General features: G+C 30.2%; 60 protein-coding genes, 1 tRNA gene and 2 pseudogenes (1 of these 63 only partly in view). 20 read left to right on the top strand and 43 right to left on the bottom strand.

From position 1 onward, the window contains the following. Together ACTTBN_RS01600 and grxD are read left to right on the top strand one after the other, a co-directional pair. On the top strand, positions 1–37 hold the end of the coding sequence (locus ACTTBN_RS01600; RefSeq protein WP_440680685.1) for a BolA/IbaG family iron-sulfur metabolism protein. It extends 194 nt beyond the left edge of the window; the window shows 37 of its 231 coding nt (coding positions 195–231); its start codon lies off the left edge, out of view; its stop codon occupies positions 35–37. Further along, positions 37–369, top strand: a complete 333-nt coding sequence (gene grxD, locus ACTTBN_RS01595; RefSeq protein ID WP_440680683.1) for a Grx4 family monothiol glutaredoxin — start codon at positions 37–39, stop codon at positions 367–369. Before ACTTBN_RS01600 ends, grxD begins: the two co-directional genes overlap by 1 nt. A gap of 9 nt (positions 370–378) precedes the next feature. Here grxD and rpsD read toward each other — a convergent pair whose 3' ends face one another. The 9 genes from rpsD to ACTTBN_RS01550 are packed head-to-tail and all read right to left on the bottom strand — an operon-like array spanning position 379 to position 10,254. Next, positions 379–996: a 30S ribosomal protein S4 gene (gene rpsD, locus ACTTBN_RS01590; protein WP_440633469.1), complete on the bottom strand. Its 618-nt coding sequence runs from the start codon at positions 994–996 to the stop codon at positions 379–381. 40 nt (positions 997–1,036) lie between these two features. Beyond that, complete coding sequence (locus ACTTBN_RS01585) at positions 1,037–1,750, bottom strand: RNA methyltransferase (RefSeq protein ID WP_440680682.1); 714 nt, start codon at positions 1,748–1,750, stop codon at positions 1,037–1,039. Continuing rightward, a complete protein-coding gene (locus tag ACTTBN_RS01580) occupies positions 1,750–2,613 on the bottom strand; it encodes an urea carboxylase-associated family protein (RefSeq protein WP_440680681.1) in 864 nt (287 codons plus the stop codon). The genes ACTTBN_RS01585 and ACTTBN_RS01580 overlap by 1 nt, the downstream gene beginning before the upstream one ends. A 2-nt stretch (positions 2,614–2,615) precedes the next feature. Next, positions 2,616–4,217 (bottom strand): citramalate synthase, encoded by a 1,602-nt coding sequence (gene cimA / locus ACTTBN_RS01575; RefSeq protein ID WP_440680680.1) that lies wholly within the window; start codon positions 4,215–4,217, stop codon positions 2,616–2,618. Then, positions 4,214–5,569: a cysteine--tRNA ligase gene (gene cysS, locus ACTTBN_RS01570; protein ID WP_440680679.1), complete on the bottom strand. Its 1,356-nt coding sequence runs from the start codon at positions 5,567–5,569 to the stop codon at positions 4,214–4,216. Before cysS ends, cimA begins: the two co-directional genes overlap by 4 nt. A 45-nt stretch (positions 5,570–5,614) precedes the next feature. Beyond that, positions 5,615–6,352, bottom strand: coding sequence for an NAD(+) synthase (gene nadE, locus ACTTBN_RS01565; protein WP_440680678.1), 738 nt, complete (start codon positions 6,350–6,352; stop codon positions 5,615–5,617). Between the two features lie 39 nt (positions 6,353–6,391). Continuing rightward, positions 6,392–7,771 carry a class II 3-deoxy-7-phosphoheptulonate synthase gene (locus ACTTBN_RS01560; RefSeq protein ID WP_440680677.1) on the bottom strand — a complete coding sequence of 460 codons (1,380 nt, stop codon included), beginning with the start codon at positions 7,769–7,771 and terminating at the stop codon, positions 6,392–6,394. Between the two features lie 35 nt (positions 7,772–7,806). Then, positions 7,807–9,627 carry a glutamine--fructose-6-phosphate transaminase (isomerizing) gene (gene glmS / locus ACTTBN_RS01555; protein ID WP_440680676.1) on the bottom strand — a complete coding sequence of 607 codons (1,821 nt, stop codon included), beginning with the start codon at positions 9,625–9,627 and terminating at the stop codon, positions 7,807–7,809. Between the two features lie 3 nt (positions 9,628–9,630). Then, a complete protein-coding gene (locus ACTTBN_RS01550) occupies positions 9,631–10,254 on the bottom strand; it encodes a DapH/DapD/GlmU-related protein (protein ID WP_440680674.1) in 624 nt (207 codons plus the stop codon). Between the two features lie 69 nt (positions 10,255–10,323). Here ACTTBN_RS01550 and ACTTBN_RS01545 point away from each other — a divergent pair, with 69 nt between their 5' ends. The 4 genes from ACTTBN_RS01545 to ACTTBN_RS01530 are packed head-to-tail and all read left to right on the top strand — an operon-like array spanning position 10,324 to position 14,580. Beyond that, positions 10,324–11,004 carry an HAD-IA family hydrolase gene (locus ACTTBN_RS01545; protein WP_440680673.1) on the top strand — a complete coding sequence of 227 codons (681 nt, stop codon included), beginning with the start codon at positions 10,324–10,326 and terminating at the stop codon, positions 11,002–11,004. Between the two features lie 53 nt (positions 11,005–11,057). Further along, positions 11,058–12,560 carry an MmgE/PrpD family protein gene (locus tag ACTTBN_RS01540; protein WP_440680671.1) on the top strand — a complete coding sequence of 501 codons (1,503 nt, stop codon included), beginning with the start codon at positions 11,058–11,060 and terminating at the stop codon, positions 12,558–12,560. Continuing rightward, entirely contained in the window at positions 12,560–13,456 is an 897-nt protein-coding gene (prpB, locus tag ACTTBN_RS01535; RefSeq protein ID WP_440680670.1) for a methylisocitrate lyase, read from the top strand. Before ACTTBN_RS01540 ends, prpB begins: the two co-directional genes overlap by 1 nt. Then, on the top strand, positions 13,456–14,580 hold the full coding sequence (locus ACTTBN_RS01530; protein ID WP_262589057.1) for a bifunctional 2-methylcitrate synthase/citrate synthase: 1,125 nt from the start codon (positions 13,456–13,458) through the stop codon (positions 14,578–14,580). The genes prpB and ACTTBN_RS01530 overlap by 1 nt, the downstream gene beginning before the upstream one ends. Before the next feature lie 14 nt (positions 14,581–14,594). Here ACTTBN_RS01530 and ACTTBN_RS01525 read toward each other — a convergent pair whose 3' ends face one another. Together ACTTBN_RS01525 and ACTTBN_RS01520 are read right to left on the bottom strand one after the other, a co-directional pair. Then, on the bottom strand, positions 14,595–15,608 hold the full coding sequence (locus ACTTBN_RS01525) for a ribonucleotide-diphosphate reductase subunit beta (RefSeq protein ID WP_440614253.1): 1,014 nt from the start codon (positions 15,606–15,608) through the stop codon (positions 14,595–14,597). Further along, complete coding sequence (locus ACTTBN_RS01520) at positions 15,599–17,536, bottom strand: ribonucleoside-diphosphate reductase subunit alpha (protein WP_440680668.1); 1,938 nt, start codon at positions 17,534–17,536, stop codon at positions 15,599–15,601. Before ACTTBN_RS01520 ends, ACTTBN_RS01525 begins: the two co-directional genes overlap by 10 nt. A 179-nt stretch (positions 17,537–17,715) precedes the next feature. Here ACTTBN_RS01520 and ACTTBN_RS01515 point away from each other — a divergent pair, with 179 nt between their 5' ends. Next, entirely contained in the window at positions 17,716–19,170 is a 1,455-nt protein-coding gene (locus tag ACTTBN_RS01515) for a phosphomannomutase/phosphoglucomutase (RefSeq protein WP_440680667.1), read from the top strand. A 103-nt stretch (positions 19,171–19,273) separates the two neighbouring features. Here ACTTBN_RS01515 and ACTTBN_RS01510 read toward each other — a convergent pair whose 3' ends face one another. The 5 genes and pseudogenes from ACTTBN_RS01510 to ACTTBN_RS01490 all read right to left on the bottom strand — a co-directional run bounded on the left by ACTTBN_RS01510 (position 19,274) and on the right by ACTTBN_RS01490 (position 23,309). Further along, on the bottom strand, positions 19,274–19,675 hold the full coding sequence (locus ACTTBN_RS01510) for an HIT domain-containing protein (RefSeq protein ID WP_440680666.1): 402 nt from the start codon (positions 19,673–19,675) through the stop codon (positions 19,274–19,276). A gap of 2 nt (positions 19,676–19,677) precedes the next feature. Further along, complete coding sequence (locus tag ACTTBN_RS01505) at positions 19,678–20,463, bottom strand: sulfite exporter TauE/SafE family protein (protein ID WP_440680665.1); 786 nt, start codon at positions 20,461–20,463, stop codon at positions 19,678–19,680. 40 nt (positions 20,464–20,503) lie between these two features. Beyond that, positions 20,504–21,496, bottom strand: a complete 993-nt coding sequence (gene dusA, locus ACTTBN_RS01500) for a tRNA dihydrouridine(20/20a) synthase DusA (RefSeq protein WP_440680664.1) — start codon at positions 21,494–21,496, stop codon at positions 20,504–20,506. Between the two features lie 180 nt (positions 21,497–21,676). Beyond that, positions 21,677–22,057, bottom strand: a pseudogene (rpoZ, locus tag ACTTBN_RS01495) (DNA-directed RNA polymerase subunit omega); the annotation flags it as partial. 43 nt (positions 22,058–22,100) lie between these two features. Next, positions 22,101–23,309, bottom strand: a complete 1,209-nt coding sequence (locus ACTTBN_RS01490; RefSeq protein WP_440680663.1) for an MFS transporter — start codon at positions 23,307–23,309, stop codon at positions 22,101–22,103. An 11-nt stretch (positions 23,310–23,320) separates the two neighbouring features. Between ACTTBN_RS01490 and ACTTBN_RS01485 the strand changes: the two genes are divergently transcribed. After that, complete coding sequence (locus ACTTBN_RS01485; protein ID WP_440647983.1) at positions 23,321–24,196, top strand: NAD(P)-dependent oxidoreductase; 876 nt, start codon at positions 23,321–23,323, stop codon at positions 24,194–24,196. A gap of 3 nt (positions 24,197–24,199) precedes the next feature. Continuing rightward, positions 24,200–24,805, top strand: a complete 606-nt coding sequence (locus tag ACTTBN_RS01480; protein WP_440680662.1) for a flavin-binding protein — start codon at positions 24,200–24,202, stop codon at positions 24,803–24,805. On the opposite strand, the gene ACTTBN_RS01475 is transcribed toward ACTTBN_RS01480, so the two are convergent. Genes ACTTBN_RS01475 through ACTTBN_RS01465 form a run of 3 tightly spaced genes read right to left on the bottom strand, consistent with a single transcriptional unit; the run spans position 24,802 to position 26,561 of the window. Next, complete coding sequence (locus ACTTBN_RS01475; protein ID WP_440680661.1) at positions 24,802–25,092, bottom strand: DUF1330 domain-containing protein; 291 nt, start codon at positions 25,090–25,092, stop codon at positions 24,802–24,804. The two genes, ACTTBN_RS01480 and ACTTBN_RS01475, sit on opposite strands and share 4 nt — an antisense overlap. A gap of 24 nt (positions 25,093–25,116) precedes the next feature. Then, the gene (locus ACTTBN_RS01470) at positions 25,117–26,037 is read right to left on the bottom strand and encodes an ROK family protein (protein WP_440680660.1); all 921 of its coding nucleotides are present in this window, start codon (positions 26,035–26,037) and stop codon (positions 25,117–25,119) included. Between the two features lie 11 nt (positions 26,038–26,048). Continuing rightward, the gene (locus ACTTBN_RS01465; RefSeq protein WP_440680659.1) at positions 26,049–26,561 is read right to left on the bottom strand and encodes a gamma carbonic anhydrase family protein; all 513 of its coding nucleotides are present in this window, start codon (positions 26,559–26,561) and stop codon (positions 26,049–26,051) included. 20 nt (positions 26,562–26,581) lie between these two features. Between ACTTBN_RS01465 and ACTTBN_RS01460 the strand changes: the two genes are divergently transcribed. From ACTTBN_RS01460 to ACTTBN_RS01450, 3 genes are read left to right on the top strand one after another with little or no spacing between them, the layout of a single operon-like run. Further along, positions 26,582–27,136 carry a thioredoxin family protein gene (locus ACTTBN_RS01460; RefSeq protein WP_440680658.1) on the top strand — a complete coding sequence of 185 codons (555 nt, stop codon included), beginning with the start codon at positions 26,582–26,584 and terminating at the stop codon, positions 27,134–27,136. Then, positions 27,136–28,218 (top strand): glycosyltransferase family 4 protein, encoded by a 1,083-nt coding sequence (locus tag ACTTBN_RS01455; RefSeq protein WP_440680657.1) that lies wholly within the window; start codon positions 27,136–27,138, stop codon positions 28,216–28,218. The genes ACTTBN_RS01460 and ACTTBN_RS01455 overlap by 1 nt, the downstream gene beginning before the upstream one ends. Next, positions 28,215–29,105, top strand: a complete 891-nt coding sequence (locus ACTTBN_RS01450; RefSeq protein WP_440680656.1) for a DMT family transporter — start codon at positions 28,215–28,217, stop codon at positions 29,103–29,105. Before ACTTBN_RS01455 ends, ACTTBN_RS01450 begins: the two co-directional genes overlap by 4 nt. Here ACTTBN_RS01450 and ACTTBN_RS01445 read toward each other — a convergent pair. Genes ACTTBN_RS01445 through ACTTBN_RS01435 form a run of 3 tightly spaced genes read right to left on the bottom strand, consistent with a single transcriptional unit; the run spans position 29,102 to position 32,077 of the window. After that, positions 29,102–30,601 carry a tripartite tricarboxylate transporter permease gene (locus ACTTBN_RS01445; protein WP_440677012.1) on the bottom strand — a complete coding sequence of 500 codons (1,500 nt, stop codon included), beginning with the start codon at positions 30,599–30,601 and terminating at the stop codon, positions 29,102–29,104. The two genes, ACTTBN_RS01450 and ACTTBN_RS01445, sit on opposite strands and share 4 nt — an antisense overlap. Further along, on the bottom strand, positions 30,598–31,068 hold the full coding sequence (locus ACTTBN_RS01440) for a tripartite tricarboxylate transporter TctB family protein (RefSeq protein WP_440680655.1): 471 nt from the start codon (positions 31,066–31,068) through the stop codon (positions 30,598–30,600). Before ACTTBN_RS01440 ends, ACTTBN_RS01445 begins: the two co-directional genes overlap by 4 nt. Positions 31,069–31,096: 28 nt before the next feature. After that, positions 31,097–32,077: a tripartite tricarboxylate transporter substrate binding protein gene (locus ACTTBN_RS01435; protein ID WP_440680654.1), complete on the bottom strand. Its 981-nt coding sequence runs from the start codon at positions 32,075–32,077 to the stop codon at positions 31,097–31,099. A 115-nt stretch (positions 32,078–32,192) separates the two neighbouring features. On the opposite strand from ACTTBN_RS01435, the gene ACTTBN_RS01430 reads away from it, so the two are divergent. Continuing rightward, complete coding sequence (locus tag ACTTBN_RS01430; protein WP_440680653.1) at positions 32,193–32,891, top strand: IclR family transcriptional regulator; 699 nt, start codon at positions 32,193–32,195, stop codon at positions 32,889–32,891. After that, on the top strand, positions 32,891–33,943 hold the full coding sequence (locus tag ACTTBN_RS01425; protein ID WP_440680652.1) for an AbrB family transcriptional regulator: 1,053 nt from the start codon (positions 32,891–32,893) through the stop codon (positions 33,941–33,943). Before ACTTBN_RS01430 ends, ACTTBN_RS01425 begins: the two co-directional genes overlap by 1 nt. Here the strand turns inward: ACTTBN_RS01425 and ACTTBN_RS01420 are convergent. Further along, the gene (locus tag ACTTBN_RS01420; RefSeq protein WP_440680651.1) at positions 33,933–34,874 is read right to left on the bottom strand and encodes a glycosyltransferase family 9 protein; all 942 of its coding nucleotides are present in this window, start codon (positions 34,872–34,874) and stop codon (positions 33,933–33,935) included. The two genes, ACTTBN_RS01425 and ACTTBN_RS01420, sit on opposite strands and share 11 nt — an antisense overlap. A 32-nt stretch (positions 34,875–34,906) precedes the next feature. Here ACTTBN_RS01420 and ACTTBN_RS01415 point away from each other — a divergent pair, with 32 nt between their 5' ends. Further along, positions 34,907–35,296, top strand: coding sequence for a DUF6165 family protein (locus ACTTBN_RS01415; RefSeq protein WP_440634500.1), 390 nt, complete (start codon positions 34,907–34,909; stop codon positions 35,294–35,296). On the opposite strand, the gene ACTTBN_RS01410 is transcribed toward ACTTBN_RS01415, so the two are convergent. The 8 genes from ACTTBN_RS01410 to ACTTBN_RS01375 are packed head-to-tail and all read right to left on the bottom strand — an operon-like array spanning position 35,286 to position 42,009. Then, positions 35,286–36,074 carry a phytanoyl-CoA dioxygenase family protein gene (locus ACTTBN_RS01410; protein WP_440680650.1) on the bottom strand — a complete coding sequence of 263 codons (789 nt, stop codon included), beginning with the start codon at positions 36,072–36,074 and terminating at the stop codon, positions 35,286–35,288. The two genes, ACTTBN_RS01415 and ACTTBN_RS01410, sit on opposite strands and share 11 nt — an antisense overlap. Position 36,075: 1 nt before the next feature. After that, entirely contained in the window at positions 36,076–36,753 is a 678-nt protein-coding gene (locus tag ACTTBN_RS01405; RefSeq protein ID WP_440680649.1) for an ABC transporter permease, read from the bottom strand. After that, on the bottom strand, positions 36,753–37,445 hold the full coding sequence (locus tag ACTTBN_RS01400; protein WP_262589019.1) for an ABC transporter permease: 693 nt from the start codon (positions 37,443–37,445) through the stop codon (positions 36,753–36,755). Before ACTTBN_RS01400 ends, ACTTBN_RS01405 begins: the two co-directional genes overlap by 1 nt. Before the next feature lie 44 nt (positions 37,446–37,489). Further along, positions 37,490–38,341 carry a transporter substrate-binding domain-containing protein gene (locus ACTTBN_RS01395; RefSeq protein WP_440680648.1) on the bottom strand — a complete coding sequence of 284 codons (852 nt, stop codon included), beginning with the start codon at positions 38,339–38,341 and terminating at the stop codon, positions 37,490–37,492. A 56-nt stretch (positions 38,342–38,397) separates the two neighbouring features. Beyond that, positions 38,398–39,438 (bottom strand): adenosylmethionine decarboxylase, encoded by a 1,041-nt coding sequence (gene speD, locus ACTTBN_RS01390; protein WP_440680647.1) that lies wholly within the window; start codon positions 39,436–39,438, stop codon positions 38,398–38,400. Further along, positions 39,438–40,073 (bottom strand): class II aldolase/adducin family protein, encoded by a 636-nt coding sequence (locus tag ACTTBN_RS01385; protein WP_440680646.1) that lies wholly within the window; start codon positions 40,071–40,073, stop codon positions 39,438–39,440. The genes speD and ACTTBN_RS01385 overlap by 1 nt, the downstream gene beginning before the upstream one ends. Further along, on the bottom strand, positions 40,070–41,140 hold the full coding sequence (mtnA, locus tag ACTTBN_RS01380) for an S-methyl-5-thioribose-1-phosphate isomerase (protein WP_440680645.1): 1,071 nt from the start codon (positions 41,138–41,140) through the stop codon (positions 40,070–40,072). Before mtnA ends, ACTTBN_RS01385 begins: the two co-directional genes overlap by 4 nt. Beyond that, on the bottom strand, positions 41,137–42,009 hold the full coding sequence (locus ACTTBN_RS01375; protein ID WP_440680644.1) for an S-methyl-5'-thioadenosine phosphorylase: 873 nt from the start codon (positions 42,007–42,009) through the stop codon (positions 41,137–41,139). Before ACTTBN_RS01375 ends, mtnA begins: the two co-directional genes overlap by 4 nt. A 33-nt stretch (positions 42,010–42,042) precedes the next feature. Between ACTTBN_RS01375 and ACTTBN_RS01370 the strand changes: the two genes are divergently transcribed. After that, entirely contained in the window at positions 42,043–42,570 is a 528-nt protein-coding gene (locus tag ACTTBN_RS01370; RefSeq protein WP_440680643.1) for an adenine phosphoribosyltransferase, read from the top strand. Positions 42,571–42,773: 203 nt separating this feature from the next. Here ACTTBN_RS01370 and ACTTBN_RS01365 read toward each other — a convergent pair whose 3' ends face one another. The 5 genes from ACTTBN_RS01365 to ACTTBN_RS01345 all read right to left on the bottom strand — a co-directional run bounded on the left by ACTTBN_RS01365 (position 42,774) and on the right by ACTTBN_RS01345 (position 46,565). After that, complete coding sequence (locus ACTTBN_RS01365) at positions 42,774–43,778, bottom strand: cytochrome d ubiquinol oxidase subunit II (RefSeq protein WP_440680642.1); 1,005 nt, start codon at positions 43,776–43,778, stop codon at positions 42,774–42,776. Further along, positions 43,775–45,154 (bottom strand): cytochrome ubiquinol oxidase subunit I, encoded by a 1,380-nt coding sequence (locus ACTTBN_RS01360; RefSeq protein ID WP_440680641.1) that lies wholly within the window; start codon positions 45,152–45,154, stop codon positions 43,775–43,777. The genes ACTTBN_RS01365 and ACTTBN_RS01360 overlap by 4 nt, the downstream gene beginning before the upstream one ends. Positions 45,155–45,160: 6 nt before the next feature. Continuing rightward, complete coding sequence (locus ACTTBN_RS01355; RefSeq protein ID WP_440680640.1) at positions 45,161–45,415, bottom strand: DUF6868 family protein; 255 nt, start codon at positions 45,413–45,415, stop codon at positions 45,161–45,163. Beyond that, positions 45,403–46,044, bottom strand: a complete 642-nt coding sequence (locus ACTTBN_RS01350; RefSeq protein WP_440680639.1) for an aspartyl/asparaginyl beta-hydroxylase domain-containing protein — start codon at positions 46,042–46,044, stop codon at positions 45,403–45,405. Before ACTTBN_RS01350 ends, ACTTBN_RS01355 begins: the two co-directional genes overlap by 13 nt. A gap of 350 nt (positions 46,045–46,394) precedes the next feature. Then, positions 46,395–46,565, bottom strand: a complete 171-nt coding sequence (locus tag ACTTBN_RS01345; RefSeq protein WP_440680638.1) for a hypothetical protein — start codon at positions 46,563–46,565, stop codon at positions 46,395–46,397. Between the two features lie 161 nt (positions 46,566–46,726). On the opposite strand from ACTTBN_RS01345, the gene ACTTBN_RS01340 reads away from it, so the two are divergent. Continuing rightward, positions 46,727–47,170 carry an Hsp20 family protein gene (locus tag ACTTBN_RS01340; protein ID WP_440680637.1) on the top strand — a complete coding sequence of 148 codons (444 nt, stop codon included), beginning with the start codon at positions 46,727–46,729 and terminating at the stop codon, positions 47,168–47,170. A gap of 41 nt (positions 47,171–47,211) precedes the next feature. Here the strand turns inward: ACTTBN_RS01340 and ACTTBN_RS01335 are convergent, their stop codons facing one another. Continuing rightward, complete coding sequence (locus ACTTBN_RS01335) at positions 47,212–47,928, bottom strand: Crp/Fnr family transcriptional regulator (protein ID WP_440680636.1); 717 nt, start codon at positions 47,926–47,928, stop codon at positions 47,212–47,214. 80 nt (positions 47,929–48,008) lie between these two features. Here ACTTBN_RS01335 and ACTTBN_RS01330 point away from each other — a divergent pair, with 80 nt between their 5' ends. The 3 genes from ACTTBN_RS01330 (at position 48,009) to ACTTBN_RS01320 (ending at position 51,109) form a co-directional block, all read left to right on the top strand. Continuing rightward, positions 48,009–48,506, top strand: a complete 498-nt coding sequence (locus ACTTBN_RS01330; protein ID WP_440680635.1) for a hypothetical protein — start codon at positions 48,009–48,011, stop codon at positions 48,504–48,506. A gap of 293 nt (positions 48,507–48,799) precedes the next feature. Beyond that, complete coding sequence (locus ACTTBN_RS01325) at positions 48,800–49,657, top strand: heparin lyase I family protein (RefSeq protein ID WP_440680634.1); 858 nt, start codon at positions 48,800–48,802, stop codon at positions 49,655–49,657. A 93-nt stretch (positions 49,658–49,750) separates the two neighbouring features. Next, entirely contained in the window at positions 49,751–51,109 is a 1,359-nt protein-coding gene (locus tag ACTTBN_RS01320; RefSeq protein WP_440680633.1) for a hypothetical protein, read from the top strand. A gap of 100 nt (positions 51,110–51,209) precedes the next feature. Here the strand turns inward: ACTTBN_RS01320 and ACTTBN_RS01315 are convergent. The 6 genes and pseudogenes from ACTTBN_RS01315 to ACTTBN_RS01290 form a co-directional block, all read right to left on the bottom strand. Beyond that, a tRNA-Met gene (locus ACTTBN_RS01315) sits at positions 51,210–51,286 on the bottom strand. 77 nt (positions 51,287–51,363) lie between these two features. Further along, the gene (locus ACTTBN_RS01310) at positions 51,364–51,570 is read right to left on the bottom strand and encodes a hypothetical protein (protein ID WP_440680632.1); all 207 of its coding nucleotides are present in this window, start codon (positions 51,568–51,570) and stop codon (positions 51,364–51,366) included. Positions 51,571–51,620: 50 nt separating this feature from the next. After that, on the bottom strand, positions 51,621–54,065 hold the full coding sequence (locus ACTTBN_RS01305; RefSeq protein WP_440680631.1) for a GcvT family protein: 2,445 nt from the start codon (positions 54,063–54,065) through the stop codon (positions 51,621–51,623). Positions 54,066–54,074: 9 nt separating this feature from the next. After that, positions 54,075–55,085 (bottom strand): NAD-dependent epimerase/dehydratase family protein, encoded by a 1,011-nt coding sequence (locus ACTTBN_RS01300; RefSeq protein ID WP_440680630.1) that lies wholly within the window; start codon positions 55,083–55,085, stop codon positions 54,075–54,077. 21 nt (positions 55,086–55,106) lie between these two features. After that, the gene (locus ACTTBN_RS01295; RefSeq protein WP_440680629.1) at positions 55,107–55,871 is read right to left on the bottom strand and encodes a hypothetical protein; all 765 of its coding nucleotides are present in this window, start codon (positions 55,869–55,871) and stop codon (positions 55,107–55,109) included. A 54-nt stretch (positions 55,872–55,925) separates the two neighbouring features. Next, positions 55,926–56,469: pseudogene (locus ACTTBN_RS01290) on the bottom strand (hypothetical protein); the annotation flags it as partial.

Genomic DNA, 56,469 nt, shown 5'->3' with positions numbered 1-56,469 from the left:
ATTACATGCCCTAGCAATTAAAACAAAGGAGCAATAATGGACGAAAATACAAAAAATACAATTCAAGATCATATAGACAACAATGATGTTTGTTTATTTATGAAAGGAACTCCAGATGCTCCTCAATGTGGTTTTTCAATGGCTGTATCAAACATGTTAAAAATTCTAGAAGTAAATTTTAAAGGAGTAAATGTTTTGGAAGATCAAAATATTAGAGAAGGAATTAAAGTTTACAGTGACTGGCCAACAATTCCTCAATTGTATATTAAAAAAGAATTTGTTGGTGGATGTGATATCGTAAAAGAAATGTACGAAAACGGAGAACTTAAAAAAGTTCTTGAGGATAAAGGTATTAATTTTAAAAATTAAATTTAGAAATTATCTAGAGTAATATTCAATTACAAGATTGGGTTCCATTATTACTGGATAAGGAACTTCTTCAAATTTTGGAACTCTTACAAATTTTAATTTTTTATTTTTCTCATCCATTTGGATATATTCTGGTGTTTCTCTTTCTTTATTTGCTAGAGCGATATCAATGATTGCTAATTGCTTAGATTTGTCTCTAATTTCTATTGTATCTTCCTCTTTTACTAAATAGCTACCAATATTTACTTTCTTGCCATTAACTCTTACATGACCGTGGTTAATTAATTGTCTTGCTGAGAAAATAGTAGTTGCAAATTTTGCTCTATAGATAACTGCATCTAATCTTCTCTCTAAGAGACCAATTAAATTTTCACCTGTATCTCCTTTAAGCATAACTGCTTTTTTATAAATATTTCTGAACTGTTTTTCATTAATATTTCCATAATAAGCTTTTAGTTTTTGTTTAGCTTGTAACTGAATTCCGTAATCTGAAGGTTTAGATGTTTTTGTTTGACCGTGTTGACCAGGTCCGTAAGCTCTAGTATTAAAAGGACTTTTAGGTCTACCCCATAGGTTAACCTTTAATCTTCTGTCTACTTTATGTTTAGAGTTTAATCTTTTTGTCATTTAATAGTGGGCTTTATAAACTTACTCTTACTTTTGTCAATCAACGTTTTTTACCTAAACTTGCAAATACACCAGATAAAATGCGTGTTTCTTTAGTTGATAATTCCATTCGGTAAAAAATATTTCTTAGGTTTTCTAGCATTATTGGCTTCTTCTCTTTTGATTTGAAGAAACTAATCTCCTCCAGATTCTGGATACATAAATTTGCCATCGCAACTATCTCCTTTTTAGAGGCTGATTTAACTTTGTTTGATTTATTAAAAGAGCTTACTTTTGAACTAATGATGCTAGATACATATTGAGCAATAATTATCAAACTATGAGATAGGTTTAACGACTTAAAATCTGGATTTGTTGGTATTTGAAGTGTGTAGTTGGCATAACTAATTTCATTATTAGATAAACCTGATGCTTCTGATCCAAATAAGAAGGCGACTTTTTTTTTATAATTAATTTTTTTTAAATCTTCTAATTGAATGTGCTTTATATTTTTATTTCTAAATCTTGCAGATGTCGCAATAACAGTATCAATATCCTTTAAAGACTTTTCTAAATTTTCATAACTTTTTGCTTTGTTGATAATATTTTTAGCACCAACTGATGTTGCTAAAATTTTATCATTTGGAAATATTGGTTTAGGATCAACAACAATTAATTTTTTAAAATTGAAATTTTTCATTCCTCTGGCGCAAGCTCCAATATTTTCTGAAAGCTGAGGTTTGTGTAAAATAAAAGAGATATTGTTAACAGACATTAATCAATGCCATGATTTCTGTTATAGCTAGAAATAGCTGAAGGTTTGATATTGTTTAAATATTTAGGATCTACTGACCAAATAGAAACTTTTAAAGGATAACATTTTGCAACATCAGAGGAATGTTCAGATCCACAATCTCCTCCTGGGCAAGCAGAAAGAGCTCCTAAAATATCTGTTTCAGCAAAAAACTCTAGATAATCCCCTGGTCTAACTGGACTAGCTTTCATAAAGTATTGTTTAGTATCATTAGTAAAACCAGTAAGCATAAATACATTTAATACATCATGAACTATTTTTTCAGCATAATCTAATTGAATATTTTTTTCTTTAACTAGTGCTCTTGTTAGATTTGAATGACAACAATAGTGGTAATCATTATCGCTTAAAAGTTTTGAAGTATAAGGATCACATCTGGTACCAATTACATCATGAACAGAGCCACCGTCTTTATCATAATCATACCAATCCAAAGTATCCCAAGTTATTGTCGCTAAAGATCTAAGGTATGGAAAGCTGCTAAACATTTTGTCTCCAACTGATAGATGTGTCCCATATAAAGCCCTTGTTTTTCCTGAATAAAATTTTTCCTCTAAATTATTTAAATTAAATAAATTTAAATCGCCTACTTGTGGGCCATCTACACTTTCAATTCTAAAAAACTCACCAAATTTTACCTCGAACGTTCTTGCATCCCTTGGAGGAATAATTACTTCATCTTTTTTAACTAAATGCGCTCTAGCTGAGTGCAGAATGTTTAAATTTTTATCTTCAATTGTGGTATTTGGATAACAAACAATAGGCTTTGCCCCTATTCTACTATCGATATCTGTAGGTTTTTCTGAAAATTTTTTAATTTTCATTTTTATAAACTTCCAGGCGCTTTATCCTTAAATAATTTGTAATCTAAACTATCCACTAAAGCTTTAAATGAAGCATCAATTATATTAGGTGATACCCCGATTGTGAACCAGTTCACTCCTTTTGCATCCGTGCTTTCAATACTAACTCTTGTAACCGCTTCTGTACCTGTGTTTAAAATTCTAACTTTATAGTCAACAAGCCTTAAATCTTTCAAATACTCAGAATATTTTGCAAGTTTATTTACATTCTTTCTAATTGCATTATCTAAAGCATTAACAGGACCATTTCCTTGTCCTTCACATAAAATTTTGTCTCCATCAACTTCTAATTGAGCTTTAGCATATGATATAATCTCTCCAGTTTTATCTTTCTTTACAGAAACATCGTATTCATTGATTGATATATATCTTGGTATTTCACCCATTAGTCTTCTAGCTAATAATTCAAAAGAAGCGTCAGCACCATCGTAACTATATCCAATGAACTCTCTATCTTTAACTTCATCTAAAAGTTTTTTAATTTTTGGGTCACTTTTTTCAACGTTAATTCCAATTGAATTTAATCTAGATATTATGTTTGATTGTCCTGATTGATCTGAAACCACAATATTTCTAGAATTTCCAACCTCTTCAGGATTTATATGCTCATAAGTTTTAGGGTCTTTTTGAACAGCAGATACATGCATACCACCTTTGTGTGAGAAAGCTGAGGCACCAACATAAGGCAAATGTTTATTAGGTTTTCTATTTAATATTTCATCTAGCAATCTTGAGCATTGAGTTAAATTTTTTAAATTTTCTCTTTTAATACTAAGTTCAAATTTGTCTGAAAAATCTTTCTTTAAAAAAAATGAAGGGATTAATGACATTAAATTTGCATTACCACATCTTTCTCCTAATCCATTAATAGTTCCTTGCACTTGTCTTACTCCTGCTTGAACTGCAGCAAGACTATTCGCTACTGCATTTTCAGTATCATTATGTGCGTGTATTCCTAAATTTTCTCCCGGAATTTGTTTGCTTACTTCAGTTACAATTTTAGAAATTTCATGTGGAAGTGTTCCACCATTAGTATCACATAATACAATCCATCTAGCTCCATTATCATAAGCAGCTTTCAAACAAGACAATGCGTATTCTGGGTTAGATTTATAACCATCAAAGAAATGTTCTGCATCAAACATAAATTCTTTTCCTGATTTAACAATATGTTTGGTACTTTCGCTTATGTTGGTTAAATTTTGTTCATTAGTAATTCCTAAGGCAACTTTAACTTGGAAATCCCATGATTTTCCAAATAAACAAACTGCTAAGCTTTTTGAATTAATTAATGATGATAACATTGGATCATTTTCTGCACTATGTTCTGATTTTTTTGTCATGCCAAACGCGGTTAATTTAGCTGATTTAAAATTATGATCTTTATTAAAAAATTCTGTATCTGTTGGATTGGCGCCTGGCCAACCTCCTTCTACATAATCAACTCCCAACATATCTAATGCTGATGAAATTTTCTCTTTATCATCAATGGAAAAATCAACACCTTGTGTCTGTGCTCCATCACGTAATGTTGTATCAAAAATATAAAGTTGTTCTTTGCTCATTTAAATTTCCAAGTCGTTTTACCATCTTTATCTTCTATTAAAACACCTTTGTCTAAAAGCTCATTTCTAATTTTGTCAGCTTCGTCGTAATTTTTGTTCTCTCTAGCTTTGTTTCTTTCGTTAATTTTCTGCAAAATTTCTTTTTCTGAAATAGAAGCTTTGCTTATTTTAAAACTTAACCACTCATCTTTACTTTGGTTTAAAAGTCCAACAAACCGACAAGCAGAAACAAATATAGCTTTGTCATTGTCATTACCTTTTTGAGCCTTTTCATATAAATGGTGCAAATTAGCTATGTAACCTGGTGTATTTAAATCATCATAAAGTGGTTTAAGAACTTCGTGAGAAATATTTTCAATGTCATTATTATCTACATAAACGTTGTACCATTTGTTGATTGTATTTTGGCAATCTTCTAATAGTTTATCATTCCAATCTAAAGGTTGTTTATAATGAGCACTCATTAAAGCTAATCTTAAAACCTGACCACTGATCTTATTTCTAAAATCTTTTATTTTTAGAATGTTGCCTTGAGATTTGGCCATTTTTTCATTGGACATAGTAATAAAAGCATTATGTAGCCAAAAATTAGCAAATACTTTTGTGTCATTGGCACATCTCGATTGAGCTATTTCATTTTCATGATGTGGAAATATTAAATCAATACCCCCTCCATGGACGTCAAACTCATCTCCCAAAAACTTTTTTGACATTGCTGAGCATTCTAAATGCCATCCAGGTCGACCTTTTCCCCATGGAGACTCCCAAGAAGGCTCATCACTTGCTGATGGTTTCCATAGAACAAAATCTTCTGAGTTTTTTTTATTTTCACTGACCTCAATTCTAGATCCAGCAATTAAATCTTCTAATTTCTTATTAGAGAGTTGACCGTAATCACTAAATTTTTTAACTTCAAAATAAACATGGTTGTTGTTTTCATAAGCAAAACCTTTTTTGATTAATTCAGAAACCATTTCGATCATCAAATCAATATTTTCTGTTGCTTTAGGTTGATGAGTTGGTGTTTCACAATTTAGATAACTACAATCTTCACCAAAACTTTCTGTTACTTTGTTTGTTAATTCTGAAATTGAAATATTATTTTCTTTTGAAGATTTAATAATTTTATCGTCTACATCCGTAATATTTCTAACATAAGTAACCTTAGAATAATTTTTTTTAAAAATTTTATATAAAATATCAAAAACAACTATTGGTCTTGCATTACCGATATGAGGATCATCATAGACCGTTGGTCCACAAACATACATTCTTATATTTTGTTCATCTATTGGAACAAATTTTTCTTTTTTGTTTGTTAGGTTATTAGTTAAAAAAATATCATTATTCATAATTTTAGAAATATACTTAAAATCTAGATTTGTGAATCTATTTGATTAATTTGGAATTTTGCATACTGGAATGGGCTCCATTTTATGCAAATTTTGTTTTCTAATGATTTCGTATTTTGCTCTATTAGGAGATTTTGGATTATCCATAGCTTCTTCAAGCTCTTCATATTTTAATCCAAGTTGACCCTCATCTGTTCTACCATCATCCCATAATCCATCGGTAGGTGCAGCTTCAATTATTTCATTTAATATTCCAAGCTCTTTTCCAAGTTCCCAGACTTGAGTTTTGTTGCAATCTGCTATTGGTGAAATATCTACTCCACCGTCTCCATATTTTGTATAAAACCCAACACCAAAGTCTTCCACTTTATTACCAGTTCCAACTACTATTCCTTTGTTGGCAGCAGCTACCTGGTAAAGAGCGGTCATTCTTAATCTTGCTCTTGAGTTTGCCATTCCAAGTTCATTATCAAATTTAGATAAACTAGCACTGAAAGCTAAAAATAATTCATCCAAATTAATTGTATGTGCTTCAACATTTTTAAAATTTTTAACCAACCATTCTTGATGTTTTAAGCTTAGATCATGTTGATATGATTTTTGCTTAATTGGCATTGATAACACAATTGTTTTCAAACCTGTCATCGCACTCAAGGTACTAGAAACAGAAGAATCTATCCCACCAGATATTCCTATAACAAGAGACTGAGCCTTAGAAGGCATATTCTCTACATAGTTCTTAATCCAATCAGATATAAAGTTTACTTTTTCTGATACGTTCATAATTGACAAAATATTTTATTATTAAGATTTTACAATGTCTTAAGATGCCGCTCTATCTGCATTTTTAGAATACGAGCTATTCTTTTTAATCTCATCAGAAATCATAAAGGCTAATTCTAAAGCTTGATTAGCATTTAATCTTGGATCACAATGAGTGTGGTATCTTGAAGAAAGATCTTTTTCAGAGATTTTTTGAGCTCCACCAATACATTCTGTTACATCTTGACCGGTAAGCTCAATATGAAGACCACCCGCATAACTACCTTCGCTTTGGTGACACGCAAAAACATTTTTTACTTCTTTTAAAACACCATTGAAAGGTCTAGTTTTAAAACCTGTAGCAGCCTTAATTGTATTTCCATGGCAAGGATCGCAAGACCAAATTACGTTTAAACCTTCTTTTTTAATTGCTCTAATTAATTTTGGTAAAAATTTTGAAACATTGTCTGCTCCAAATCTAGATATTAATGTAATTTTACCTTTTTCATTTTTTGGATTAATCCGATTGCAAAGGTTTATTAAATCATCTGCTTTTAGAGTTGGACCACATTTAATTCCTATAGGATTTTCTATTCCTCTACAGAATTCAACGTGACCACCATCAAGTTGTCTTGTTCTATCACCAATCCATACAAAGTGTGCAGATGTGTCATGATTTTCTCCAGTTGTTGAATCTGTTCTAGTCATTGTTTCTTCAAAAGGTAATAATAAAGCTTCATGTGAAGTCCAAAAATTAACTGTTTTTAATCTTCTGTTAAAATCTGAATTAATCCCACATGCATCCATAAATGCTAATGCGTTAGCAATATTATCTTCTAACTCTTTAAATCTTTTTAATTCTGGTGAATTTTTAATAAATCCAAGGTTCCAATTGTGAACATTTTTAAGGTCTGCAAAACCACCGTGGCAAAAAGCTCTAATTAAATTTAATGTAGCAGCTGATTGAGAATAAGCTTTAAACAATCTCTTTGGATCTGGAACTCTCGCTTTATCTGTAAATTCCATTCCATTAATATTGTCTCCTAAATAACTTGGCAACTCAACACCATCTTTATTTTCTGTTGGAGCACTTCTTGGTTTAGAAAATTGTCCAGCAATTCTTCCAACTTTAACAACTGGTAAAGATGCTGAGTAAGTTAAAACCAATGACATTTGCAACATTAGTTTGAAAGTATCTCTAATATTATCAGGATTAAACTCAGCAAAACTTTCAGCGCAATCACCACCCTGAAGTAAAAAAGCTTTACCATCAACAACGTCTGCTAACTGACTTTTTAGATGTCTTGTTTCTCCTGCAAAAACTAAAGGTGGGAAAGTTCCAATTTTATCCAAAACCTTATCCAATTCTTTTTTATCTGGATATTCTGGTATGTGTTTAACCGGATATTTTCTCCAACTATTTTTTTTCCAATTTTTCATATTCAACCTAGGGGTGTTTTAACAGAGTTTAGACTTTATTCAACTGTGACTGATTTAGCTAAATTTCTAGGCTTATCAATATCATAACCCATTTTTAAAGCAGAATAATAAGCAAGTTTTTGAAGCGGAATTGTTAAAAGAAAAGGTAGCAAGTCATTATTTGTATTTTCAACTTCTATTGTCTCCCAAATATTCTCTGAAACAATTTCATCTTTGCTTTTGTTTGTAATTAAAAGAACTTTGGCACCTCTTGCTATAACTTCCTGCATATTGGAAATTGTTTTTTTATAATAACTGTCTCTAGGTGCTAAAACTACTACTGGCATTCCTTCTTCTATTAAAGCAAGTGGTCCATGTTTCATTTCACCTGCTGGATACCCCTCAGCGTGAACATAAGATAATTCTTTTAATTTTAATGCCCCTTCCAAAGCTATTGGGTATGAAAAACCTCTTCCAAGAAACATAGATCCTTTAGCTTCATTGAATGTTGAAGAAATGGCTTGAATATCATTATCTATCAATAAAGTTTTTTCTATTAAACCTGGTAAGTTTTTAAGATCTTTAATTTTTTCTTGGTAATCTTTTTTATCAATCTGATTAGATAATGATCCAATTTTTAAAGCTAAAATATATAAAACAAGTATTTGACCTAAAAATGCTTTAGTAGAGGCAACTCCTATTTCGGGCCCACAATGAATTGGTAATACAAAATCTGAGTCTCTTGCAATAGAACTTTCAATCACATTTACCACTGCACATGTTTTCATATAATTTTTGTTACAAAGATCTAATGCTGCATAAGTATCTGCAGTTTCACCTGATTGGGAAACGAAAATATATAAACTGTCTTCCTTAAATCTATTTTTTCTGTATCTAAACTCTGAAGCTATATCGATATTAACATCTAGTGCTGTTAATTCTTCAAACCAATATTTAGCCATTAAACAAGAGTGATAAGCAGTTCCACAACCAATTAAAGTAATTGATTTAATTTCATTGATTTTCCAAGGAAAATTAAAAATATTTATCTCATTGTTCACACTATCTAAATATTCTTTAATTCCAGTTTTTATTGTTACAGGCTGCTCCTCTATTTCTTTAGCCATAAAGTGTTTAAAATCACCCTTGTCATAATTTGACTCGTTTGATGATAATTCTAAAATTTTTTTATTAATTTTTTTACCCTCTTCATTGTAGAAATAAACTTGATCTTTTTTAACAATGCAAAACTCTCCATCATCAAGATAAGTAATTTTATTTGTCATCGATTTTAAAGCATAAGAGTCTGAGCCTAAATAATTTTCATTTGGTCCATAACCTACAGCTAATGGTGAACCTCTTCTTGCTCCTACAATTAGGTCAGGAATTTTTTTAAAAATTATTCCTAATGCAAAACTACCATGCAATTGTTTAAGTGTTTTAGTTATTGCTTCTTCTAATTCTGAAGTTTTTAAATTTTCTGTAATTAAATGAACTATTACCTCTGTGTCAGTTTGAGATTTAAAGACATGACCTTTATTAATTAAATATTTTTTTAGAATTGTTGAATTCTCAATTATTCCATTATGAACTACGGATACATTTTCTGATGAATGTGGATGAGCATTAATACTATTTGGAACCCCATGCGTAGCCCATCTAACGTGACCTATACCTATATTTCCTTTTAAAGATTTTAAATCAAAGTTTTGCTCTAAATTATCAACACGTCCCTCTGATTTAACCTCGTTTATTTCGCCATCAAATAAAGTTGCAACACCCGCAGAGTCATATCCTCTATATTCAAGTTTTTTTAAAGAGTTAATAATATTAGCAGAAACTGATTTGTTGCTACTAATTCCAATTATTCCACACATAATTTATTTTGATTTTCTTTTATAATTACTAATTTCTGTTTGAGTAGATCTCGTCAAAGCTAGAGATTTTTTTTTAACATTCTTCGTTATAACAGATCCTGCTCCAACAATGCTTTCTTCATTAATTTTAACAGGGGCCACTAAAGACGAATTTGATCCTATAAATACTTTGTCTTTAATTATTGTCTTACTTTTTTTCACGCCATCGTAATTACAGGTAATTGTACCAGCACCAATATTTACCATTTGGCCAAGATCACTATCTCCAACATATGATAAATGATTTATTTTTGATTTTTTTCCAACGACTGATTTTTTAATTTCTACAAAATTTCCAACTTTTGATCCTTCTTTTAAAATTGTTTCAGGTCGAATTCTAGCATAAGGACCTACTTCTACTTTGTTTTCAATTTTACAAGATTCTAAATGTGAAAAAGATTTAATGGTCACATTATTTCCTATTTTTACTTTAGAACCAATTACCACATAAGGTTCAATCGTAACTCCCTTTCCAATTTTTGTATCATTTGAAAAAAAAATAGTTTCTGGACCTATCATTTTAACACCAGATTTTATAAACTTGTTTCTAAGTTTGTTTTGAAGATTTTGTGAATTTAATAGTTTCATTTAGGATTTCTTTACATTAAGTATATATCTTAATTAATTCACAAAATATTTCTTTAAAATACTTTTAATATGAAACAGAAATTTACGGTATTGTTTGATTTAGATGGAACACTAGTTGATACAGCGCCAGATTTGATGCTCGCTCATAATCATGTGATGAAAAAATTTGGGTACCCTACTAAGTCTCTAGATGATTTAAAAAGTTCAGTTGGTAAAGGTGCTGGAGCTATGATTGGAAGATCAATATGGAGCCAAGCAAAAAAAGAATTAACTAGTATTAATGAAAAAGTTAAAAGTGATATGACAGATGAGTTCATATCTTATTATGGAAAAAATATTTTAAAAGAAAGTGTTTTAATAAATGGAACAAAAAGTTTTTTAAATTGGTGCAAAAATGAAAATATATCAATGGCGGTTTGTACTAACAAAACTGAACATCTTGCTGTTGATCTTTTAAAAAAAATTGGAATTTATGATTATTTTGAATACGTAGCAGGATACAATACTTTTGATTATTGCAAACCTGATCCAAGACATTTAACTACAGTTATAGAAATCTTAGACGGAGATTTAAAAAAATCAATTATGATTGGAGATAGTGAAACTGATGCTAATTCTGCAAAAGCTGCGAATATTCCAATGATATTGCTTGAGGATGGATACACTGAAAAAAAAACTGATGAAATATACCATAATCACCTAATAAAAGATTTTGTTGGTATCGAAAAAATCATATCTGAATATCTTTAATATTGATTAATTTATTTTAGCTATTAAAACAAAATTACTTATAAGGAGTTATTTTGTTACTACATACAGTTAAAGTTTTTCCATCTAAAATTCATTTACCTAAGAAAAAACAACTTGCCTGGAAAATTGCAGAAATTGCAAGTGATAATGCTAAACTAAATAAAGAAGCAGTTGAAATGGTGATCAATAGAATTATTGATAATGCTTCAGTTGCTATTGCTTCTTTAAATAGAAGGCCTGTTATTTCATCAAGAGAAATGGCTTTGAAGCATTCTAGAAAAAATGGAGCAACTATTTTTGGAGTTAATTCAAAACTAAAATTTGATTGTGAATGGGCAGCCTGGTCAAATGGAACTGCTGTAAGAGAACTTGATTTTCATGATACTTTTTTAGCTGCAGATTACAGTCATCCAGGAGATAACATTCCACCACTTTTAAGCGTAGCTCAACAAAATAAAAAAAGTGGTTTGGATCTATTAAGAGGAATTATTACTGCTTATGAAGTTCAGGTGAATTTAGTTAAAGGTATTTGTTTACATAAACATAAAGTAGATCACATTGCTCACCTTGGTCCAAGTGTTGCTGCAGGCTTAGGATCAATGTTAAAATTAAATACTGAAACAATTTATCAAGCAGTTCAGCAAGCACTACATACAACTATTTCTACAAGACAATCTAGAAAAGGAGAAATATCTAGCTGGAAAGCATATGCGCCTGCACATGCAGGGAAACTAGCAATAGAAGCTGTTGATAGAGTTATGAGGGGTGAAGGAGCTCCAAGTCCAATTTATGAAGGTGAAGATAGTGTAATTGCAAGGATACTTGATGGAAAAAAAGCAAAATATAAAGTTCCATTACCTAAAAAAGGAGAAACTAAAAAAGCTATATTAGAAACTTATACAAAAGAATATTCTGCAGAGTATCAATCTCAGGCTTTAATAGATCTTGCAAAGAAATTAAAAACTAAAATACCAAATTTAAATCAAATCAAAAAAATAGATATTCATACTAGTCATCATACACATTATGTAATTGGCACAGGCGCAAATGATCCACAAAAAATGGATCCAAATGCAAGTAGAGAAACATTAGATCACTCTATAATGTATATTTTTGCAGTCGCTCTAGAGGATGGTGATTGGCACCATGTAAAATCTTATACAAAATCAAGAGCTAATAGAAAAAGTACTATTAAGATATGGAATTCAATAACAACCTATGAAGATAAAAAATGGACAAAAAAATATCATGATCCAGATCCAAAAAAGAAATCTTTTGGAGCAAAAGTTGTTGTTACATTGAACAATGGGAAAAAAGTAACTGAGGAACTAGATAGAGCTGATGCTCATCCATATGGAGCAAGACCATTTAAAAGGGAGAATTATATAAATAAATTTTTAACTCTAACAGATGGCATTTTAGATAAAAAAGAGAGTGATCGTTTTTTAAGAAATGTTCAAAATCTAAAAAACTTAAAAGCTGGACAATTAGATAAACTAAATATTGAGATTAAAAAAAGTAAGTTAAAAAGAAATTTGAAAAAAGGAATTTTTTAATGCACTTTGTTGAAAAAGAACCAAGCCAAAAAAGAATAGATTTTGACCAAAAACTTAAATCAAATAAAATTCTGAGGGTTCCTGGAGCTTACAATCCTCTAACAGCTAAATTGATTGAGGAAATTGGTTATGATGCAGTTTACGTATCAGGAGGTGTTATGGCTAATGATCTTGGTTTTCCTGATATTGGTTTAACAACACTTCAAGATGTGAGTACCAGATCTTATTTAATATCTAGGGTAACAAATCTTCCAACAATAGTTGATATAGATACAGGATTTAAATCTTGTAAAGAAACTATAGAGACTTTTGAAGAGTTTGGGCTAACTGGTGTTCATTTGGAAGATCAAATTGAAAGAAAAAGATGTGGGCATCTAGATAATAAAGAACTTGTTTCAACAGAGGCCATGGTTTCAAAAATAAAAGAATGTGTTGCTACAAAAAAAGATAAAAATTTTAAAATTATAGCACGTTCAGACGCAAAAAGTGTTGAGGGAATTGATAAAATGATTGATAGATGTAAAGCGTATATTGATGCTGGAGCTGAAATTATATTTCCTGAAGCTTTATATGATGAAAAAGATTTTGAAAAAGTAAGAAAAGAACTTTCATGTTATTTGTTAGCTAATATGACAGAATTTGGTAAATCCAAGTTATTTAATTATAAGGAGTTAGAAAACCTTGGCTATAATATTGTTATATATCCAGTAACTACACAAAGGCTAGCAATGAAAAATGTTGAAGATGGATTAAGAGACATTTATGCAAATGGACATCAAAATAATATAATAGATAAGATGCAGACAAGAAAAAGATTGTATGAATTGGTAGAATACGAAAAATACAATTCTTTAGATGAAAAAATTTATAATTTTAGTACAGAAGGACATGAATAATGAGTGATGATATTAAAAAAGGTTTACTTGGAATTGTTGTAGATGAAACTGAAGTTTCAAAAGTTATGCCAGAGATTAACTCTCTGACATATAGAGGTTATGCTGCTCAAGATTTATGTGAATATTGCAGATTTGAGGAAGTCGCTTATTTAATTTTAAACAAAGATCTACCTAACACTATTCAATTAAGACAATTTGAAAAAGAGGAGAGAAATAATAGAGAGCTTACAAAAAATTTATATGAAATTATAAAACACATGCCAAAAAAATCTCATCCAATGGATGTTGCAAGAACAGCTGTTAGTGTAATGGGATTAGAAGATAAAGAAACATCCAACTCTACTCCAGAAGCCAATATGCGAAAAGCATTAAGAATTTTTGCAAAAACTCCTACTGCTCTTGCTGCTTTTTACAGAATTAGAAGTGGTAAAAAAATAATTAAACCTAAAAAGAATTTAACTTTTGCAGAAAACTTTTTCTATATGTGTTTTGGAAAAGTGCCTCAAAAAGAAATTGTTAAAGCATTTGATGTTTCTCTAATATTGTACGCTGAACATAGTTTCAATGTTTCAACTTTTACTGCTAGAACAATTACAAGTAGTTTATCTGATATTCATGGAGCAATAACTGGTGCAATTGCTAGTTTGAAAGGTCCATTGCATGGTGGTGCAAATGAAGAGGTAATGCACATGATGAACAGAATTAAAAAACCAGAAAATGCTCTAAAATGGATTAATAATGCTCTTAAAAATAAAGAAGTAGTTATGGGCTTTGGTCATAGAGTTTATAAATCAGGAGATTCTAGAGTTCCAACTATGAGAAATTATTTTGGCAAAGTTGCTAAACTTAAAAAAGACAAAAAGTTTGAAAAAATTTATGATATTGTTGAAAAAGTTATGATAAAAAAGAAGAATATTCACCCTAACGTGGACTACCCTACTGGTCCGATGTATCATTTAATGGGATTTGATACTGATTTTTTCACACCTATATTTGTTATTTCTAGAATTACTGGTTGGTCAGCACATATTATGGAGCAACATGCTGCAAACAAACTTATTCGACCGCTTGCTAAATATAAAGGTAGCAAGCATCGAAAAGTAATGGAATTAAATTACAGATAATACAAATATATTTATTAACTAAATGCTTCTGCCCAAGTTCCTTGGGTTGATGCTTTAGAATACTCTGTAGCTCTTCCTTCAAAGAAGTTCATATGTTCTACAGCATTTAACATTGTATCTAACCAAGTTAATGGATTTTTATCAATGTCATAGATCGCTTCTAATCCTAATTGATCCAATCTTCTATTTGCAATAAATCGAATATATTTTTTAATATCATCTGCAGTCAAACCTTCCATTGGACCCATTTGAAAAGCTAAATCAATAAAAGCATCTTCATGCTCAACAATTGTTCTGCAAGCTTCATAAATTTCTTTTTTCAATTGAGGTGTCCATGTTTCGGGATTTTCTTTAATAAAATCTTTAAACAATCTGATCATCGAATTGCAATGCAATGTCTCATCTCTTACTGACCAAGTAACAATCTGACCCATTCCTTTCATCTTGTTATGTCTTGGGAAGTTTAACAAAATTGCAAAACTTGCAAATAACTGAAGACCTTCTGTGAAAGCACTAAATACAGCAATTGTTTTTGCAATATCATGATTTGATTTAACATCAAAACCTTGCATGTAATCGTATTTATCTTTCATTTCTTTGTACTTCATGAATGCTGAATACTCTGATTCTGGCATACCAATTGTATCTAACAAATGTGAGTAAGCAGCAATATGAACAGTTTCCATTGAAGCAAAAGATGACATCATCATTAATACTTCAGTTGGTTTAAATACATTCATGTAATGTCTAATGTAGCAGTTACTAACTTCAACATCTGCTTGTGTAAAAAATCTAAAAATTTGTGTTAATAGATTTTTTTCTGAAGTAGAAAGATTTTTCTGCCAATCTCTAACATCGTCTCCAAGTGGAACTTCTTCTGGCAACCAATGAATTCTTTGTTGTGTTAACCAGGCATCATAACACCATGGATATCTAAAAGGTTTGTAAACTGGATTTGCAACAAGCAACCCATTATTGTTTTTTTGTGGTTGAATAATTTCTGACTTAACTTTTTCTGCTACTGACATGATAAACACTCCTCGTACTCTGGTTCACTATTTTCGGTTGATTTATTTTTATATACATTAGCCATGATGTCTGTTGACTTAGAGTCGTTAACATTCTCAGCTCTTTGAATTGATTTTGATCTACAATAGTAAAGGCTCTTTAAACCTTTCTTCCAAGCATCAAAATGAATTTTATGTAATTCTTTCTTATGAACATCTGCAGGTAAAAATAGGTTAACTGATTGAGCTTGTGAAATAAAAGGAGTTCTATCTCCACTCAATTCAATTATCCAACTTTGATTAAGTTCAAATGCAGTTTTAAATACATCTTTTTCTAAATCAGTTAAAAAATCTAAATGGCTAACTGAGCCTTGGTTTGTAGTAATACTAGACCAAGTTTCCTCATCATTTTTACCGTGACTTTCAAGAATTTCTTCAAGATATCTGTTTCTCACGTTAAACGAACCAGATAAAGTTTTATGAGTATAGCTGTTTGCTGCAATAGGCTCTACTCCTGGAGAAGCTCCTCCACAAATAATAGAAATTGATGCTGTTGGTGCAATTGCAGTTTTGTTAGAAAATCTTTCTTTATAACCATACTCTGCAGCATCAGGACACGCTCCTCTTTCTTCAGCTAAATCTTTAGAAGCTTGATTAACTTTTTCGTGAATGTTTTTAAATATTTTTTTATTCCATGATTTTGCCATTACAGACTCAAGTGGAATTCTATTTTTCTGTAAAAAAGAATGGAAGCCCATCACACCTAAACCAACACTTCTCTCTCTTTCAGCAGAGTATTTAGCATCTTTAAATTGTTCAGGAGCTTTGTTAATGAAATCAGATAACACATTATCCAAAAATCTCATTACATCACTAATCATATCTGGATCATCTTTCCATTCTTCATATTTTTCCAAATTTAAAGAAGATAAACAGCATACTGCTGTTCTATCTCTTCCATCTTTATCAATTCCTGTGGGTAGAGTAATCTCACTACATAAATTAGAAGTTTTAACAGTAAGATTTGCTAACTTATGATGCTGAGGAATTTGTCTGTTAACCGTGTCTATATAAATTATATAAGGTTCACCAGTTTCAATTCTGGCAGTCAATAATCTTATCCATAAGTTTCTTGCAGAAATAGTTTGCTGCACAGTTCCGTCAGCTGGACTTTTTAATGCCCACTGTTCATCCATTTCAACTGCTCTCATGAAAGCGTCTGAAACTAAAACACCATGGTGTAAGTTTAATGCTTTTCTATTTGGATCCCCACCAGTTGGCCTTCTCATTTCAATAAACTCTTCTATCTCTGGATGATCAATTGGAAGATAACAAGCTGCAGAGCCTCTTCTCAATGAACCTTGGCTAATTGCCATTGTTAAAGAGTCCATTACTTTAATAAAAGGAATTATTCCTGAAGTTTTTCCAACTCTGCCAATTTTTTCTCCAATAGATCTTAGGTTACCCCAGTAACTTCCAATTCCTCCACCCTTTGCAGCAAGCCAAACATTTTCACTCCAAAGATCTAAAATTCCACCTAAGCTATCAGATGCTTCATTTAAAAAACATGAAATAGGTAAACCTCTTTTAGTTCCACCGTTTGATAAAACTGGTGTTGCTGGCATAAACCAAAGATTGCTTATGTAATTATAAATTCTTTGCGCATGTAAATTATCATCAGCGTAAGTGCTTGCTACTCTTGCAAATAAATCTTGATAAGATTCGTTTAAACCAAGATATCTATCTTTTAAAGTTGCTTTACCAAAATCTGTAAGTTTCGAATCTTTAGAACGATCAATTTTAATTATTATACCTTTATCATTTTGAAATAATTCTGTTTCATTATTTAAAGAAAATAAATCAGGTTTATTCGCTTTTGAAACTTCTTTAACTTCTGGGCTATATTCGGAGACAGCTTTCTTAAGTGCTTGAGATAGAATCTTGTTCATAATTGCTATTATATTATTTTAGTTTTGCGAAAACAACTATATGTTGTAGGCGCTTTGATTAAGTATACTAAATAAACGTTTAATCAATGGAACATTTATAGAACGCGACAATATGATTATCAATAAAAAAATAAAATTTTTTTAAAGAAATTAACATAAAAAGAGTAAGTAGTGGATAAATGAGTGAAAATTTAAAAATAGATCCTTATGGTTTTAGAGAATATGACGCCCGTTGGTTGTATGAGAAAGACATAAACTCAGCAGGAATAGAGAATCTCGGCAAAGGACTTGGAACACAAATAAAAAATCACACCAAAAAAGATCATCCTAGAATTATTGTTGGACATGATTATAGATCTTACAGTGAGGAGATAAAAACCTCTCTTAAAAGAGGATTAAAGTCAACAGGATGTCATATAGAAGATATTGGTTTGTCATTATCTCCAATGGTTTATTTTGCACAATTTAATTTAGATGCAGATGCAGTTGCTATGGTTACAGCAAGTCATAATGAAAATGGTTGGACTGGTGTAAAAATGGGTATCAAAAAAGGCTTAACTCATGCACCTGAAGAAATGAAAGAATTAAAAGAAATAACATTAAATGAAAAGTTTTCAAAAGGTGATGGAAATGAAAAAGAAATAAAAGATTTCGATAAAATTTATAAAAATGACCTAATTAATAAAAACAAAATAAATAAAAAAATTAAAGCTGTAGTTGCTTGTGGTAATGGAACTGCAGGTGTTTTTGCACCAGATATATTAAGAGGCATTGGGTGTGAGGTGATAGAGTTAGATTGTAACCTAGATTGGAATTTTCCAAAATATAACCCTAATCCAGAAGATTTAGAAATGCTTCATGAAATTGCTAAAGTAGTTAAAGAAAATAATGCTGATATAGGTTTTGGCTTTGATGGTGATGGAGATCGAGTTGGTGTTATTGATAATGAAGGTAACGAAATATTCTCTGATAAAATTGGTTTACTAATTGCAAGAAACTTATCCACTAAACATAAAAATTCTAAATTTGTTGTTGATGTAAAATCAACAGGTTTGTACTCAAAAGACAAAATTTTATCAGAAAACAATTGTGAAACAATTTATTGGAAAACAGGTCATTCCCATATTAAACGTAAAGTTAACACTGAAAAGGCATTAGCAGGCTTTGAAAAAAGTGGTCATTTCTTTTTTAATCAGCCTTTAGGATATGGTTACGATGATGGAATAAATTCAGCCATTCATGTTTGTCATTTATTAGATAATGAAAATAAAAAAATGAGTGAAATAATTAATGAATTACCAAATACTTTTCAAACACCAACGATGGCGCCATTCTGTAAAGATGAAGAAAAATATCAAGTAGTTGAAGAATTAGTTAAAAAAGTAGAACAATTAAAAAATAATAAAACTAAAATTGATGATCAAGTAATAACTGAAGTTCTTACAGTTAATGGTGTAAGATTTTCTTTTGAAGATGGGTCGTGGGGACTGATAAGAGCATCATCTAATAAACCTTCATTGGTAATTGTAACTGAAAGCCCAACATCAGATAATAGAAAGAAGAAAATCTTTGATTTTATTGACGATTTACTTCAAAAAACTGGGAAAATTGGCGAATACGATCAAAAAATTTAGTGCTTAATAAAGTTAATTTTCAACTAATAAGTGTTCATAAAACTGTAAAGAATCGTTTAAAAATCTATTTGAGGTGATGGAGGGAGACTGAAGTCACCTCTTTTTATTTTAGAGCTTTTCTTAATTTATCTACTATTATTTTTAGAGCTGTTTTTGAGTAATTTTTTCCTTTAACAACCCATACAGATAATGGCCATGAACTATCTTTTTTACTTCTAGCAATAATATGTATATGCAACTGAGGAACAATATTTCCAATTTTTTCTACATTGAGTTTCGAAGTTTTAAATAATTTTTTCATTACTTTACTTGCATAAACAATTTCTTTCATTAGCAGAGTTTGATCTTTAGAATTAAGGTCGCTTATGTCGGTAATCTTATTTCTTTTGGGAATTAGAATTATCCATGGAAATTTAGAATTATCGTTTAGCCTAATACTACATAATTTAAGATCAATAAGATGATGTGAAGTCTTTAAAAATTTTCTATTTAACTTAAATGACATGCTTATAATTTAATATATTCGTAGAAAAACTTAACTGCTACGATTAGTAAGAAAATAGCAAGTAATTTACTAATTTTATTTTTATCTATTCTGTGAGCTGTTTTTGCCCCTAGTCTTGCCATAAAAGTTGTAATCGGAATGAAGATTAAAAAAGCTGGTACATTTAAAAATCCAATACTAAATGGTAAATTTGTTTTTAAATAACTTCCTGAAATAAAAAAACCTGTAGCACCAAATAGTGCAATTAAAAAACCAATCGCTGCAGCACTACCAATTGCTTTATTAATTGAATAACCAAAAAATTTAAGGATTGGTACATTCATAACAGAGCCACCTATACCTGTTATGGCTGAAATAAATCCAACAATCGCACCAAGTATTATTTTTAAATACAATTTCATTTCAGATATTACATTTTGTTCTTTTTCTTTAATCGTAAGTAAATAAATTCCTAAAAGAAAGATTACGATTGCAAAAAAAAGTACTAATGATTTTGTTTTGAAAGTTGCAGCAAAAATTGTTCCCAAAACAACTCCTGCAACTACAAAAAAACCATAGCTTTTTACTACATTAAAATCGACTGAATTAAATTTATGATGGGTTAACACTGAAACTATTGATGTTGGAATTATTATTGCAAAAGAAGTTCCTACTGCTAAGTGCATTATATAAGCTTGATCAATTCCAAGTTTGCCAAATATGTAATAAAGAAACGGGACAGTTATTAAACCGCCGCCGATACCAAAAAGGCCAGCTACAAATCCAACTGGAATTGCAGTCAAAACCATTAATAAAACTATATAAATATATTCATTTGCGAAGATTGAACTAAGCAGATTGACCTTCTCTCATATCGACATTGTTGTATTTAATTTTATCCATTATGTGATCAATTTTTTTTACATCAGCATCTCTCACGCACATATTTTCACTTAAATATCTTTTCCAATGACTAGCACCAGATTGACCGTGAAATAAACCTAATGTGTGTCTCATGATTTGGTTTAAACGAGTTCCTTTTTTCAATTCATCTTTTACATAAGGAATTAACTGTTCAATAACGTCTTGCCTACTAGGAATATCATCATTATTAAAAATTTCTCTCTCAATATCTGCTAACAAATAAGGTGTATGATAAGCAGCTCTTCCAATCATAACTCCATCTGTTTTTTCTAAATGTGGTTTAATTTGATCAACAGAAGTTATTCCCCCATTTATTATTATTTCTTCATTTGGAAAATCTTCTTTTAATTTATAAACAAACTCATATTTTAAAGGCGGAATATTTAGATTTTGTTTAGGTGTAAACTTGCCAAGCATAGCCTTTCTTGCATGAATAATAAAAGTTTTAATACCTGTGGATTTCAGAGTAGATATGAAATTATGTAAGTTTTCATAATCTTCAACATTGTCATATCCAATTCTAGTTTTTATGGTTACAGGTAATTTAGTTTTTGATTGCATTTCTGTTAAACAATCTGCAACTAAGTTTGGCTCTTTCATTAAACAAGCACCAAATCTATTTTTCTCTACTTTTCTACTTGGACAGCCTAAATTTAAATTAATTTCATCGTAGCCAAAGTCTTCTCCAACTTTTGTTGCCTCCGCAAGTAACTTGGGTGAAGATCCACCTAATTGAAGTGCTACTGGCTTTTCATTGATATTGAATTCTAGTAATTTTTTTTTATCACCTCTATTGATTGCTTCATCGACAACCATTTCGGTATAAAGAAGTATATTTTTGGATATTAGTCTTAAAAAATATCGTTCATGACGATCTGTACAGTCCATCATAGGAGCAACTGATACCAACCTATTCATAAACTAAGACTTTATATTATTTTTTTATGAGTTTGAAGCTTCTGGATCTTCAGAAGCAACATCTGCTTCTTGATTTTCTGATTCTGAAACTTCATCTAATGAAACTTCACCTTGTTCATTCATAGTTTCTTGGCCAACTGAAGCGTCAACTTCAGGTGTAGCTGTTTCAGACAATTCAGCTAAATCTTCCTTTGATACCTGAATTTTTTCTGGAGTTTTTCTTGCTCTTTTAGATGGTAAAATTGGAGTACCACTTTTTGAAATTTCGCCTTTGTAAAGATTTTCAAAATCATCACCAATATCTTCATCATCCTCTACACCGTCATCAACTTGTTCAACGTGCTTTCTAAGTTTATAAACAGCGCTTTCAGTTAAATCTGATACTTTGATTTTCTCTTCAGCAATTTCTCTTAAAGATATCACTGTATTTTTGTCATTATCCCTATCTATTGTTGGTTCTAAACCAGCATTAAGTTGAGTAGCTCTCTCTTTAGCTACTAAAACCAATTCATAAGGACTTTCTACTTTATCTATACAGTCTTCAACGGTAACTCTAGCCATGGCCGGTTGTTTATACCTGAGGCTCAAAAAAATCAAGCATTTTCTAAATATAAATAGGATTTAGCTTCTTTCTTGTTAAAAATAATAGGGCTAAAGACGAGAATATATAAATCGCAGAAACAATAGCAATTTTTTCAATTGAAAAACCAATGTCAATCAAAACTCCAAATAAAGCAGTTCCAAATGCTGTAGAAAATACCATTAATGCAGTAGTTAAAGCTTTAATTGATCCAATATGTTTCACTCCATAAATTTCAGCCCAAGTAGCTGAACCTAATACATTGGCAAATCCATTAGAAATACCAATCAATCCAAGAAACACAAATGCTGTGAGAGATGAATCAAATAAAATAATTACAAATGTAGAGATTAATAATGGAATGTTCATGTAAATTAATAATTTTCTGCTACTAAATTTGTCTATTAAAGGACCTGCTAATAACAACGTTGAAACGGTAAATATAGAATAAGACATAAATGATTGTGCAATAGTAAATTCACCCCAACCTTTAGAGGTTGTTACAAAAGATTGGTAAACAAAAACTCCTGTTGCAATCCAGGGCATAGCAAGCATGTTTGAACTAATTATATAAAATCTATAATCTTTTAATACCTCAAGTCTTGTCCATTGCTTAATACTTTTATCTTCTTGCTTTTGATTATTATTAACCTCTCTCGAATCCAAACTTAAGTTTTTAATTAATAAATAAGAAGCAATTGGTAAAAATAAAATTACAATAATTGAAATTGTTAACCAAATATTTTGCCAAGTATATAAAGTTAACAAATAAACAATTAAAACAGGTAAAATAAATTCACCACAAGATAATCCAAACCAACCTGCGCTAAGAGCTTTACCTCTTGATTTAGTAAAGTATCTTGAAATTGTTGTGCTTGCAGTATGAGACATCATTCCTTGACCTGAAAATCTCATTAAAAATATCGCAGCAAATAAAAATGGTATTGAATATATTTTAGAAAAGAAAAAACATGAAAAAGCTAAAAGCGGAATTACAAATAAAGAAAACTTAAATACATTTACATCGTCAATTTTTTTTCCTAACCATATAAAAAGAATACTGCTAAATAATGTTGCTGAAGCATAAATTGAGCCAAATTGTCCATGAGTAATCGATAAAGTATCTCTTATGCTTGAATTGAAAAGTCCAAGAAAAAAACTCTGTCCAAAACTAGAAAAAAATGTAAAAATAAAACCAAATACAATTACTTTTAAACTTAAACTTTTAAACATAGAAAAAAATTATGACTTGTAATGTTGCTTTCATAGGTCTTGGGGTTATGGGCTACCCAATGGCTGGTTATATATCAAAAGCCGGACACAATGTAACTGTTTTTAATAGAACAAAATCAAAAGCTGAAAAATGGATTGGTGAATACAAAGGTAAAATGGCTGATACTCCTGCTCAAGCAGCAGAAGGTGCAGATTTTATTTTTACATGTGTGGGTAACGATAATGATTTAAGAGAAGTAGCTACAGGAGAAAATGGATTATTTAACACAGCAAAAGCTGGATCAATATTTATTGATAACTCAACTGTATCTGCAGAAGTATCCAGAGAATTATATAAGGCTGCAAAAGATAAAGGTTTTGATTTTTTAGATGCACCTATATCTGGAGGTCAATCTGGTGCTGAAGGTGGAATACTTACTGTAATGGTTGGTGGTGATGAAGAAGTTTTTAAAAAAGCAGAACCAGTAATTGATTGTTACAGTAAAAAAGTAAAATTAATTGGATCTTGTGGAAGTGGACAACTTACAAAAATGATGAACCAGATGTGTATAGCTGGAGCAGTTCAAGGTTTATCTGAAGCAATTAATTTTGGAATAAATGCAGGTTTAGATATGGACAAAGTAATGGAAACAATTTCAAAAGGTGCAGCTCAATCTTGGCAAATGGAAAATAGATATCGAACTATGACTGATGATAAGTTTGATTATGGATTTGCTATTGATTGGATGAGAAAAGATTTAAAAATTGCAATTGAAGAAGCAAAAAGAAATGGTTCGCCTGTACCAATTACAGAAATCATAGATGGTTACTATGCTGAAGTCCAAGAAATGGGCGGTAACCGTTGGGATAGTTCTGCATTAATTGCTAGATTAAAAAAGAAAAAATAATCTGTGACTGATACTGTTCCTTATTATGAGGACTTTGTAGAGATCAAAAAGAAAATTTGGTCTATGTTAGATAATGCTGTCAAAGACAGAAGTTCACCTTTTAGAATACCTGTATTTATTTGTGGTAGCCAATCTGACTTAGATGGTAGAATTGTAGTTCTTCGAAAATCAGATCATTCTAATAATTTAGTTCAGTATCATAGCGATATTCGTTCAGATAAAATTGAAAAATTAAAGTCTAATAAAAATGCAGCGATGTTATTTTATGATAAAGAGGAAAAAATTCAGGTTAGATTAAAAGTAGAATGTACTATAAATCATGATAACGAAGTAACTAAAGAGTCTTGGTCAAAAACCCAACATATATCTAGAAAATGTTATCTAGTTGATAATGGACCAGGAACTGAGTCTGATACTCCTACATCTGGACTAAAACCTGAACTTGATAATTTTGATTATACAAAAGAACAAAGTGAAGAAGGATACAAAAACTTTACAGTTATTCAGTGTAAAATAAAATCAATAGAATGGTTATATTTAGCTGCAAAAGGTCATAGAAGAGCAAAATTTGATTTAGAAAATAATAAAGATAGTTGGTTAGTACCTTAAATTCCTTTTACGATAATATTACTTCCTTCAGAATTTTGTAAACGTATATCTTTTACAGGTTTGTACTCATCAGAATGATACCACTCTAAAGCTCTTTCGTAACTTGGAAATCTAATAATCACTAATCTTGGAAAATTGTCTTCACCCTCAACTACTTGATATTCACCATTTCTAACAAGATATTCTCCACCAAATCTTTTTACAACCTCTGTAACTTTAGCTACATATTCTTTATAGTTTTCTGGATTTGTTACTTTTAATTGAGCTATAACATAACCTGCTGACATAATTATCTCCCTTTTTTAATTGTTCTACTCATTATTCCAAAGCCAAGCTGCCCCTCTCACTCCACTTGAATCCCCGTGTAAATTTTTTAACACTTTAGTTTCTACTTTATTTGAAAAGGTGTACTTGGGTATCAAAGATGGAATATTTTTATAAAACCGATCAATATTTGACATTCCTCCACCAAGAATTATGGCATCAGGATCGAAAATTCCTATCATTACAGCCATTAATCTTGCCATTCTATCTTCATACAAACACAACTCTAAATTTGCTCTTGGATCTTTTTCTAAATCAAGTTTAACGATTTCTTCTGAACTAAAATTAGTGTCATATTTTTGATTAAACCTGTCTTTAAAACCAATGCCAGACATAAATTGTTCTGCGCATAAAGGTCTGCCGCAGTTATTTGAAGGACAACTTATTTTTATTTCTTGTTCATCTTTGGTTGGATAAGGCAATGGTTGATGTCCCCAATCCCCTGCAATTTGATTTGATCCCTCAATAATTGATTTATTATAAGATAATCCACCTCCAAAACCTGTGCCAATAATTATACCAAAGATAGATTTATAATCTTTTCCAGCTCCATCTACAGCTTCAGACAATGTAAAACAATTTGCATCATTCATTAATCTTACTTCTCTATTTAAAGCTAATTCTAAATCTTTTTTAAAAGGTTTGTCATTTAACCAAAGAGAATTAGCGTTAGTAATTATTCCAGTTTGTCTTGAGGAAAATCCAGGTATTCCAATACCAACTGAACATGCTTCTTCACTAATTTTATCAAATTCATCTACAAGCTTTTTTACAGTTTCAATTCCTGATAAATAATTTCTTTCATATGAATATCTTTTTCTTTCTATTTGTTTGCCATTCTGATCTAAAAGAATACCTTCAATTTTAGTACCTCCGTAATCAATCCCTATTTTAAATTTACTCTTCATAAATTTAACTTTTAAAAAATAGATTTAGAATATTTCTTCCAGTTATTTTGATAGTGTTTGGTATTTTCCTCTACTGCTTTTTTTTCTTCCTCGGTAACTTCTCTTACAATTTTTCCAGGTGATCCCACTACTAAAGAATTATCCGGTATAACTTTATTTTCAGTTATTAGTGCTTTTGCTCCAATGATGCAGTTTTTTCCTATATTTGCTTTATTTAAAATTACTGCACCAATTCCAATTAAGCTATTATCTCCAATGGTACATCCATGAAGCATCACTAAATGACCTACTGTAACGTTTTTACCTACTCTTAATGGACAGCCAGGATCTGTGTGTAATACACTGCCATCTTGAATGTTGGATCCTTCGCCTATGTGAATATTTTCTATATCTCCTCTTAAAACAGCATTAAACCAAATGCTTGTATTTTTCTCCAATGTAACATCTCCAATTATAGTTGCATTAGGAGCTACCCAATTTTCGCCAGAGTTTTTTGGTTTTTTATCTTTTAAATCATAAAACATAATTTATATATTCTTACAATATGCCAATACAAACTCCAATATGTGATTTTGGTCAAAAAGCTATTCCATTTGAATTAAAATCAACAGAAAATAAAATTCTTTCTCTAGATGATATCAAAGGAGAAAATGGAACTTTGATAATGTTTATTTGTAATCATTGCCCTTATGTAAAAGCAGTTACAAAAGAGATAGTTGAAGATTGCAATGAATTAAAAAAAATTGGAATAAATTCAGTAGCAATCTGTGCAAATGATGCAGAAAATTATCCAGAAGACTCTTTTGAAAATATGATTAAATTTTCAAAAGATAATAATTTTAATTTTCCTTACTTAAACGATGAAACACAAAATATTGCAAAAGCATATGATGCTGTCTGCACACCAGATTTTTTTGGATATAACAAAAATTTAGAACTTCAATATCGTGGAAGATTAAGAGAGTTAAGAAATCTTATACCTGTTAAAGAAGGTGAAAGTGATTTGTTAAAAGCTATGAAACAAATTGCTGATACAGGTCAGGGTCCTAAAGACCAAATTCCTAGTGCTGGCTGCAGCATAAAGTGGAAAACTAATTAATGTATTTAATTGTTACCAGATCTTTTCCTCCTGAACTAGGTGGAATGCAAAGCTTGATGTGGGGTTTATCAAGAGAGTTATCCAAAAACTTTATGATAAAAGTTTTTGCTGATTATATTGATAATCACAATGATTTTGATGAACAAGCTTCGTTTTCAATTGAAAGAGTTGGTGGAATAAAACTTCTTAGAAAATATAGAAAAGCTCAATTAATTAATGAGTTTATTAAAGATAATAAAATTAAAGGAATAATAGGAGATCATTGGAAAAGTTTAGAGTTAATTAAAACTTCTAAAAAAAAATATTGTCTTATTCATAGCAAAGAGATCAATCACCCTAAAGGATCAAGTCAAAATAAAAGAGTTTTGAATGTTCTTAATAATGTAGAAAAAGTTATTGCTAACTCACAATATACCAAAAACCTTGCTATTGAATGTGGGGTTAATGAAAATAAAATTATTGTAATTAATCCTGGTGTTGATCCAGCTCAAGAATTAAACAAAAAATCATTAGAAAAAGTTGAAAGCTTACTAAAAGTTAAAACGCCAAGATTAATTACTGTTTCAAGATTTGATAAAAGAAAAAATCATGAAAAAGTAGTTATGGCTCTCAGAAATCTAAAACAAATTTACCCAGATATTGTCTACATTTGTATTGGATACGGTGAAGAAGAAGAAAATATTAAAAAATTAGTAAAGGAATTAAATTTAGAAGAACAAGTGATGTTTTTTAAAGATATAAGTGATGAATTAAAAAATGCGCTAATCGCTAAATCAAATCTATTTGTAATGCCTTCTATAATCCATAAAAAATCTGTTGAAGGGTTTGGAATTGCGTATGTTGAAGCAGCACAATACGGTGTACCGTCTATAGGCGGTAAAGATGGAGGTGCGGCAGATGCAATAGATCATGAAATAACTGGTTTAATATGTGATGGAAATAATCTGGATGATATTTATTCTTCAATTAACTCAATGTTAGAAAATAAAAAATATTTAGAACATGGAAAAAATGCAAAAGAATTTGTGAATAAATTTCAATGGTCAAAAATAATTGAAGAATACAAAAAGATACTAAATTGATTTCGAATAATAAATTAGCAATTTTTTTAATTATAATCTCAGTTTTTTGTGGAACATTAATGTTAACCTTTTTAAAATTAGCACAAGAGGAAGTTAATGTTTATGTAGCAGGTTTTTTTAGATTTTTATTTGGTTTCCTGATTATTTTTCCTTATATGTTAAAAACTAAATTTACAGTTTTTAAATCAAATCATCATAAAAAACATTTTCTTAGAGCAGTTTTAAACTTGCCCTCAATGCTTTTATATTTCTCAGCTTTAACAATGATGCCAATTGAAAAAGCTACAGCAATATCTTTTGTTGTTCCTTTCATAGTAACTATTTTGGCTGTTTTATTTCTTGGAGAAAAAATTTATATCTACAGAAGTTTTGCGCTAGTTTTAGGATTTATTGGTATGTTGGTAATTTTAAGACCAGGTATAATTGATATCTCACTTGGTGTATACATGGCGCTGGCCTCATCTTTTATGTGGTCAATAGTGATTATAATTACAAAAACTATAACAAAAGACGATAGTTCGATTACAATTTTATCTTATGGATACTGTTATATGACTATTTTTAGTTTCCTTATTGCATTATTTTATTGGCAAACACCTAGTGTACAAACTTTGATTTATTTATTTTTTGCAGGTCTATCTGGCACATTGTTGCATCTTTGTATTAATCACGCTTATAAACTAGTAGATGTGAGCATGACTCAACCCTATTCTTTTCTTAGCTTAGTATTTGCTTCTCTAATTGGCTATTTTGTATTTAGCGAAATCCCTGATCTCTTCACTTGGATTGGTGCTAGTATTATATTTTTAGGAGTTTTCATTATTTCTTATCGTGAAATGAAACTTAATAAAGAAATAATTAGAAAACGATTAGATATTAAATCTTAGTTTTTCTTCTTAAAAGTTTTGTAAATATGCCAAACTACAATTAAAATTGTAGTAGCAAGAATACATGCAGTTAAAGTTCTGTCCCACAAAAATTCCCACGAACCATTACTTAATAATAAAGATCGTCTTAAATTTTCTTCCATCAGTCCACCAAGTACAAAAGCTAATATCAACGGTGGCATTGGGAAATCATATAATCTTAAAAAAGTTGCAACTACTGCTATCCCAATCATTAAATAAATATCAAAATTATTAAATGACATTACGTAAATCCCAGTAACAGAGAAAAATAAAATTAAAGGAATTAAATAATTTTTAGGAACAGCAAGAATTCTAGCTATATAGGGAATGAGTGGTAAATTTAATATAAGAAGAATTACCATTCCAATATACATAGACATTATTATTGACCAAAAAATCTCTGGATTAGTCATATAAAGTCTAGGACCAGGCTGAACACCAAAACCTAAAAGAGCTCCTAGCATTACAGCTGTAGTTCCACTCCCAGGAATTCCTAAAGTAAGCATTGGCACAAAAGAACCTGAGCAAGCAGCATTATTTGCAGTTTCTGGTGCAGATAAACCATTTACACTTCCTTTACCAAATTTTTCTTTCTCCTCATCGCTAACCACGTTTCGTTCCATTCCATAAGCTAAAAATGATGCAATAGTTGCACCAGCGCCAGGCAATACACCGATTAAAAATCCAATTACTGATGATCTTGGTATTGTTTTGTACATTTTGGTTCGCTCTTCTTTATTAATTTTAATTGATCCCAATTCAGTTAATGAAACTTGTTTGGCAGCACTAGTTGGATCATTTCTCTTTAAAATAATTGATAAAGCCTCACTCATTGCAAAAGTTGCCATAACAACTAATACGAAGCTAATCCCATCAGTTAAGTTCATATTGTTAAATGTATATCTTGTAATATCAGACAAACTGTCTTGGCCAACTGAAGCTAACATTAAACCTAAAACAACCATCATCATTGCTTTTAAAAATTGTCCCTTAGATGAAAATGCGGCAATAGCTGTTAAACCTAAAATCATTAAAGCAAAATAATCAGGTGATCTAAAGGATAAACTTACTTTAGATAAACTTGGTGCCATGAATAACAAATAAATTGCAGATAGTGTTCCACCTGCAAATGAGCTCCAAGCAGCAATTGCTAAAGCTTTTCCAGCTTTACCTTGTTGTGCCATTGGATAACCATCAAATGAAGTTGCAACTGTTCCTGGAACACCAGGAGCGTTTAATAGTATTGAAGACGTAGATCCGCCAAATACTGCACCATAATAAACTCCAGCCATCAAGATTAATCCAGTTGCAGGTTCAAAACCATATGTAATAGGTATCATTAAAGCGATAGCAGTCATAGGACCAAGACCAGGAAGCATTCCAATGATTGTTCCAAAAAAACAACCGACCATCACCATTAGTATATTTTGGAATGTAAGTGCTGTAGTTAATCCAATTAGTATTCCTTCAATCATCCCATAACCCCTATTGATTGTAAGAATGGATCCCTCAAATAAATATCAAGAATACCATGAAGCAAATACATGAAGGCAGCAACAAATGGAAAGGATAATAAAAACATTAAAACCCACCTTCGTTCTCCTAAAAAATAATATGAAGCAAATAAAAATAAAGATGTACTTAAAAAATAACCAACTTTTAAAATTGTAGCTCCGTAAATAATTGCAATCAATATAAGTATACCAGTTTTTTTATACTCTAAACTTTTATGTTCTACTTTGATTGTATTCGGGTCTGGTAAAATAAGTTTTAATCCAGAGAAAAATAATCCTGCATAACCTAAATAAATTGGAAATGTTCTAGCATTAAATGGAGCATTTTCATCGAATGTGAAAACTTGAATTTGATAAGCTAAATATAAATAAAATGCTGAAAAAATAAAAAAGAGCAGTGATATAATCTTTGTAGTATTTATATTCACTGCTCTAATTTTAATTTCTAACCAAAGGTTAGATAACTCCTAGTTTTTTCATAAGAGCTGTCATTTCTTCAGTTTGTTTTTCTAAAAATTCAACAAACTTACCTTCTGGGTTATAAATATTAACCCAAGCGTTTCTTGCTCTCACCGCTTCCCACTCTGGAGTTTTTTGTACATCGCCAAGCATTTTTGCAATTTCTGACCTTTCAGCATTACTCATACCTGGAGGGCCAAAGAAACCTCTCCAGTTAACGAATTGTACATCGTACCCTTGTTCTTTAAGAGTTGGTGCATCTGGTGCATCAGAAACTCTTGAAGGAGCAGTAATACCAATAATTGTTACTTGGTCTCTTGCACCCATCAATTCACCTAAACCAGTTGAAATGATTTGAGTTTCTCCAGATAAAAGTCCAGCTAAAGCTTTTCCACCAGCATCATAAGGGATGTATTGAACAGCATTTGGATCTGCACCTGCAGCTTGGAATGCTAATGCACCAATTAAATGGTCCATACTTCCTCTTACTGATCCACCAGCCATTTTTACTGAGCTAGGATCTTTTTTATATGCATCAACTACATCTTGAAAGTTTTTAAAAGGTGAGTTTTTTGCAACTGCGATAGCACCGTAGTCACCAATTACACCTGCAATCGGCACAACATCTTTATAAGATAAAGTTCCAGTACCTTTTACATAACCTTCGTGTCTAGTAATTGATCTTAGTACTAATGGTGTAGATTGAACTAAAATTGTGTTAGCAGGTTTAGTATTAATCATGTAAGCAAGTGCTTTACCACCACCACCACCTGACATATTTTCAAATGATGCACTTTTTAACAAACCAGCTTTTGTTAAAGCTTCTCCAGTACCTCTAGCAGTTCCATCCCAACCACCACCAGCACCACCACCGATCACAAAGTGCAATTTTTCATGCGCTACTGAGCTAGTAGTTGTTGCTGAGAATAATAGGATTGCTGAGAATAATACTGAAAATAGTTTTTTTATGTTTTTCATTATTTTCCCTCTCTATTTAATTTAATTGGATTTAATTTATTTTAATGAATGTTGTCTAAATAAATAAATACTATTGTTCTATTCAATAGAACAATATATTCTATTCAATAGAATTATGAAAACTAACAAAAAAACTATTGGTGTAGATGCGGTAAATAAGGCTTTAGAAATCCTAAATTGTTTTACCGAAAAAAATGAAGCTTTAACTATAACAAAGATAGCTAATATTACAGGAGAACATAAAAGTAGAATTTCAAGAATATCTAAATCACTTGAGAATTTTGGATACATTAGGAAAATAAAAAGTGGTGAGTTTAAAATTGGTCATACAATCCCAAGATTATTTGAAATTTATGAGAGTAGTTTTAATTTAAAAAATTCTATCAAAGCTGAATTAGATTTCATATCATCCAAAACAAAAGAGACAGCAAGTTTTTTTGTTAGACAAAATGATGTAAGAGTGTGTATCCAATCAAGTTCACCTAACAAATCAATAAGACACCAAGAAGTCATTGGAGGTAAAAAACCTATTAACAAAGGTTCAAGTGGTCATGTTTTGTCGGCTTATAATAATTTAGAAATTAAAGATAAAGACGATGTTTTAAAAAATGGATATGCTATGACTTTTGGGGAAAGAGATTCTGAAATGGCATCTATATCAGTTCCAATCTTTAGAAAAAAAAATCAAATTCTTGGTGCATTAACTGTTGCAGGTCATATTTCTAATTTTAATAAAAAAAACTGTATTAGCTTTCTAAATGTTCTTAGATCTTCTAGAGTTAAAATTGAAAAGAATTTAATTCAAACTAGATAATGCTAAAACAGATTAATCAAATTTTCACAGTTAAATTTATTTCTGTTTTAATTATTGCTTTTCCTAGTGCAATATTTGCAGAATATTTAAATATACCTCTAGCCTGGTTTTTGGGGCCAATGATAATCACCTCAATTGCTGCATTATCAGGATTAAAAATCATTATGCCTAAAATTGTATTAAGTTTTATTTTGATAATTTTAGGTTTGCATATTGGAAATTACATCGATCAAAATCTATTTAATCAAATGTTTGATTGGATTTGGACTTCGCTAATTATGCTAATCTACATAATAATTTGTATTTTAGTTGTTGCTAAATACCTCCAAAAATTTGCAAATTATGGAAAAAAAGCCTCTATATTTTCTGCTGCTCCCGGTGCGCTGGGTCCTTTAATGATTTTAGCTGAAAATGAAAAAACGGATTTATCTCAAGTTGCAACTTCTCACTTAATTAGATTAATCATCATAATAACCGTCATTCCATTTATTATAGTTAATAATACTGACAACAATGTTTTGTTAAATGATGAATTCAATTATTTAGCTCAAAATCATTTAAATTTAATTTTACTTATTATTGCATCTTTATTTTTTATTTTTGTTTTTGATAAAATTAGAATTCCTGCTGCTTTACTATCTGGAACATTATTTGCGAGTGGCTTATTACAAATTACAGATATAGCCTCATATAAATTGCCAGATGAAACAATAAATTTTTGTCTGCTAATTCTTGGCTCTTCTGTCGGATGTAGGTTTGCTGAAAAAACTGTTAAAGAGATAGCCAATAATTCTCTTCATAGTATTGTGGCTACCACTATTTTGGTGGTATTAGGTTTGGTTGCAGCCTATGTTGCAACATTCTTTGTTGATACAAATATTTTAACTTTAATATTATCTTTTAGTCCTGGAGGAATTTATGAAGTGGCAGTTATAGCAATTGCTTTTGATTTAGACCCTGACTTTGTTGCTTTTCACCATATAATAAGATTGCTTTTTATACTTTTCACAGTTCCAATATTTTTAAGAGTTTTAGAAAAAATTAAGAAATAATTTCAGAAAGTCTTTCAAAAACTTTTTCTGCTGAAAGTTTTGATAATTCGGGGGCTTGTATTGCTTTAAAGTTATCTCTTTCAATACTGACTTTAAAAGGAGTTGTATGAGAACCAAACAGAGCAATTCCTTTTGATCCTATGTGTGCAGTTATGTGAGCAGGTCCAGTATCATTAGCGACCACAAACGAACTATCTTTAATTAATCCAGATAATTGTGAAATATTTAAAGCTTTACCATTATCCAAAACACATAAAGCATTTATATTTTTTGCATCTTTAATTTCATCTGGTCCAGGTGCAGTAACCACTTTAAATTTATTTTCAAATTTTTCATTAATCATATTTATTAGATCATTATAATAAGGCCATTTTTTTAAAGTCAAATGAGGTGAGCAAAAAGGAAAAAGTATTATGTATTTATCTAATTCATAATTTTTTTTTATTTCTGAAATATCAACTGTACTCCATGAAAAGTCTGGTTTCATTGTATGATTGGTATTAATTCCTGAAGATTTTAGCTGATGGTCAAATCTTGAAAGAACAGAATCTTTATCAAAATCTTTTTTGGTTGTTCCTTTTGGTAGAGTTGTTTCTGTTGAACACCAAATAGTTTTATCAGCTTTAGGAAATAATATATTTTTGTAAAATGATGTTCTGCTAGAATTTTGAAGATCATAAACTTTTGAGAAATTATATTTTTTGATCTCTCTCATTAGTAAATATAAATAAATTAAGTTAATCTTTGATAATCTTTTATCTAAAATAACATTTGAAATATGTGGGTTTTTTTTAAATAGTTCAAAATAAGGTTTTGTTGTTAACAAATGAATTTGATCTTCTTTATGATTTTCAGAAATATCTTGAATTGCCCCACATGCTTGAGCTATATCGCCTAAAGATCCATGTTTAATAATTAAAATATTAGACATATTTCTAACAACTTAACATAGTATAAAGTTTTATGAATAAAATTATAGTCGAGGTTTCTGTTGGAGAGCTTTTAGACAAGATTTCAATATTAGAAATCAAACAAGATAAAATTAAAGACCCAGAAAAATTAAGTTTTATAAATAACGAACATTCTATTCTTAAAAATCAGTTAGAAAAAAATGTTAAGTCTGATGAGAAGCTTGAAAAATTGTTTCAAGACTTAAAAGATATAAATGCTAAACTTTGGGTTATTGAAGATGACAAGAGAGATTGTGAAAAAAATAAAGATTTTGGAGAAAAATTTATAAAACTTTCTAGAGACGTTCATTTTTTAAATGATGATCGTGCAAAAATAAAATTAGAAATGAATAACCATACAGGCTCTGCTATTAAAGAGATTAAAGAGTATACTAGTTACTAAAAACTTTTGGAAACCAATCCTCTCTCATCCGATCTCCTGATTTTAAATTAATTCCATCAAATGGAGGTGATGTTGGACCACCTCTTTCAATAAAAGCAACATCATCACCTATAAATCTCATAGAGAATGCTCTACGAGATTGAGAACTTTGATTTCCTGTGGAACCATGAACAGTTTTAAAATTAAACAAAACTGCATCACCTAATTTTAGGTCGGGAACTAATACATCTTGTTCAAATTCTTCTTTTTTTGGAAGATTCATAAATGAGCTATCATCTTGATACCAAGGTTGATTGTTAGACCATTTGGTAGGTCTTAAAAGTTTTTGCCATTTATGTGATCTTAAAATTAATTTTAGGTTATTTTCTTTATTTACTTCATCTAATGGTATCCAAAAACTGCCTGTATCATTTCCATCAACACAGTAATACGGCATATCTTGATGCCAAGGTGTTTCTTTATTTGTTCCTGGATCTTTAATAAAAAGATGATCATGAAAAATTTGTATAGATTTTGAATTTGTAACCTCAGCAACTATTTGAGCTGCAGGTGAATTAAACATACAATCTTTGAATTCTTTTATTCTTTCCCAATTGCAATAATCTTCAAAAAACCTTCCCTCATTTTCTCCAACATTCTCTCTTCCATGTTTGCTTGGGTTGTCTAAAACTTTTTGAAAACCATTTCTTAATGGTTCAATCCAATCTTTAAATACATCCTTAATAATTATTGCACCAAGATTTTGATAATCATCAATCTGTTTTTGAGAAAGATACATTTTATTGTTGGAAACTATATTTTTTTTCTAAGTACTTAATCACATTATGAATAACGAAAGTCATAAACAAATATATTCCACCAGCTACAATAAATACTTCGATAGGCTTAAATGTTGTTGATATAATATATTTTGCTACACCAGTTAAGTCCATTAATGTTACAGTGCTTGCTAATGAAGTACCTTTCATCATTAAAATTATTTCATTTCCATATGCAGGGAGAGACTGCCTAATCGCAATAGGTATTTGAATTTTATAAAATATAATTTTACTTGAAATACCTAAACTTTTTCCAGCTTCAATAATTCCAGGTTTTATAGTTTGAAATGCAGATCTTAATATCTCAGAGGTATAAGCGCCTGTATTTAATGTAAAAGCAATTATTGCACACCAATAAGGTTCTTTTAACACAACCCACAAAACTGTTGATCTCAAATATTCAATTTGTCCTAATCCAAAATAAATAATAAAAATTTGGACTAATAGCGGAGTACCTCTAAAAACATAAGAGTAAACATAAGCAAATTTGTTAATAAATATATTTTTGTTTAATCTTAAAATTGCAAAAAATAATCCAAGAAATAATCCAAAAAACAAAGAAGCTGATAAAAGTTTTAAAGTAATAACAGTTGCTCCTAAAAGTTTTGGAAAACTGGTGATCATTAAATCAAAATCCATTAATAACCCCTACTATATTTGACTTCTAACTTGTTAATTAACTTCATACTAATGTAAGTGAGCAATAAATATAAAACTGCAGCAAATGAATAAAAAAATAATGGATCTCGTGTAGATCCTGCAGCGATATAAGATTGTCTCATGATTTCGACCAAACCAGTTACTGATATTAAAGATGTGTCTTTTAAAGTAATTTGCCAAACATTACTTAAATTTGGAATTGCAAGTCTTAACATTTGAGGAAGAATAATTTTATAGAATTGACCAAACTTACTTATCCCTAAAACTTTAGCGGCTTCAAATTGCCCTTTGTCAATTGATTGAATAGCTCCTCTAAAAACTTCTGTTGAGTAAGCACCAGAAATTATCCCAATAGCAACAGCACCAGTAATAAATGCATTAATCTCTATATATTCGTAATAACCAAATATTGATGCAACATACATGATTGCACCACTTCCACCAAAAAATAATAAATATATTACTAATAGTTCAGGAACACCTCTTATTACTGTGGTGTAAAAATTACCTACAAAGTTTAGTGTTTTATACTTTGAAAGTTTAAGTGGAGTAAAAATTAAAGCAAAAAGGAAACCAACTAACATCGCTGTAACAGATACAGCAACTGTCATTAAGGTTGCGTAAAATAACTCGTCACCCCAACCTGTTTTTCCAAATGCAAGAAGTTCCATATAGACTGGCGACTATATATTATAGCCGCCATATCTGAAATTATTTACATAGAAGCGTCGAAACCAAAGTGTTTAATAGCAAGTTCGCTAATAATTCCTTTTTTTCTAGCTTTCTTAATTGCTTTGTTGAAATCTTTTAAGATTTTAGCATCTCTTTTTCCAATAGCGCTATCATCAGCTTGTCTAATTCCAACACCAACTCCATTTCCAAACGCACCACCTGAAAAAGTTGGACCAACTAAAACTACAGCTTCACCAGATTTATCTGCATAATCTGTAAATGCTACAGCTGCAGCTAATGCAACATCACATCTTCCAGATGTTAAATCTAAGTTAACCTCATCTTGAGTTTTGTAAGTTCTAACATTAACACTACCAACATCACCAGACTCTAAGAAGTTTTGGTGAATTGTTCCAGTTTGAGTACATACAGTTTTTCCAGCTAAAGCTCCTGTTAAAGTTTTAAGAGCTTTTTTAACTGCAGATCCACCTAAAGATAAGTTGATACCTTCTGGTGTATCCATACCTTCTAAGCTTGAACCTTTCATTACAGCAAGAGATGCAACTTCATCGGCATAACCTTGTGAGAAAGTAATTGTTTTCTTTCTTTCATCAGTGATTGACATACCGGCCATGATTGCATCAAATTTTCTCATTACTAATGCTGGTATCATTCCATCCCAATCTTGCTCAACGATTGTACACTCATACTTCATAATTTTGCAAAGCTCTTGAGCTAGCTCAACCTCAAATCCAATTAAATTGCCAGAAGCATCTTTTGAATTCCATGGAGGATAAGCACCTTCAGTTCCAATTTTAATTTTCTCAGCAGAAACATTTCCGATGATCAAAAAAGAAGCCAGAACTGTTAAAATAGTTTTTTTGAATATATTCATATTTTCTCCTTTAATTGGAACAATTATTTCACAATTTTTAGAAAGAAAAAAGAAAATTAATGATTTATTGATGATGAAAAGTTCCAAGAACAATCAAAACTTGGTATGTAAACTCTAGATAATTTGGCATTACCAAAATTTTGATTAAAGACATTTAACCAACTATCAACTTGCTTAGGTTTTTTATCCTGACTTCCAACTTGAGCTGTTATCACTCCTTTTGGTTTTAATATTCTCACCAAAGAATCCATATTCTTAGCAGCTAAATCAATGCAAAATTGGTCATCATTTAAATCAACAAAAATATGATCATAAGTATCATCGGAAACTGATTTGATACTCTCAAAAGCATCTCCCCATACACATTTGACTGAATTTTTTTCCGTAGCTTTTTTTCCAATATCATCAAGATGTTTATTACAAACATCTACAACTTCTGGATCTAACTCATACCAGTCAATAAAATTAAAATTTTTAGAAATACATTCTCTTGCAACTCCACCATCTCCACCTCCAATGATAGCTGCTCTTTCATTATCTTTGTTTAAATTTAAACCTGAACCAACAAATGTAGAACTATATAAATGTTCATCGGTTGCAGCAACTTGAATTTCACCATCTATAAATAATGATTTTCCAAACTGCTCAAGATCCAAAATTTCAATATGTTGACCAACTTTAGATTTAAAATCTTCTAAAACATCATTTACAACATAAGATTTTTGTAAACCTGGAGAGCTATAAATGTCATGATAAAGTGATTTTGTATCTCTATTAAATTCTTTTTTAACAATTCTTGTATGTTCAAATTCTTTCTTAATTATATCAATTGCAACTGATGGACTTACTTTCCCACAAGTAAAAAAATCAAAACTAATAATTCCTTTTTCAGGAAATGTATGAAAACTAATATGGCTTTCTGCTAAAAGAGCCAATATTGTGAAACCTTGTGGTTCAAATTTATGTTTAGAAATATTTAATATTGATACTTTTGCAGCTTTTGCAATTTCATGAATTACTTTTTCATAAACAGAAGGATCGTATTCTTTTGTAGTTCCAATGATGTCTAGAGTTATATGTTCTCCAACTTTGGTCATTAGCTATCCTTTTTATAATTTTTAGCTTTGGATAAAACTTTATTCATTTCTGCTATAGAAAGAATTTTAGGCTTACCCAATCTCAGGCTCGTTATATACTGAAGCGATATATTTTCAACCTCTTCAGCTAATTCAAAAGCTTTTGGTAAATTATCTTCAAATGCAATCTGACCGTGATTTGAAATTAAACAGGCTTTTCTACCTTTTAGAGCTCTTAAAATATTTTTAGATAATTCTCTCGTTCCAAAGGTTGCATATTTTGCACATTTAATGTCATGGCCACCAGCCATTGCAACCATGTAATGAAAAGGAGGTATTCCTTTATTATGAGTAGATACTGCAGTTGCATTTGTTGAATGAGCATGAACAATCGCTTTAGCTTCTTTTTTATTTTTATAAATATCTTGATGAAATTTCCATTCTGAAGATGGAATACCTTTTTTCTTGTCAAACTCACCATCTAATGAAACGAAAATTATATCTTTATTTTTTAAAGTTGAGTATTTTTTTCCAGACGGGGTAATTAAAAAACCATTTTTATACCTTACTGAAATATTCCCAGATCTTAAAGCTGATAATTTTTTTGTGTTCAGCATTTTTGAATATCGAATAATTTCAGAACTTAAATTTTTCATTTGAATAAGTTTTTTAGTCCATTGGTGGAAGCTTCACATACTCCTCTCTCAGTAATTAATCCACTTACATATTTTGCAGGAGTTACATCAAATGCTAAATTCATTGCTTTACTTTTTTGTGGATATATCAAAACTTTCTTAATTTGGTTATTTTCATCAATACCCTCCAAATAAGATAATTCCTCAGAATTTCTTTCCTCAATAGGAATATCTTTAGCATTTTTAATATTCCAATCAATTGTTGAACTTGGAAGTGCAACATAAAAAGGGACTTTATTATCATGTGCAGCTAAAGCTTTTAGATAAGTTCCAATTTTATTACATACATCTCCATTCGATAAAGTTCTATCTGTTCCAACAATACACATATCAACTTCCTTTCTTTGCATTAAGATACCTCCAGTATTATCAGCAATAATTGTATTTGGAATTTCTTCTTCGTTTAGCTCATATGAAGTTAAATTTGCACCTTGGTTTCTTGGTCTTGTTTCATCTACCCAGACATGAACTGGAATTCCTTTTTTATGAGCATGATAAATCGGTGAAGTTGCTGTTCCCCAGTTAATAGTTGCTAACCAACCTGCATTACAATGAGTTAAAATATTTACTGTATTTTTTTTCTTATTGTATATTTCTTCAATTATTTTTAATCCGTTAATACCTATATTCCTACAAAACTTTTCATCCTCATCACAAATTTCTTTAGCTTCTTTTAAAGCTAAATCTAAAATTTGATCACTATTAATATCAGATAATTTTTTCATCATACGATCAACTGCCCATTTCAAATTTATTGCAGTAGGTCTTGATTTAATTAACTCTTCTGAACATTTATTTATAAATTCTTGAGAGTTGTTCTCATGAATAGCCAAAACTATTCCATAAGCAGCTGTTGCTCCAATTAAAGGTGCACCTCTAACTTCCATAACTTTAATTGCATTGATTGCATCTTTAACTGATTTAAGTTCTTTTATTATAAATTGATGTGGAAGTTTTGTTTGATCAATTATTTTTACTATTTTATCCTCGTACCATATTGTTCGGTATTCTTTTCCTTGAATTTTCATTTGTTTAAAACTCTACCAGCAACCGTTTTTAACTTATCTATTGTTTTTTGGGTTCGTTTTTCCGGAGCAGTAATGATAGCTACATCTAAGCAATTATTGGTTGGATCATTTGGATCTATATGGCTCTCATAATTATCAATTAAGTTTTTTATCATCACTTTTGCTTTTTCAGCATTTCCTAATAAAACTTTGATCACTTGTTGAACATCAACATTTTCATGATCTGGGTGCCAACAATCAAAATCTGTAACCATTGAAACTGAGGCATATCTAATTTCTGCTTCTCTTGCGAGTTTTGCTTCAGGCATATTGGTCATACCAATTACATCTGCTTTCCAAGATCTGTATAAATTAGATTCTGCCAATGTTGAAAATTGAGGTCCCTCCATTACAACATAAGTTCCATTTCGTTGATAATCTATTTTTGATTTTTTAATTGCATCTTCACAAGCATTCATTAACCCATTAGATGTAGGATGTGCCATCGATACATGGGCAACGATTTCATCATCAAAAAAAGTTTTTACTCTTGCAAAAGTTCTATCAATAAACTGATCAACTATAACAAATTTTCCTGGCGGCAAATCTTCTTTCAAAGATCCTACAGCTGAAACTGAAACAATATCAGTAACACCTAACTGTTTTAACGCATCGATATTTGCTCTAAAATTTATATTAGAAGGAGAAACAAAATGGCCTCTCCCATGTCTTGGCAAAAAATAAACTTTTTTATTATTATAATTAGTTTTTAATATTTGATCAGATGGTTTGCCCCAAGGTGTATTTATTTCTAATAATTCTCTGTTAGTAAATTCTTCAACATCGTAGAGTCCACTTCCACCAATTATTGCTAATTTATTTGTTGTCATAATTTAAAATATATTTATTTATAATTGAGTATTATGAATTTAAAAGATCATATTAGATCAATTCCTGATTATCCTAAAAAAGGTATTCTATTTAGAGATATAACCACTCTAATTAAAAACGAGGAAGCTTTTGCTGAAACAATTAATCAAATTATTGAAAGATCAAAAAAATACAAAATTGATAAAATTGCTGCAATAGAATCAAGGGGTTTCGTGTTTGCCTCTGCTGTTTCTTATATCATCAAAAAACCTTTTATAATGTTGAGAAAAAAAAATAAATTACCAGCTGAAGTACATTCTGTAGATTTTGAATTGGAGTATGGGACTGCAACTATTGAGGTTCACAAAGACTCTATTTTAAAAGATGAGTCTGTTTTAATAATTGATGACTTAATTGCAACAGGTGGAACAGCAGAAGCTGCTGCTAAATTAGTTGAAATGTGTGATGCAAAAGTAGCTGCATTTGTTTTTGTTATTAATTTATTTGATTTAGGTGGATCAGATAATTTAGTTAATAAAAATTATAAAGTTGAAAATTTAATAGAATTTCCAGGACATTAAATGGTAGCGGGAAGTGGGATCGAACCACTGACCTCGGGCTTATGAGTCTATCGCCATGAACCCTTGAGCCTACCTCTAGAACAATTACTCCTGTAAATGCTCTCTTTCCTTTCTACCTATATTGAATCAAATTAAAGAATCTTAGTCAAGAACCAATCTCATTGACGCGTATATGGAGCAAGAATATTTAACAATATTGATATTTAGTCGTAGCTTAATTTAGAACTTTTGCCGTGAAAAACTTTATAAGACAAAAAAGTATATCCAATTAAAATTGGAAAGACGATCACTACTCCAAACAATATAATCCACAACGATGAGATAGCAGAAGCTGCTTCAGTGATAAGTATTTGATTAGGCACAATATAAGGAAAGAAACTATAAGACAGTCCTAAAAAACAAAGAATGGAAACTAAAATTGTTAAAAAGAAAGGCACCCAGCAATTTTTATCGTTAATCATTGGTAGTTTCTTTAAATAGAAATACATCATCACAATTAATCCTAGAGTTATTAGTGGAATAGGAAAAAGATAATAAAGATTAGGTAACACAAACCATTTTTCAAAAATTCTAGTACTTGCAATTGGGGTTGCAAGTGAGACCAGTCCAATACAAAATACTGCTCCGATAAGTGAAATTTTTGCCCAACGAACAGATTTTATTTGTAAATCATCTTCTGTTTTCATGATCAGCCAATTTGCTCCGATTAAACAATATCCAATTGCAACCCCAATACTAACGATTAAAGAAAATATAATAGTAGCTAAAGAACTATTAAATCCTACAATATAAAAGCCTAACATGTACCCTTGAGCAAGAGCAGTTAATAAAGAACCTCCAAAAAAAGCTTGGTCCCAAAACTTTTGATATTTCTCTTTTGCTTTGCTTCTAAAATCAAATGCGATGCCTCTAAAAATTAAACCAATTAGCATTACAAAAACGGGTAGATACAAATTTGATAAAATCACTCCATGTGCTTTTGGAAATGCAATTAATAAAATTCCAACCCCTAAAACCAACCAAGTTTCATTGGCATCCCAGAAAGGTCCAATGGAGGCAATCATTTTATTTTTCTCTTCACGGGTTTTGGTAAATCCAGATAAAATCCCCACTCCTAAATCATAACCATCAAGCAAGCCATAAATTAACATGCTTAATCCCATTAAAGATGCGAACAATATAGGTAAGCCTGTAGAACTTTCGATCATAATTGTTTTAATGGGATATTAACTGTTGAAATAGATCGTCTTTGACCTGTTGTTGGATCAAATTCGTTTGGATCAAATTCTTTATCTTTAGATTTTCTTGCCATGTAAAACAAAGTAGTCGCAAAAGCAATGATTAGCAAAATGTAGACAAGTAAATAAATTGTTAATGAAATTGCAATATAACCACTTGGTACGGTTGTAACGGCATCAGCAGTTTTTAAAACTCCTTGAACAAGATAAGGTTGACGACCTATTTCTGTCACATACCAACCTGCAATGGTTGCAATCCATCCTGAAAAAGACATTAGAACCAAAGTTTTATAAAATAAACTAGGTGCTTCTTTCTTTCTAAATAAATAATAACAACCAAGCCAAGACACTAATAACATCATCAATCCAGTTGCAATCATTATTCTAAAAGACCAAAAAATAGTTGCAACTGGTGGATGTTCTCCTTTAAATTCATTTAAGCCTTTAACTTCTCCATTTAAATCGTGAGTAATGATCAAGCTACTTAACTTTGGAATACCAATTTCAAATTTATTTGATCTTGTTTCTTCATCGGGTATAGCAAATAAGATTAACGGAATACCTTTTTGGGTTTGCCAATTACCTTCCATGGCTGCAACTTTCTGAGGTTGATGCTCATAGGTATTTAATCCATGAAGATCACCTATAAATATTTGAATTGGAATTAATATAGCTGCAACTATTGTTGATACTTTAATAGCGGTTTTAACAGTTTCTGTTTTATAACCTTTTAAATAACGGTACGCAGATATGCCAGCAATTAAGAAACTAGCCGTCAATCCAGAAGCTAATAATTTATGAGTTAATCGGTATGGCATTGAAGGATTAAATATTACTTCCATCCAGTTAGTGACATAAGCTTCACCATTAATCATTTCAAAGCCTATTGGTGTATGCATCCAACTAATTAAAACTAAAATCCAAAAAGCAGATAAGGTGGTTCCAAAGGCAACTAGAAAAGTTGAGAATGTATGCAGCCAAGTTTTTACTTTTCTAAAACCAAATAACATAATACCTAAAAAACTAGCCTCTAGGAAAAAGGCGGTAAGCACCTCATAACCTAATAAAGGCCCTGCAATATTACCAACCGTATTCATAAATCCAGGCCAATTCGTGCCAAATTGAAAGGACATGGTGATCCCAGAGACCACTCCTAGAGCAAAACAAAGTGCAAAAACTTTTGTCCAGAAAAAATAAATATTCATCCATTTATAATTTCCAGTTTTAGAATATCGGACTTTAAAAAATAAAAGAAACCAAGATAAAGCAATGGTGATCGACGGAAATAGAATATGAAAAGTTATATTGGCAGCAAACTGTATTCTAGATAAATCAACTACGTCCATAAAAATTTATAATAAAAATCGTAAAACAAAATAAGGGAGTAAGATAAAAAATACTATAAGCGTAATATATAAAATGATGCCTTTATAATGTGCTTTTGCAAAATCCTTATTTGAAACTTTAAAAAAGTTTTTATGTATTTTATAAATAAAATTTTTGGGAAAACTTCCAAATAAAAAAACTCTAAAAATTAGAAACAAAAAATTAGCAACTATTAGCCAACCTAAAAAACTAGCCAAAAAATTTAAATCTAATGTCCCCATGTATGCCAAAATTGATCTAAATTGTTTTTTTTATCATCAAATAATTTGCTATAAGGAAGTGTTGCCACCAAATGTATTCTATCTTCTTCACCACCATTAAAAAAATTATGATATTTTTTTGCATTAACTATCCAAGCATGTCCATCAGCAGGTAAATGAAAAGATCTATCTTCAATTACAAATCTACAGCCTTGATTGGTAATTATAGGTATATGCAATCTTAGTTCAGGATCTCTATGCCAACTTAATGTGGATCTTGGTGCTTTTTTTAATATTCTCGTTCTTCCTAAAGCATATCTTCTAGACAATGTCTCATATACATACTTGAAATAAGTGTTTTCAAATTCTGGTAAAAATTCTGTAAATTTCTTTTCATCAATTTGATGTGCTCTAGATTTTTCCTGACCTGATTGATCCGGTTTTGTCCAATAAAGGCCCCATGAAAATTTTCCTTTAGTACTATCTTCATTACCTGGAATTCTATTAAGAGCAATACTGTCTATATTTGAAACAGATCCATCGCCTTGATCAAATTTTTTTTTTTTAATTACCTCCTGATAAGTATCAACCAATCGATCAATATCAAAAGATATGCCTGGAACTTTATAAACTAAACTTTTGACTGACATGATGTTTATTTAAATGAATTTAAAAAAAGAAAATTGATTTACATCAAAGATAATAATTTTATTTCATTTAAAAAAAAAGCATGGTCTCATCATGCTTTATATCCCTAATATTGATATTACTTCCTCCACAATTATAGATGGTGAGGATTATGAATGGTGAGACCTATTCTAAAAAAGGTAAGGTGAAATCAAAACTGTAATAAATGCAGTTAAAGAGCTTATTACAATTGCCAGTATTAAAGTTTTAACAAGATTGTGTATTTTCATAAATATAAATTATATTTATTAAAAAAATTGGTATTGATTTAAATCAATTTTAGGTTGGGGTCCGGACCCATTTAGTTTTCAAATTATGGTATTAGATCATAATCTAAACCACTGCCCCCTACTCCTGTCTTAAGATTAGAACTAAATTCAGGCACATAAACAGCAACCAACATTGCAACAAATGCTATCAAGATCATTGTGATTGCAGTATTTGCTATTTTGTGAAAAGACTTGTTAGTTATCATGTAGTTCATAGTTACTCCTTTCTCTTCAAATATATTTTAATTTTAAATACATGTATTGATCGTAATCAAAAGATCTCTGTTTTGATTAAAATCAAAAATTACTGATTTTGATTCACGTCAAATATTTTTTTTAATTTTGAATTAGGTTTAATTTATAGAAAGGAGTAAACATGAAATCATTATCCATTATAGACTCGTTAAGACCTTTTTCAGTAGGTTTTGACAATATGTTTAAACATTTTGAAGATCTTCATAGCAATGATCTCGATGCTTTTGAAACTAATAGAGTGAACTACAATATTACTAAAGTAGGTAAACAAGACTATAATATTGAAGTTGCATTACCTGGGGTTGATCAAAAAGATGTCAATGTTAGTGTTGAAGATAATGTCCTTAAAATAAAATCTTTTTCAAAGAATAAAGTTGAGAAAGATGACAGAGAATATCTTTACAAAGGAGTTGAAAAAGAAAATGTCTGTGCCAGTTTTATTATTGGCAAAGATATTAAAGTCGAAGAAGCGGTTATGGAAAAAGGATTGTTGTCAATTAAGCTAAAAGAAGAAAATCCTTTACCTAAAAACGTAAAAGAAATTCCTATTTCAAAAAGACAATAATCAAAATGAATAGCCTCGGTATAAAACTGGGGCTATTTAATTTATATTGAAAGACTAGTTAATTTATCAATATCGTTAATAAAAATTTGCTTAGAAGATAAAACTTTAATTATATTTGAACTTTTTAACTTAGATATTTCTCGACTGACGGTTTCAATTGTCAAACCTAAATAATCCGCAATATCTTGTCTCGTCATTGGCAAGCTTATTGGATTGTTTTGCCATCCTATTCTTTTTCTTTGTTCTGATATATTCATTAAAAATTTAGCAAGTCGTTCCGTTGCATCTAATTTACCCAACACACCCAACCTATCTTGAGCAAGTGTTAATTCAAAAGAAGTTTGATTTAAAAGCTCTTTTGCAAGAATCATATTTTTTTCAATGTATTGATCTAGTTTTTTTTGCTCAAAAATACATACACGCACATCACCTATAGCTTCTGCACAATAATTATATTTACCATTTTTGTAAGATCCAAAAAAATCACCAGGATAAAGAAATCCAATTATTTGAATACGACCGTCATCAATTAATTGATAAATTTTAACATTTCCTTCGGTAATATTATAAATATTTTTAGCTTCATCTTGTTGTAAAAAAATATTTTTTTTATTATTGAATTTTTTCTCTGACGAAATACTTGAAAATTCTTTAAGCTTTTCCTCCTGTAAACACCTGCAAAAAGAATATGACCTAATGTTACATTCAGAACATCTGCTTTTTTCAATGAAACTTTTATTTATTTGTGCTGAGCTCATAGCAGAATATAAAATTTAATTATAATTTGTTTTTGATCTAGATCAAACTGTTCGTCTAAAAATAAGATATCTAGTTCTTTATGCTTGCTCAATATAACCCAAATAATTTACCAGGGCTTAGTATTTTAAAAATCAAAGATAACGATCAAGATTTTAATGGTATTTTGCCATTATTAGCAGAAGAATTTCCAACGTGGGGATTAGGTAGATTGAGAAGCTACATTAAATTGGTTCTAAAACAAAAAACCAACGGTATATTAGTTGCTAAAAACGATTCCTCCTACAGTATTGGTTTATTAATTTATTCAATGCACGATATAATGAACAAAAATTTTTCCAATGACTCAAATAAAGAATTTTCCAAATGTTTAGTGGTTGAAAATTTAATCAGTTCAAATCCTGTATTAGAACAAAAAATTTATCTGCAATTTATTAATAAAATATTTTATATTGCTAAGAACAAAAACTGTGAAGTTCTTGAGTTACCTAGATTTAATTCTTCATTTGATTTGGTAAAAAAAAAGTATGATAAAAATCTTATTAATTCAGATGGATGGAGATCTTTTATTAAAATTTAAGTAGTTTTAGTCAAGAACCAATGTCATTGACGCGTATATGGAGCAAAATGTTATCGATCGTCTAGAATGGTAGCGGGAAGTGGGATCGAACCACTGACCTCGGGCTTATGAGTCTATCGCCATGAACCCTGCTCACCTACTCTAGAACAATTACTCCTGTAAATGCTCTCTTTCCTTTCTAGTGTTATTGAATCAAATTAAAGAATCTTAGTCAAGAACCAATGTCATTGACACACTATTGGAGCAAAAAATTCTAAATTGAATTACTTTTTAGATTTAAGTATATTTTAACTATGCAAAAAATTTTTGTGATCTTAATTATGGTTTTGTTTTGGAGTGGAAATTCGATAACTATAGCTAAAGAAATTACAAATATTCAATGGAACAAAAGTGTTGCAAAGGGTAAAAAACTTAAAAAATTTAGAGAAACTGTAACTTCACCAGCTTTAGGAAAAAAAGCATGGAAGATTACTTTGTTACCTAGGGATTGTGGAAAAGATAAAGAGGGTGATTACTCTGACTGTCAAAACAATGGTAGAGATGCTGTTGTTGGACATGGTGGAGGAGACAGAGCAAGAAGTGAATACTCTTCAAAAATAAGATATACTGGAGAAAAATGGATTTCAGTCAGCATTTATTTGCCCAATGATTTTAAATCTGTTGAACCAGTTAGCACCTCACTTTTTCAAATTTATGAATGGGGAAATAGAGACGAACAAAGACATCCTAGAATGATGTTAAGAGAAAAATTTGGAGTTTTGGAACCAAGATATTACCCCGTTAATGGACGTGATGTTCCTGGAAAAATACATAAACATCTTTTTATAGATGATATGAGAGATAAGTGGACAACAATTATCTTTCACACAAAAATGGGAAAAAAAGCTGGGGAAGGATTTTCAAAAATGTATGTAAATGGTGTTCTATACAACGAATATGATGGCAGAACTGGATATGGAGGGAAATTTTTTAATAAATTTGGAATTTATCATAGTTGGATAACTAGATGGAAAGATAAGATACACGGAGAATATCCTACACAAGTTGTTTACTACGATACTTTATTTAGAACTAACAAAAAAGAAAAGCTTCTAAAATTATTGAGATCTAATGGCTTAAATTTAGATTTGTTAAATACTGAATCAAATTAAAGAATCTTAGTCAAGAACCAATGTCATTGACGCTTATATGGAGCAAGTTTTCAGTGATTAGACTCTAAAATTAGAATTTGTTAATATTAAAATATGAAAAAAGTTTTAGGAATATTTACTCTTTGTTTGTTTGCTTTTTCATATTCTTTTGCAGAAGAAAAAAAAACTATATCAAAATTTAATGGTGCATACACTTACAGCCATTTCTGCACTAATGAGCCTGAGCCAAAATATGATGGTAGTAGATTTATAATTGAAGATGGTGTTATTTCGAACGACAAAGGTGGTGGTGGCAGGTGGGATATAAAAAAATATAAATTAAATAAAAAAGGCAACCTTTCAATTCAAGCTCAAAGAAAAGATAGAAAATACAAAATAAAAGGGAAGCTAGATATTGAAGGTCAAAAAATCGAGGGCAAACTATTAGCAAAAAGGTACAGTAGAAATGGAGAATATGAAAAAGATTGCGATATAGTATTTACAAAAGTAGGAGATTTACCCGAAAAAATTTCTTTTGATGATGATCGAAAGGTTACAGAAATCAAAGTTACTTCAAAAAATGTCTATCATGAAATTTCTCTTCTTAAAGATGAAGGAAAAAAACAAAAAATTCGTGTTGAATTAAGAAATCTTGATAATTTAAGTAACGGGTTAATTATTGTTCTTCCATCAAGCACACCTAATATGGATGATGAAAAATTCTATGAAAAACAAGTTAGCGAATTTGGATTTGCAACAGCAATAGTATTTGGAGCTGAACCAAGATACCAAAAAAAGTTTACTGGTTCTTATACATCATCAATGATTATGTATGATGCTATAGCAACAATTAATGCAGTATCAAAAAAATTTAGTAAGCCTAAAGAAGTTATATTAATTGCATCATCAACTGGTGCGCTCGCAATTTTTAAAGCAGGATGGCAAGATTACATTGATAAATACCCATCAATGAAATTAATCTCAAAAGGATTTATGATTAATGCTGCTTGCCCTGATAGGTTTGAGGCTAGGTTTAATAAGGATGTGCAATTAATTGCAGTTAATGGTACTTGGGATGACTCTACACCTGGATCAATATGTAAAGATTTAAAAGATTCAGGAAGTTTTGAAAATATACATTTATTAGCTTATTCAGGAGGCCATCATTTTGAAAGCCCCATGTATCCTCCAACAAAATTTGTATCAAATAGCTTAACCCTATTACCTAATTGCTCGATTAATTATAAAAAAAACCTCTACCAAATTATTAAAAAAAGAGATGGAACTGGTGAATGGGATTCAGAAACCAAAGGATATGAAAAAGATCAAAGAGAGTGGCTAGGAAACAATTGTATTAAATCTGGTGCAACACAAGGTTTCGAAGAATACTCATCAAATATGTTTTGGGAAGATATGAGATCATATTTAGTTGATAAAGTAGAAATACAGACACTAAAAGGTTATTTAAAATAACTAGAAAAATAAATTATCTAACTTTTAAAAAAGTACCTAACAACTTAGAGCTAATCTCATTGACGCCTCAGAGACGCAAAAGAGACTAATACTTCTAGAATGGTAGCGGGAAGTGGGATCGAACCACTGACCTCGGGCTTATGAGTCCCGCGCTCTAACCAACTGAGCTACCCCGCCGTAAACATTGATGCTTATAATATAAATTCTCAAGCTTTCAATAAACATTTTAGGTTTAAAATGAATAATTTTAACAATTAAATAATCACATATGCGCTAACAGCACAAAGCAAGACAATAAAGATTGACGTAAATAATATTCTTTTTTTAAAAATTCTTTTTTCATCTAATCTAACTCTATTAAGCAAAATATTAACATTAGTTGTTTTGATTTTTTCTAAAGATTTATTTTGATTTTTTTTTCTAGTATCAAATAAAGTTGTTTCTTCACTATTTTTTTTCACATCTTATTTAACCACGCAAAAGTAATAATTACAAATAATTAAAAATTTATTTAGATTTTTTTAAAATTATTTTGTTTAAGAGATTTTGTTAGTATCTCGGCTAAGTATTTTTGTTTTTCTACTTCAATATAAAGCTTATTTTTCAACAAATCTTCGTTAGATAAATTTGTTTCAATATATCCAAATGATAAATTTTTATTAAAATTAAAAGAGTAATTACCCGAAGTAGTCTTACCAATTATCTGATCATTTAAATAAATCGGCTCCTCATGGAGAAGCAAAGGTTTTCCAGGTATACTTTCTTTTAAGGTAAGCATCACAAATCTTCTGCTTGGTATTTTATCTTTAATTTCTAATAATTTTTGCTTTCCTATAAAATCAAAATCTTTTTTAAAACTAATCGCAAAATTTAATCCTGCTTGATATTGATTTTCTTCAGGAGAAATATCATGACCCCAATGTAAAAAACCACTTTCCATTCTCATTGTATCCATACAATGAGCTCCACAATGAGATAAGTTAAATCCTACTCCAGTTTTTACTATTAAATTATAAATCTCTTTTGCACTTTCATTGCTGATATAAAGCTCAAAACCTAATTCTCCAACATAAGATAATCTTTGAAACCAGATATTATGACTATTGATTTTAACATATTTACCAGTGCCAAATTTAAATTCTTTATTTGATAAATTTGTATTTGTAATTTTTGATAATAAATCTCTACTTTTTGGTCCAAAAACTCCAAGACATACAAGTTCATCTGTAACATCCTTAAATTCAACATCGTTTGATATATGCTTTAAAATATGAGCTTTATCATGAGTACGTGTTGCAGCTGAACTAATTATTCTAAAGTAATTTTTATCTAAACAAACAATAGTTAAATCAGTTTCAATACCCCCACCCTCATTTAACATGTGAGTATAAGTACATTTTCCAATTTCGTTTTTAATATTGGCTGTGCATAATCTTTGTAACTCTTCATATGCTTTTTCACCTTTCATTTCATATTTAGAAAAAGGAGAAAGTTCAAACAAACCAACATTTTCAGTAGTATTTTTACATTCATACTCAACCGACGAATACCAATTTTGATAATTAAAACTATATTCATACTCTGGTTTAGAACCATTTAATGCATACCACATAGGTCTTTCATATTCTCCTGATTGACCAAAGCAAGCACCTGCTTTTTTAAGTTCATCATGATATGGAAGTAATCTTTGATCTCTTGAAGTGTTGTGCTGTTTATAAGGCCAATGCATTCCATATAAATCACCCAAAGTTTCAGTAACTCTATTCATTATAAATTTCTTAGAAGAATGAAATTTTTGAAATCTTTTAATATCTAAAGAATATAAATCTTCATTCATATATCCATTTATCATCCACTCAGCTGTTACTCTTCCTGCCCCACCTGAGCTTGCTATTCCAATGCTATTAAATCCGCAGCATGTATATAAATTTTTAACTTCAAAAGTTTCACCTAAAAGATACTGAGTATCAGGAGTAAAAGACTCTGGACCTGAAAAAAACTTTCTAACCCCAGCATTTTCTAAAATAGGTAAACGGTGAAAGGACTTTTCCAAATAAGGCTCAAAATGATCAAAATCATCAGGAAATTCACCAAAAGAAAAATCTTCAGGAACAATTCCTGTTTCTTTAAAAGCATTTTTAGCACCAGGCTCAAATATCCCAACTAGCATTTTACCTGCATCTTCTTTGAGATATAAGCAGTCATTATAATCCCTTAAAACAGGTAGATTTTTGGGCAAATCCTTCATTGGCTCTGTAATGATGTAAAAATGTTCGTTAGGATATAAAGGAATACTAACACCAATTTCCTCACCAATTTGTCTAGACCACATTCCGGTTGCAAGAACTACATATTCACAATCTATTTTACCAAATTTAGTTTCAACACCATTAATTCTACCATTTTTGGTTAATATTTTTTTAACTGGAGTTTTTTCAAATATTTTAGCCCCTTCTAATTTTGCAGCTTTTGCTAAAACATTGGTTACTCCAACTGGATCTGCTTGACCATCTTCTGGCATATAAACACCACCAAAAAGATCTTGATCATGAATTACTGGATACAATTCTTTAATTTTTTTTTGATCTAAAACTTCAACATTTACATCAAACAACTGAGCAGCCGTTGCTTGTCTTAATAATTCTTGAAGACGTGCTTTAGAGCTTGCTACTGTTATGGCACCATTTTGTTTTAATCCAGTTGAAAGACCAGTTTTAGCTTCAAGTTCTTTATATAAATTTAATGAATATTTTCTAAGTTTAGTAATAGTAGCCGTAGCTCCCAGTTGACCCATTAAACCTGCTGCATGCCAAGTAGTTCCTGAGGTAAGCTGATCACGTTCTAATAAGATTGTATCTTTCCACCCAAATTTAGCTAAGTGATAAGCACATGAAGTGCCTGCTACACCTCCACCAATAACAACAACTTTACAGCTTTTAGGAAGATCTTTGTTCATCTAGATTTATTAAGACTTTGTATATTTACTTAAGTTCAATCTGTTTTGACTCATTTCGCTTTCGATCCATTTGTAAGTTTTAGTTAACCCATCTTTTAAGGACATTTCATAACTCCAATTAAGAACTTTTTTAATTAATTCATTATTACTCGATCTACCTCTGACACCTTTTGGTTTATCTAATTGATAATTTTTATTTAATTTTTCAATTTCAGCTATTTCACTAATTATGTCTATCATTTGATTTATAGAAACTTGCTCATCACTTCCAATATTTATAGGCTCTGAATAATCACTCTCAAATAGTTTTAAGGTGCCTTCAATGCATTCATCAATAAATAAAAAAGTTCTTGTTTGCTCACCATCTCCCCACACATCAATTGATTGGGAGTTTTCTTTTTTAGCTTGAATGATCTTTCTACATAAAGCTGCGGGTGCTTTTTCTCTTCCTCCATCATAAGTTCCATAAGGTCCATAGATGTTATGATAGCGAGCAATTCTTACCTGAATTCCATAATCCTCCATAAAATGTCGACACATTCTCTCAGAAAAAAGCTTTTCCCAGCCATAGCCATCTTCTGGATTAGCTGGGTAAGCATCGTCTTCTTTTAATCCCTCAATGAACGACTGTTGTTGTTTATCAATATTGTAAGCACAAGCACTGGAAGAGAAAAAATATTTCTCAACTTTATGTTCATTACAAGCAACTAGTAAATTAGTGTTTATAAGTACCGATTGCATGCATTCTGCTTTGTTATTTTCAATAAAGCCCATACCACCCATATTACATGCCATATTAAATACATAATTCACCCCTTTTGAAACTTTTCTACAATTTAGGATATCTTTCATATCCATTGCATAATGATTTTCTGTTTCATCAAAATCTTGAAACCAATATTCTTTAGGCTTGATATCACAACAAACTATCTGGTTGCCATTTGCCAAAAGTTTTTTAACTAAATGACCGCCAATAAATCCACCCGCTCCCACAACAAGTATTTTTTTACTTTTATCCATTTAATATATTATTTTTAACATTTATAATTTTTCACTTTCAAACTCTAGGTTAATATCTGATATATTTGGATTATTTTTTTGATCTAAAGGGTGAGGAAATTTAACATTTTCAGATATTACTTCTGGTTCTTTTGAAAATGATACCTCAAGTGAAGTTGGAATATTATTTAATCCATAGTTAGCAAAATTATTAGGGTGAATATGAATTAATTTTAAATTTGTTTTTTTTATAAAATTATTAATTCTTTCAATATTTAAGTCGACTTGATGAAATTCAATTACTAGACCTTTAATGTGATTTTCAAATTTAATGATATCATCTAAAATTCGATACTCAGATCCTTCTATATCAATCTTGATAAATATTTTTTTATTAAAATTTGTTTTTTTTATAATATCTTCAAATCGAATATCTTTCCAAATTCGATTACCTCCAACACCAATTTTTTCAAAATATATAAAATTATTTTTATTATTAAAAAAATTATAAAACTTAAAAGTATTAATAATTTCACTTATAAAATTCTTTAAATTTAACTTAATTAAATTAAATAAAATTTGTTTAATAAAAAATTTCAGATTAATTGAAGGATCATAAGCATGTACTGGTATTTTGTTTAATTGAACAAAATGTTTTTCAAATGAAAAATCATTGCTTATTCCAAATGACACTAAGAATTCTGATTGCTTAACTGCTTTTGTACATACAAGATATCCACCATCATTTGATTTTCCAATTCTAAGTAAATTAAATAAAGCTTTGGGTTTAAAAGTTAAAGGCAGCATAACAGAATCAATTACTAATCATCATTCTATTATAAACAGATTAAGGATTGTATGCTAATTAGCAGCTATATCAGAGTCACCTTCAACAATGGTACTACCAAATCTGTTAATTTTTCCGCTTCCCCTCTTAGATATTGTACCAGAACCACTTAAAGTACCTTCGTAGTTTTGATCGCTTCCTTGGTATACAATTAATGTACCATCTGTTCCAAAATCAATATCAGATCGATCATTACCAATTAATGTTCTAATTGTTGTCGTACCACCATTAATATCTAGTGTTGCACCAGCAACATTTGCAATAGTAACAGCTCCAATTTCAGAGTTATTAGCATATACTAATGAACCTGCATTAATTGTTGTTAATCCAGTATGTTTATTAATAGCATTTGTAAATGTTACATCTGAAGAACCATTTTTAACTAATGATCCATCTCCTCTAATATTACCTGCAAAATTAGCATTGCTAGACTGTGTAATTGTTAAACTACTAGAACCAAGTAAGTTTAACATTGCATTAGAGTTAGTACCACTCAATGTACCAATTGTTTGAGATGTACCATCAGGTAGTACAAGATCAGCAGCACCTGTTCCGTTC

The organism is Candidatus Pelagibacter sp. HIMB1623 (assembly GCF_052047695.1).
Lineage (GTDB): Bacteria > Pseudomonadota > Alphaproteobacteria > Pelagibacterales > Pelagibacteraceae > Pelagibacter.
Note: the sequence above shows the minus strand (reverse complement) of the source record. Positions and strands in the feature narration are given on the sequence as shown.

Excerpts from the sequence above, each read along its gene's own strand:
- ACTTBN_RS01320 (WP_440680633.1), top strand. The coding sequence starts at position 49,751 with ATGAAAAAAGTTTTAGGAATATTTACTCTTTGTTTGTTTGCTTTTTCA.
- cimA (WP_440680680.1), bottom strand. The coding sequence starts at position 4,217 with ATGAGCAAAGAACAACTTTATATTTTTGATACAACATTACGTGATGGA.
- nadE (WP_440680678.1), bottom strand. The coding sequence starts at position 6,352 with ATGAACGTATCAGAAAAAGTAAACTTTATATCTGATTGGATTAAGAAC.
- ACTTBN_RS01435 (WP_440680654.1), bottom strand. The coding sequence starts at position 32,077 with ATGAAAAACATAAAAAAACTATTTTCAGTATTATTCTCAGCAATCCTA.
- ACTTBN_RS01465 (WP_440680659.1), bottom strand. The coding sequence starts at position 26,561 with ATGTTTTATGATTTAAAAGATAAAAAACCAAAAAACTCTGGCGAAAAT.
- ACTTBN_RS01415 (WP_440634500.1), top strand. The coding sequence starts at position 34,907 with ATGAATAAAATTATAGTCGAGGTTTCTGTTGGAGAGCTTTTAGACAAG.
- rpsD (WP_440633469.1), bottom strand. The coding sequence starts at position 996 with ATGACAAAAAGATTAAACTCTAAACATAAAGTAGACAGAAGATTAAAG.
- ACTTBN_RS01410 (WP_440680650.1), bottom strand. The coding sequence starts at position 36,074 with ATGTATCTTTCTCAAAAACAGATTGATGATTATCAAAATCTTGGTGCA.
- prpB (WP_440680670.1), top strand. The coding sequence starts at position 12,560 with ATGCACTTTGTTGAAAAAGAACCAAGCCAAAAAAGAATAGATTTTGAC.
- ACTTBN_RS01305 (WP_440680631.1), bottom strand. The coding sequence starts at position 54,065 with ATGAACAAAGATCTTCCTAAAAGCTGTAAAGTTGTTGTTATTGGTGGA.
- ACTTBN_RS01365 (WP_440680642.1), bottom strand. The coding sequence starts at position 43,778 with ATGATCGAAAGTTCTACAGGCTTACCTATATTGTTCGCATCTTTAATG.
- ACTTBN_RS01345 (WP_440680638.1), bottom strand. The coding sequence starts at position 46,565 with ATGAACTACATGATAACTAACAAGTCTTTTCACAAAATAGCAAATACT.
- ACTTBN_RS01580 (WP_440680681.1), bottom strand. The coding sequence starts at position 2,613 with ATGAAAATTAAAAAATTTTCAGAAAAACCTACAGATATCGATAGTAGA.
- ACTTBN_RS01460 (WP_440680658.1), top strand. The coding sequence starts at position 26,582 with ATGCCAATACAAACTCCAATATGTGATTTTGGTCAAAAAGCTATTCCA.
- ACTTBN_RS01360 (WP_440680641.1), bottom strand. The coding sequence starts at position 45,154 with ATGGACGTAGTTGATTTATCTAGAATACAGTTTGCTGCCAATATAACT.
- mtnA (WP_440680645.1), bottom strand. The coding sequence starts at position 41,140 with ATGAAAATTCAAGGAAAAGAATACCGAACAATATGGTACGAGGATAAA.
- ACTTBN_RS01370 (WP_440680643.1), top strand. The coding sequence starts at position 42,043 with ATGAATTTAAAAGATCATATTAGATCAATTCCTGATTATCCTAAAAAA.
- ACTTBN_RS01515 (WP_440680667.1), top strand. The coding sequence starts at position 17,716 with ATGAGTGAAAATTTAAAAATAGATCCTTATGGTTTTAGAGAATATGAC.
- ACTTBN_RS01330 (WP_440680635.1), top strand. The coding sequence starts at position 48,009 with ATGCTTGCTCAATATAACCCAAATAATTTACCAGGGCTTAGTATTTTA.
- ACTTBN_RS01300 (WP_440680630.1), bottom strand. The coding sequence starts at position 55,085 with ATGGATAAAAGTAAAAAAATACTTGTTGTGGGAGCGGGTGGATTTATT.
- ACTTBN_RS01425 (WP_440680652.1), top strand. The coding sequence starts at position 32,891 with ATGCTAAAACAGATTAATCAAATTTTCACAGTTAAATTTATTTCTGTT.
- ACTTBN_RS01510 (WP_440680666.1), bottom strand. The coding sequence starts at position 19,675 with ATGTCATTTAAGTTAAATAGAAAATTTTTAAAGACTTCACATCATCTT.
- ACTTBN_RS01395 (WP_440680648.1), bottom strand. The coding sequence starts at position 38,341 with ATGAATATATTCAAAAAAACTATTTTAACAGTTCTGGCTTCTTTTTTG.
- ACTTBN_RS01455 (WP_440680657.1), top strand. The coding sequence starts at position 27,136 with ATGTATTTAATTGTTACCAGATCTTTTCCTCCTGAACTAGGTGGAATG.
- ACTTBN_RS01520 (WP_440680668.1), bottom strand. The coding sequence starts at position 17,536 with ATGAACAAGATTCTATCTCAAGCACTTAAGAAAGCTGTCTCCGAATAT.
- ACTTBN_RS01445 (WP_440677012.1), bottom strand. The coding sequence starts at position 30,601 with ATGATTGAAGGAATACTAATTGGATTAACTACAGCACTTACATTCCAA.
- ACTTBN_RS01340 (WP_440680637.1), top strand. The coding sequence starts at position 46,727 with ATGAAATCATTATCCATTATAGACTCGTTAAGACCTTTTTCAGTAGGT.
- ACTTBN_RS01405 (WP_440680649.1), bottom strand. The coding sequence starts at position 36,753 with ATGGATTTTGATTTAATGATCACCAGTTTTCCAAAACTTTTAGGAGCA.
- ACTTBN_RS01400 (WP_262589019.1), bottom strand. The coding sequence starts at position 37,445 with ATGGAACTTCTTGCATTTGGAAAAACAGGTTGGGGTGACGAGTTATTT.
- glmS (WP_440680676.1), bottom strand. The coding sequence starts at position 9,627 with ATGTGTGGAATAATTGGAATTAGTAGCAACAAATCAGTTTCTGCTAAT.
- speD (WP_440680647.1), bottom strand. The coding sequence starts at position 39,438 with ATGACCAAAGTTGGAGAACATATAACTCTAGACATCATTGGAACTACA.
- ACTTBN_RS01335 (WP_440680636.1), bottom strand. The coding sequence starts at position 47,928 with ATGAGCTCAGCACAAATAAATAAAAGTTTCATTGAAAAAAGCAGATGT.
- ACTTBN_RS01550 (WP_440680674.1), bottom strand. The coding sequence starts at position 10,254 with ATGAAACTATTAAATTCACAAAATCTTCAAAACAAACTTAGAAACAAG.
- grxD (WP_440680683.1), top strand. The coding sequence starts at position 37 with ATGGACGAAAATACAAAAAATACAATTCAAGATCATATAGACAACAAT.
- ACTTBN_RS01350 (WP_440680639.1), bottom strand. The coding sequence starts at position 46,044 with ATGTCAGTCAAAAGTTTAGTTTATAAAGTTCCAGGCATATCTTTTGAT.
- ACTTBN_RS01490 (WP_440680663.1), bottom strand. The coding sequence starts at position 23,309 with ATGTTTAAAAGTTTAAGTTTAAAAGTAATTGTATTTGGTTTTATTTTT.
- dusA (WP_440680664.1), bottom strand. The coding sequence starts at position 21,496 with ATGAATAGGTTGGTATCAGTTGCTCCTATGATGGACTGTACAGATCGT.
- ACTTBN_RS01505 (WP_440680665.1), bottom strand. The coding sequence starts at position 20,463 with ATGGTTTTGACTGCAATTCCAGTTGGATTTGTAGCTGGCCTTTTTGGT.
- ACTTBN_RS01560 (WP_440680677.1), bottom strand. The coding sequence starts at position 7,771 with ATGAAAAATTGGAAAAAAAATAGTTGGAGAAAATATCCGGTTAAACAC.
- ACTTBN_RS01470 (WP_440680660.1), bottom strand. The coding sequence starts at position 26,037 with ATGAAGAGTAAATTTAAAATAGGGATTGATTACGGAGGTACTAAAATT.
- ACTTBN_RS01525 (WP_440614253.1), bottom strand. The coding sequence starts at position 15,608 with ATGTCAGTAGCAGAAAAAGTTAAGTCAGAAATTATTCAACCACAAAAA.
- ACTTBN_RS01585 (WP_440680682.1), bottom strand. The coding sequence starts at position 1,750 with ATGTCTGTTAACAATATCTCTTTTATTTTACACAAACCTCAGCTTTCA.
- ACTTBN_RS01325 (WP_440680634.1), top strand. The coding sequence starts at position 48,800 with ATGCAAAAAATTTTTGTGATCTTAATTATGGTTTTGTTTTGGAGTGGA.
- ACTTBN_RS01375 (WP_440680644.1), bottom strand. The coding sequence starts at position 42,009 with ATGACAACAAATAAATTAGCAATAATTGGTGGAAGTGGACTCTACGAT.
- cysS (WP_440680679.1), bottom strand. The coding sequence starts at position 5,569 with ATGAATAATGATATTTTTTTAACTAATAACCTAACAAACAAAAAAGAA.
- ACTTBN_RS01485 (WP_440647983.1), top strand. The coding sequence starts at position 23,321 with ATGACTTGTAATGTTGCTTTCATAGGTCTTGGGGTTATGGGCTACCCA.
- ACTTBN_RS01475 (WP_440680661.1), bottom strand. The coding sequence starts at position 25,092 with ATGTCAGCAGGTTATGTTATAGCTCAATTAAAAGTAACAAATCCAGAA.
- ACTTBN_RS01530 (WP_262589057.1), top strand. The coding sequence starts at position 13,456 with ATGAGTGATGATATTAAAAAAGGTTTACTTGGAATTGTTGTAGATGAA.
- ACTTBN_RS01545 (WP_440680673.1), top strand. The coding sequence starts at position 10,324 with ATGAAACAGAAATTTACGGTATTGTTTGATTTAGATGGAACACTAGTT.
- ACTTBN_RS01430 (WP_440680653.1), top strand. The coding sequence starts at position 32,193 with ATGAAAACTAACAAAAAAACTATTGGTGTAGATGCGGTAAATAAGGCT.
- ACTTBN_RS01420 (WP_440680651.1), bottom strand. The coding sequence starts at position 34,874 with ATGTCTAATATTTTAATTATTAAACATGGATCTTTAGGCGATATAGCT.
- ACTTBN_RS01355 (WP_440680640.1), bottom strand. The coding sequence starts at position 45,415 with ATGGGGACATTAGATTTAAATTTTTTGGCTAGTTTTTTAGGTTGGCTA.
- ACTTBN_RS01295 (WP_440680629.1), bottom strand. The coding sequence starts at position 55,871 with ATGCTGCCTTTAACTTTTAAACCCAAAGCTTTATTTAATTTACTTAGA.
- ACTTBN_RS01385 (WP_440680646.1), bottom strand. The coding sequence starts at position 40,073 with ATGAAAAATTTAAGTTCTGAAATTATTCGATATTCAAAAATGCTGAAC.